This window comes from Streptomyces sp. NPDC086554, from assembly GCF_040686095.1.
GTDB lineage: Bacteria > Actinomycetota > Actinomycetes > Streptomycetales > Streptomycetaceae > Streptomyces.
The window spans coordinates 1-44,569 of record NZ_JBFBJK010000047.1; the positions used below are offsets into that span (position 1 = coordinate 1).

General features: G+C 69.9%; 39 protein-coding genes and 1 pseudogene. 15 read left to right on the forward strand and 25 right to left on the reverse strand.

Annotated elements, in window-relative coordinates; translation table 11 throughout:
* The first annotated feature begins 136 nt into the window (after window positions 1-136).
* Window positions 137-2,482: an excinuclease ABC subunit UvrA gene (locus AB0O76_RS42360; RefSeq protein ID WP_365502806.1), complete on the forward strand. Its 2,346-nt coding sequence runs from the start codon at window positions 137-139 to the stop codon at window positions 2,480-2,482.
* 337 nt (window positions 2,483-2,819) lie between these two features.
* Here AB0O76_RS42360 and AB0O76_RS42365 read toward each other — a convergent pair whose 3' ends face one another.
* On the reverse strand, window positions 2,820-3,017 hold the full coding sequence (locus AB0O76_RS42365) for a CGNR zinc finger domain-containing protein (RefSeq protein WP_365502808.1): 198 nt from the start codon (window positions 3,015-3,017) through the stop codon (window positions 2,820-2,822).
* 122 nt (window positions 3,018-3,139) lie between these two features.
* Between AB0O76_RS42365 and AB0O76_RS42370 the strand changes: the two genes are divergently transcribed.
* Window positions 3,140-4,063, forward strand: a complete 924-nt coding sequence (locus tag AB0O76_RS42370) for a glycoside hydrolase family 16 protein (protein WP_365502810.1) — start codon at window positions 3,140-3,142, stop codon at window positions 4,061-4,063.
* A 51-nt stretch (window positions 4,064-4,114) separates the two neighbouring features.
* Here the strand turns inward: AB0O76_RS42370 and AB0O76_RS42375 are convergent, their stop codons facing one another.
* The 4 genes from AB0O76_RS42375 to AB0O76_RS42390 all read right to left on the reverse strand — a co-directional run bounded on the left by AB0O76_RS42375 (window position 4,115) and on the right by AB0O76_RS42390 (window position 7,852).
* Complete coding sequence (locus tag AB0O76_RS42375) at window positions 4,115-5,194, reverse strand: glycosyltransferase family 2 protein (RefSeq protein WP_365502812.1); 1,080 nt, start codon at window positions 5,192-5,194, stop codon at window positions 4,115-4,117.
* A 273-nt stretch (window positions 5,195-5,467) separates the two neighbouring features.
* Window positions 5,468-6,262: an SDR family oxidoreductase gene (locus tag AB0O76_RS42380; protein ID WP_365502814.1), complete on the reverse strand. Its 795-nt coding sequence runs from the start codon at window positions 6,260-6,262 to the stop codon at window positions 5,468-5,470.
* Window positions 6,263-6,330: 68 nt separating this feature from the next.
* Window positions 6,331-6,747 (reverse strand): SRPBCC family protein, encoded by a 417-nt coding sequence (locus AB0O76_RS42385; RefSeq protein WP_365502816.1) that lies wholly within the window; start codon window positions 6,745-6,747, stop codon window positions 6,331-6,333.
* Window positions 6,748-6,841: 94 nt separating this feature from the next.
* Entirely contained in the window at window positions 6,842-7,852 is a 1,011-nt protein-coding gene (locus AB0O76_RS42390; protein ID WP_365502818.1) for an aldo/keto reductase, read from the reverse strand.
* Between the two features lie 198 nt (window positions 7,853-8,050).
* On the opposite strand from AB0O76_RS42390, the gene AB0O76_RS42395 reads away from it, so the two are divergent.
* Window positions 8,051-8,950, forward strand: coding sequence for a LysR substrate-binding domain-containing protein (locus AB0O76_RS42395; protein WP_365502820.1), 900 nt, complete (start codon window positions 8,051-8,053; stop codon window positions 8,948-8,950).
* Window positions 8,951-8,963: 13 nt separating this feature from the next.
* On the opposite strand, the gene AB0O76_RS42400 is transcribed toward AB0O76_RS42395, so the two are convergent.
* The 5 genes from AB0O76_RS42400 to AB0O76_RS42420 all read right to left on the reverse strand — a co-directional run bounded on the left by AB0O76_RS42400 (window position 8,964) and on the right by AB0O76_RS42420 (window position 14,114).
* A complete protein-coding gene (locus AB0O76_RS42400; protein WP_365502822.1) occupies window positions 8,964-9,515 on the reverse strand; it encodes a hypothetical protein in 552 nt (183 codons plus the stop codon).
* A gap of 66 nt (window positions 9,516-9,581) precedes the next feature.
* Window positions 9,582-10,475 carry an AMP-binding protein gene (locus AB0O76_RS42405; RefSeq protein ID WP_365502824.1) on the reverse strand — a complete coding sequence of 298 codons (894 nt, stop codon included), beginning with the start codon at window positions 10,473-10,475 and terminating at the stop codon, window positions 9,582-9,584.
* Between the two features lie 266 nt (window positions 10,476-10,741).
* Window positions 10,742-11,488 carry a succinate dehydrogenase/fumarate reductase iron-sulfur subunit gene (locus AB0O76_RS42410; protein ID WP_266872766.1) on the reverse strand — a complete coding sequence of 249 codons (747 nt, stop codon included), beginning with the start codon at window positions 11,486-11,488 and terminating at the stop codon, window positions 10,742-10,744.
* Window positions 11,485-13,443, reverse strand: a complete 1,959-nt coding sequence (locus tag AB0O76_RS42415; RefSeq protein WP_365502826.1) for a fumarate reductase/succinate dehydrogenase flavoprotein subunit — start codon at window positions 13,441-13,443, stop codon at window positions 11,485-11,487. The genes AB0O76_RS42410 and AB0O76_RS42415 overlap by 4 nt, the downstream gene beginning before the upstream one ends.
* Window positions 13,443-14,114 (reverse strand): succinate dehydrogenase, encoded by a 672-nt coding sequence (locus AB0O76_RS42420; protein WP_365502887.1) that lies wholly within the window; start codon window positions 14,112-14,114, stop codon window positions 13,443-13,445. Before AB0O76_RS42420 ends, AB0O76_RS42415 begins: the two co-directional genes overlap by 1 nt.
* A gap of 132 nt (window positions 14,115-14,246) precedes the next feature.
* Between AB0O76_RS42420 and AB0O76_RS42425 the strand changes: the two genes are divergently transcribed.
* Window positions 14,247-15,134 (forward strand): LysR substrate-binding domain-containing protein, encoded by an 888-nt coding sequence (locus AB0O76_RS42425; RefSeq protein WP_365502828.1) that lies wholly within the window; start codon window positions 14,247-14,249, stop codon window positions 15,132-15,134.
* A gap of 77 nt (window positions 15,135-15,211) precedes the next feature.
* On the opposite strand, the gene AB0O76_RS42430 is transcribed toward AB0O76_RS42425, so the two are convergent.
* The 4 genes from AB0O76_RS42430 to AB0O76_RS42445 form a co-directional block, all read right to left on the reverse strand.
* Window positions 15,212-15,955, reverse strand: coding sequence for a VOC family protein (locus tag AB0O76_RS42430; protein ID WP_365502830.1), 744 nt, complete (start codon window positions 15,953-15,955; stop codon window positions 15,212-15,214).
* A 9-nt stretch (window positions 15,956-15,964) separates the two neighbouring features.
* The gene (locus tag AB0O76_RS42435) at window positions 15,965-18,100 is read right to left on the reverse strand and encodes an EAL domain-containing protein (RefSeq protein ID WP_365502832.1); all 2,136 of its coding nucleotides are present in this window, start codon (window positions 18,098-18,100) and stop codon (window positions 15,965-15,967) included.
* Window positions 18,097-18,909 carry an SAM-dependent methyltransferase gene (locus AB0O76_RS42440; protein WP_365502834.1) on the reverse strand — a complete coding sequence of 271 codons (813 nt, stop codon included), beginning with the start codon at window positions 18,907-18,909 and terminating at the stop codon, window positions 18,097-18,099. Before AB0O76_RS42440 ends, AB0O76_RS42435 begins: the two co-directional genes overlap by 4 nt.
* A gap of 239 nt (window positions 18,910-19,148) precedes the next feature.
* Entirely contained in the window at window positions 19,149-20,144 is a 996-nt protein-coding gene (locus AB0O76_RS42445; RefSeq protein WP_365502836.1) for an SCO0930 family lipoprotein, read from the reverse strand.
* 649 nt (window positions 20,145-20,793) lie between these two features.
* Between AB0O76_RS42445 and AB0O76_RS42450 the strand changes: the two genes are divergently transcribed.
* On the forward strand, window positions 20,794-20,922 hold the full coding sequence (locus tag AB0O76_RS42450) for a hypothetical protein (RefSeq protein WP_365502839.1): 129 nt from the start codon (window positions 20,794-20,796) through the stop codon (window positions 20,920-20,922).
* Between the two features lie 15 nt (window positions 20,923-20,937).
* On the forward strand, window positions 20,938-21,702 hold the full coding sequence (locus AB0O76_RS42455; RefSeq protein WP_365502842.1) for a hypothetical protein: 765 nt from the start codon (window positions 20,938-20,940) through the stop codon (window positions 21,700-21,702).
* A gap of 1 nt (window position 21,703) precedes the next feature.
* Here AB0O76_RS42455 and AB0O76_RS42460 read toward each other — a convergent pair whose 3' ends face one another.
* Window positions 21,704-22,345 (reverse strand): HAD family hydrolase, encoded by a 642-nt coding sequence (locus AB0O76_RS42460; RefSeq protein WP_365502890.1) that lies wholly within the window; start codon window positions 22,343-22,345, stop codon window positions 21,704-21,706.
* 634 nt (window positions 22,346-22,979) lie between these two features.
* Here AB0O76_RS42460 and AB0O76_RS42465 point away from each other — a divergent pair.
* Both AB0O76_RS42465 and AB0O76_RS42470 read left to right on the forward strand, forming a co-directional pair.
* Window positions 22,980-23,210, forward strand: a complete 231-nt coding sequence (locus AB0O76_RS42465) for a hypothetical protein (protein ID WP_365502845.1) — start codon at window positions 22,980-22,982, stop codon at window positions 23,208-23,210.
* Window positions 23,211-23,394: 184 nt separating this feature from the next.
* Entirely contained in the window at window positions 23,395-23,934 is a 540-nt protein-coding gene (locus tag AB0O76_RS42470) for a hypothetical protein (protein WP_365502848.1), read from the forward strand.
* A 78-nt stretch (window positions 23,935-24,012) separates the two neighbouring features.
* Here AB0O76_RS42470 and AB0O76_RS42475 read toward each other — a convergent pair whose 3' ends face one another.
* Window positions 24,013-24,507, reverse strand: coding sequence for a hypothetical protein (locus AB0O76_RS42475; protein ID WP_365502892.1), 495 nt, complete (start codon window positions 24,505-24,507; stop codon window positions 24,013-24,015).
* 350 nt (window positions 24,508-24,857) lie between these two features.
* Here AB0O76_RS42475 and AB0O76_RS42480 point away from each other — a divergent pair, with 350 nt between their 5' ends.
* Entirely contained in the window at window positions 24,858-25,517 is a 660-nt protein-coding gene (locus AB0O76_RS42480; RefSeq protein WP_365502851.1) for a class F sortase, read from the forward strand.
* A 48-nt stretch (window positions 25,518-25,565) separates the two neighbouring features.
* On the opposite strand, the gene AB0O76_RS42485 is transcribed toward AB0O76_RS42480, so the two are convergent.
* Window positions 25,566-26,411, reverse strand: coding sequence for a polysaccharide deacetylase family protein (locus AB0O76_RS42485; protein WP_365502854.1), 846 nt, complete (start codon window positions 26,409-26,411; stop codon window positions 25,566-25,568).
* Window positions 26,412-26,529: 118 nt separating this feature from the next.
* Here AB0O76_RS42485 and AB0O76_RS42490 point away from each other — a divergent pair, with 118 nt between their 5' ends.
* Together AB0O76_RS42490 and AB0O76_RS42495 are read left to right on the forward strand one after the other, a co-directional pair.
* Entirely contained in the window at window positions 26,530-26,991 is a 462-nt protein-coding gene (locus AB0O76_RS42490; protein ID WP_266872753.1) for a universal stress protein, read from the forward strand.
* Window positions 26,992-27,114: 123 nt separating this feature from the next.
* Window positions 27,115-28,548 (forward strand): amino acid permease, encoded by a 1,434-nt coding sequence (locus AB0O76_RS42495; RefSeq protein ID WP_365502895.1) that lies wholly within the window; start codon window positions 27,115-27,117, stop codon window positions 28,546-28,548.
* A 4-nt stretch (window positions 28,549-28,552) separates the two neighbouring features.
* Here AB0O76_RS42495 and AB0O76_RS42500 read toward each other — a convergent pair whose 3' ends face one another.
* From AB0O76_RS42500 to AB0O76_RS42515, 4 genes are all read right to left on the reverse strand, one after another.
* Complete coding sequence (locus AB0O76_RS42500) at window positions 28,553-30,184, reverse strand: extracellular solute-binding protein (protein ID WP_365502857.1); 1,632 nt, start codon at window positions 30,182-30,184, stop codon at window positions 28,553-28,555.
* A 48-nt stretch (window positions 30,185-30,232) separates the two neighbouring features.
* Complete coding sequence (locus AB0O76_RS42505) at window positions 30,233-31,156, reverse strand: carbohydrate ABC transporter permease (protein ID WP_365502860.1); 924 nt, start codon at window positions 31,154-31,156, stop codon at window positions 30,233-30,235.
* Entirely contained in the window at window positions 31,153-32,151 is a 999-nt protein-coding gene (locus tag AB0O76_RS42510; protein ID WP_365502863.1) for an ABC transporter permease subunit, read from the reverse strand. Before AB0O76_RS42510 ends, AB0O76_RS42505 begins: the two co-directional genes overlap by 4 nt.
* Window positions 32,152-32,278: 127 nt before the next feature.
* Window positions 32,279-33,406: an ROK family transcriptional regulator gene (locus AB0O76_RS42515; RefSeq protein ID WP_365502866.1), complete on the reverse strand. Its 1,128-nt coding sequence runs from the start codon at window positions 33,404-33,406 to the stop codon at window positions 32,279-32,281.
* 141 nt (window positions 33,407-33,547) lie between these two features.
* Here AB0O76_RS42515 and AB0O76_RS42520 point away from each other — a divergent pair, with 141 nt between their 5' ends.
* Complete coding sequence (locus AB0O76_RS42520) at window positions 33,548-36,487, forward strand: glycoside hydrolase domain-containing protein (RefSeq protein ID WP_365502869.1); 2,940 nt, start codon at window positions 33,548-33,550, stop codon at window positions 36,485-36,487.
* Window positions 36,488-36,951: 464 nt separating this feature from the next.
* Here the strand turns inward: AB0O76_RS42520 and AB0O76_RS42525 are convergent, their stop codons facing one another.
* Window positions 36,952-38,073 carry a CapA family protein gene (locus tag AB0O76_RS42525; RefSeq protein ID WP_365502898.1) on the reverse strand — a complete coding sequence of 374 codons (1,122 nt, stop codon included), beginning with the start codon at window positions 38,071-38,073 and terminating at the stop codon, window positions 36,952-36,954.
* A gap of 419 nt (window positions 38,074-38,492) precedes the next feature.
* On the opposite strand from AB0O76_RS42525, the gene AB0O76_RS42530 reads away from it, so the two are divergent.
* Together AB0O76_RS42530 and AB0O76_RS42535 are read left to right on the forward strand one after the other, a co-directional pair.
* The gene (locus AB0O76_RS42530) at window positions 38,493-39,005 is read left to right on the forward strand and encodes a hypothetical protein (RefSeq protein ID WP_365502872.1); all 513 of its coding nucleotides are present in this window, start codon (window positions 38,493-38,495) and stop codon (window positions 39,003-39,005) included.
* 137 nt (window positions 39,006-39,142) lie between these two features.
* A complete protein-coding gene (locus tag AB0O76_RS42535) occupies window positions 39,143-39,802 on the forward strand; it encodes a zf-HC2 domain-containing protein (protein WP_365502875.1) in 660 nt (219 codons plus the stop codon).
* Between the two features lie 8 nt (window positions 39,803-39,810).
* On the opposite strand, the pseudogene AB0O76_RS42540 reads toward AB0O76_RS42535, so the two are convergent.
* The 3 genes and pseudogenes from AB0O76_RS42540 to AB0O76_RS42550 all read right to left on the reverse strand — a co-directional run bounded on the left by AB0O76_RS42540 (window position 39,811) and on the right by AB0O76_RS42550 (window position 43,268).
* Window positions 39,811-40,709: pseudogene (locus AB0O76_RS42540) on the reverse strand (DNA-formamidopyrimidine glycosylase family protein).
* Between the two features lie 44 nt (window positions 40,710-40,753).
* Window positions 40,754-42,823: a SpoIIE family protein phosphatase gene (locus AB0O76_RS42545; protein WP_365502878.1), complete on the reverse strand. Its 2,070-nt coding sequence runs from the start codon at window positions 42,821-42,823 to the stop codon at window positions 40,754-40,756.
* Between the two features lie 184 nt (window positions 42,824-43,007).
* Window positions 43,008-43,268: a DUF6777 domain-containing protein gene (locus AB0O76_RS42550; protein ID WP_365502881.1), complete on the reverse strand. Its 261-nt coding sequence runs from the start codon at window positions 43,266-43,268 to the stop codon at window positions 43,008-43,010.
* Between the two features lie 148 nt (window positions 43,269-43,416).
* Between AB0O76_RS42550 and AB0O76_RS42555 the strand changes: the two genes are divergently transcribed.
* Window positions 43,417-44,569 (forward strand): lipase maturation factor family protein (locus AB0O76_RS42555; protein WP_365502884.1); only part of this gene is annotated, 1,153 nt, incomplete at its 3' end.

Below are 44,569 nucleotides of genomic sequence, written 5' to 3' on the forward strand. Positions count from 1 at the left end.
CTCCGCCTTGCAGCTGCACGCACCAGGGCCCGCTCGGCCCTGCTGAATCGGCACCCGGCGCGAAGACCGGCCTGACCCATCGGACAGGCCCTAGAATCGTGGGGTTTGCCCCCGAGCCGCGTACGGAGTCCACCCCATGCACAGCCCCCACGATCCGTTCGTACGTGTGCGCGGTGCCCGGGAGCACAATCTCCGCAATGTGGACGTCGCCATTCCGCGCGACGTCCTCGCCGTCTTCACCGGCGTCTCCGGCTCGGGGAAGTCCTCGCTCGCTTTCGGCACGATCTACGCGGAAGCTCAGCGCCGCTACTTCGAGTCCGTCGCCCCGTACGCCCGGCGGCTGATCCACCAGGTGGGCGCGCCGCGGGTCGGTGAGATCACGGGGCTTCCGCCCGCCGTCTCGCTCCAGCAGCGCCGCTCGGCGCCCACCTCCCGGTCCTCGGTGGGCACGGTCACCAACCTCTCGAACTCGCTGCGCATGCTCTTCTCCCGCGCCGGCGACTATCCGGAGGGCGCCGAGCGCCTCGACTCGGACGCCTTCTCGCCGAACACGGCCGCCGGCGCCTGCCCGGAGTGCCACGGCCTGGGCCGCGTACACCGCACGAGCGAGCGGCTCCTCGTCCCCGATCCGTCCCTGTCGATCAGGGAGGGCGCGATCGCGGCCTGGCCCGGCGCCTGGCAGGGCAAGAACCTCCGCGACGTCCTCGACACTCTCGGCCACGACGTCGACCTGCCCTGGCGCGAACTGCCGCAGCAGGACCGGGACTGGATCCTGTTCACGGACGAGCAGCCGGTGGTGACCGTGCACCCCGTACGGGACGCCGGCCGTATCCAACGCCCTTACCAGGGCACGTACATGAGCGCCCGGCGCTATGTGATGAAGACCTTCGCGGACTCCAAGAGCCAGACCCTGCGCACCAAGGCCGAGCGCTTCCTGGAGAGCGCCGACTGTCCGGCCTGCGGCGGCAGCAGGCTCCGTCCGGAAGCGATGGCGGTCACGTTCGCGGGGCGTACGATCGCCGACCTCGCCGCGCTGCCCCTGTCGGAACTGGCCAAGACGCTTGAGAGCGCGACGGGTTCGGAGGCGGCCCGCGTCCTGGCCGCCGACCTGCTCGCACGGATCGCCACGATCACCGAGCTGGGGCTCGGCTATCTGAGCCCGGACCGCGCGACGCCCACCCTCTCCACGGGCGAGCTGCAGCGGCTGCGGCTGGCGACACAGCTCCGCTCCGGGCTCTTCGGCGTCGTGTACGTCCTGGACGAGCCGTCGGCCGGACTGCACCCGGCGGACACGGAGTCGCTGCTCACCGTCCTCGACCGGCTCAAGGCCGCGGGCAACTCGGTCTTCGTCGTGGAGCACCACCTCGATGTCGTACGTCATGCCGACTGGCTCGTCGACGTGGGGCCGCACGCCGGTGAGCACGGCGGTCAGGTCCTGTACAGCGGTCCGGTTGCGGACCTCGCGGGTGTCGCGGCGTCCGCGACGGCCCGCTTCCTCTTCGGTCGCGAACCGGAACCGGTACGCGAGGTACGCGCGCCCCGTGGCTGGCTGAAGGTCGGGCCCGTCAGCCGCCACAACCTGCGCGATGTGACGGCCGAGATCCCGCTCGGCACCTTCACCGCCGTCACCGGTGTCTCCGGCTCCGGCAAGTCCACGTTCATCGGCGAGATCACCGAGGAACTGGAGGGCGTGGGACGCCTGGTGTCCGTCGACCAGAAGCCGATCGGCCGCACGCCCCGCTCCAACCTCGCCACCTACACCGGCCTCTTCGACGTCGTGCGCAAGGTCTTCGCGGCCACGGGCGCGGCGCGCGAGCGCGGCTACGGCGTGGGCCGCTTCTCGTTCAACGTCGCGGGTGGGCGGTGCGAGACCTGCCAGGGCGAGGGGTTCGTGAGCGTGGAACTGCTCTTCCTGCCCAGTACGTACGCGCCGTGCCCCGACTGCGGGGGCGCGCGCTACAACCCCGAGACGCTCCAAGTGACTTACCAGGGGCGGAACATCGCGGAGGTCCTCGACCTCACCGTCGAATCGGCCGCGGACTTCTTCGCGGACACCCCGGCGGTCGCCCGCAGCCTGCGGACCCTGCTCGACGTGGGGCTCGGCTATCTGCGGCTCGGCCAGCCCGCCACCGAGCTGTCCGGCGGAGAGGCCCAACGCATCAAGCTGGCAGGCGAGTTGCAGCGCGTCCGGCGCGGTCACACGCTCTACCTCCTGGACGAGCCGACGACCGGACTCCACCCGGCGGACGTCGAGGTCCTGATGCGCCAGCTGCACGGCCTTGTCGACGCGGGCCACTCGGTGGTGGTCGTCGAGCACGACATGGCGGTGGTGGCGGGCGCTGACTGGGTGATCGACCTGGGCCCCGGCGGCGGCGAAGAGGGCGGCATGATCGTCGCGTCCGGCCCGCCGGCGGTGCTCGCGGGGGCGCCGGGCAGCCGCACGGCGCCGTATCTGGCGCGGGCGCTGACGGCGGACGCATGACTGAGCGCTCTACCTGGGCCCGTTCGGCCAACTGCAACGCTCAGCAGCTCATGCCGACGGTCTACGGTGCCGGCGGCGCAGCGCGCTCGGCTTGCCTCAGCCAATCCGTGGACCAGCGGGCAGTCGGACCAGATCGTGCCGCGGTGGCCGCCGCTGACGATCAGGCATCTCCCTCTGGGCGCGGCCCAGGTGGGAGATGGCGCGATGGCGCCGGCGGTCCCCTCCGGCGCGAACATCACCGCCTGCCAACGCTCGTCCCACGCCTCGATGGCGTCGTCGAAGTCAACAGGTCAGCCAAGTCAGCGCCGTCGCCCTCCCCGGCCAAGGGCCACGACGGTCAGTGTTCGGCGCGGAGGTTGCTCTTTCGGCTGTGGGAGGCGCGGGCTTTGGCGCGGTTGCCGCAGAGCTCCATGGAGCACCAAGTGCGGCGCCGGTTGCAGGAGTGGTCGCGAGCCCGGTGGCGGCCGGGAGCAGGCCGAGGTATTCGGCTGCCTTGTTGTGACTCAGATGAGGTGCGGCCATCTGCACGAGCCACCGCTGTTCCGGTCGGTCCGCACCAACTCCTTGACGGCGCCTCGGAGGGTGCCTTAAATCAAGTACTGAACAAAGCGTCGCCACGGATCGATCGCCGCGTTCAGTTCTCGACGTCTGATTGTCATGCACATGCCCCCCACTCGAAGCGATGTGATGACAGTGCACACCTCCGCACGCCGCCGTACCGCGCTCGCGGTCACCCTCCTCTGTGGCGCCGCCGCCCTGGCCGCACTCCCGGCCGGGGCATCGGCCGAGCCCGCGCCCCGCTCCCCCGCCGCCGCGCCCGCGGCCGCCACGTTCACCGACGACTTCGACGGACCCGCCGGGTCGGCGGTCGACGGCGCCAAGTGGCAGATCGAGGCCGGCGACAACGTCAACAACCACGAACGGCAGTACTACACCTCGGGCAACAACAACGCCGCCCTCGACGGCCGGGGCAACCTGGTCATCACCGCCCGCAAGGAGAACCCGGGCAACTATCAGTGCTGGTACGGCACTTGCGAGTACACCTCCGCTCGGCTCAACACCGCGGGCAAGTTCACGCAGACGTACGGCCATGTCGAGGCCCGGATGAAGGTGCCGCGCGGTCAGGGCATGTGGCCCGCCTTCTGGATGCTCGGCACCGACATCGGCGACGTGGGCTGGCCCCAGAGCGGTGAGATCGACGTCATGGAGAACGTCGGCTTCGAACCGGGCACCGTGCACGGCACCCTGCACGGCCCCGGCTACTCCGGCTCGGGCGGCATCGGCGCGGGCTACACACTGCCCGGCGGCGAGGCGTTCGCGGACAAGTTCCACACCTTCGCGGTGGACTGGTCACCGAACAAGGTCACTTGGTCCGTGGACGGCACCGTCTACCAGACCCGCACCCCGGCCGACCTCAACGGCAACCAGTGGGTCTTCGACAAGCCCTTCTTCCTGATCCTGAACCTCGCGGTCGGCGGCTACTGGCCCGGCGACCCGGACGGCAGCACCACCTTCCCGCAGCAGCTCGTCGTCGACTACGTCCATGTGAGCAGCAACGACGGTGCGGCGCCCAGGAGTTGAGCGAGACACGTTGGCGAACCAGCACGTCCCGGGCGTCGCCGCGTCGCCGCGTCACCGGGCGGCCGGTATGGCCGGGCGCCCCTTCTCGTACACGGTGAGTCCCTTGGACAGCCGCAGCGGTACGAGGACCAGCTCGACGATCAGCGCCTTCCACGCGTAACAGACGTTGACCGCTTTGGTGGCGTAGACGCACGGGATGTTGAGCAGGACCCTCGCCACGGACAGCCCACGCCGGCGGGCCGCGTAGATCAGGGGTGGTGCGGTGAGCAGTATCTCGGCCGCCGCCCACCAGCCGAAGGACTCGCTCAGCGACTGGCTGGTGGTGGCCGCAAGCAGGAACGGCGTGACCCACCACAGGGGTGCCGTGACGATCTCGAGGAGCGCCAGCAGGATCCAGAGCGCGAGCATCGGTTTCGCGGTGAGCATCCGGCCCAGGTGCAGCCGCACGTTCTGACAGAAGCCCGCCATCCACCGCCACACCTGTTTGCGCAGATAGGTGAGTGTCTCGGGGTCGGCGGCCCAGGCCACCGCGTCGCTGACGTACAGGGCGCGGCGGCCCGCGATCTGCTGAGACCAGGTGTAGTCCATGTCCTCGACGATGGTGCGTTCGGGAAAGCCGCCGAAGGCGAGCAGGTCAGTGCGGCGGAAGACCGAGCAGCCTCCGGAGCAGACCATGGGGCTGCCCGCGGCGTGCTGGATGGGCCGGTGCCAGTGGAAGCCGAAGAGGTATTCCACGGACCGGCCCCGCTCCCAGACCGTTCTGGTGTGCCGCGTCTGGACGTTGCCCGCCGCGACCGTCACCTCCGGATCGTCGAAGGCGGGCAGTATCCGCTCGATGTAGTCGGGCGCGAGCACCGTGTCCGCGTCGACTGCGAGCACCAACTCCGTGTCGCAGTAAGGCAGTGCGTGGTTCTGCGCCTTGGCCTTGCTGCCCAGGTTGTGCGGCGGCCTGATCACCGTGACGCCGTGGGCCGCGGCCACGTCTCCCGTGCGGTCGTCCGAGCCGTCATCGACGACGATGACGCGGTCGGGCGGCGCCGTCTGCCGTGCCAGCGAGTCCAGCGTGGCCGGGAGGCCCGCTTCCTCGTTGTGCGCGGGCACGATCACTGTGATGCCATACCGGTTCCGCATGTCGCACTCCCCCGAGTTTGCGCACCGCGCTCCCCATGAGCACGGCCAGTCCGACCACGCCGTAGACCAGCGTGCTGATGCCGATGAACGGCAGTCCTCCGTGCATCCGCTCTCCCCCGTCCTCTCCCGTTCTGTCCTCTCCTGTCCTTCCGTTGACGATCACGCTAGACGAAAGGGCGCGGAACATGCGGAACGGGAAATTCCTGTGGATAACTCGGGGGGGCACGATGCGCGATGCGCGATGCGCGAGTCGGGGGGGGGCGGAAGTGACAGCTACGGAACGATGGAGTCGACGTAACCCCCGTCGACCCGCAACGCGCCGCCCGTCGTCGCGGAGGCGAGCGGCGAACTGAGATAGACGACCATGTGCGCGATCTCCTCCGGTTCGATGAGCCGCTGGATCAGTGACTGAGGGCGGTGCTTGACCATGAACTCCCGCTGCGCCTCGTCCCAGGGCAGGGCGGGATCGACCAGCTCGTACACGAAGTCCTCCACGCCGCCGGTGTGCGTGGGGCCCGCGATCACGGAGTTGACGGTCACGCCCGACCCCGCTGCCTCCTTCGCGAAGCCTCGGGACACGGCAAGGAGCGCGGTCTTCGACGTGCCGTAATGGATCATTTCGGCGGGCGTGACGAGCGCCGAGTCGCTGGCGATGTTCTGGATCCGGCCCCAGGAACGGTCCTTCATGCCCGGCAGGTAGTGGCGGATCATCCGTACCGCGGTCAGCACGTTCACCTCGAAGTATCGGCGCCATTCGTCGTCGCTGATGTCGAGGGCCGGTGCGGCGCCGAAGACGCCGAGGTTGTTGATGAGGATGTCGGCCTGGGGCACGGCATCGAAGACCTGCCGGGCGCCGTCGTCGGTGGAGATGTCGCCGGGGGCCCGGAGGAACTCGGCTCCGCCGTGCTCCTCCTTCAGGCGCTCCACGGCCTTGTCGACGGATCCCGCGGACCGCCCGTTCACCGCGACCCGCGCGCCCGCCCGGGCCAGGCCGGCCGCGATGGCCGCCCCGATTCCCTGGGTGGAGCCGGTGACGAGGGCGGTCTTGCCGGAGAGATCGACGAGCATGCTGCGTACCTCCTGCTGGGGTTGACGGATGGCCCCCGGGTCCCGGGAGCCAGTAGATCACTCAGGACTCAGGCTGCGAGGGTCTGCTTCAGCGCCGCGAGTCCGTCGCTGAAGATGCCGTGGAACAGCGCGACGACCTCGTCGTCGCCGACCCCGACCGGTGTGAAGACGCCGGACCACTCCACACGGGAGGCGTCCTGGCCGGGCATCTCGTGCACCTTGAGGGTCGCCACATAGTCGGTGGCAGGGAAGGGGGCCTTGAGGATGGAGTAGCTGTACGTGCGCGCCTCTTCGTCGAAGGTCAGCAGGCGCTCGACGATGACGCCGCCGTCCTCGCTCGTGAGGGTGCGTACGCGGCCGCCCTCGCTCGACTCGCTGGAGGGGATGTACGGCAGCCAGTCGGGCAGCGTGTCGAAGCCGCCGATGAGCTGCCAGACGCGGTCGGCCGGCGCGGGGATCTCGATCGATGCGGTGGTGGAAGCCACGGGGGTTCTCCTTCATAGGTACGGGTGTTGGAGCTGGTTCATAGGTACGGGTGTTGGAGCTGGTTCATAGGTACGGGTGTCGGAGCTGGGACGGTCAGGCGGTCGGCACGGGCGCGTCGGCGGCGATCAGCTTCTCCTCGCGCAGGTCCGCCCAGAACGCGGCAGGCACCCGCTCGCCGAGCGCGGCGACGTCCTCCGCGATGCGGCTCGGCCTGGTGGCGCCGGGAATCGCCGCCACCGTCGCCGGGTGCGCGAGGGAGAACTGGAGCGCGGCCGCCTTGATGCCGACCGCATGGCGTTCGGCGAGGGCCTTGATGCGCTCGACCTTGGCGATGATCTCGGCGGGCGCCTCCTGGTACTCGAAGTGCTTGCCGCCCGCGAGGATGCCCGAGCTGTAAGGCCCGCCCACGACGATGTCGACGTGCTGCTCGGCGACCGCCGGCAGGAGGCGCTGAAGGGCGCGGTCGTGGTCGAGGAGGGTGTAGCGGCCCGCGAGGAGGAAGGCGTCGGGCTTCGGCTCGTCCAGGTCGAGGGTGAGTTCGAGCGGCTCGACCCGGTTGACGCCCAGGCCCCAGGCCTCGATGACGCCCTCGTCGCGCAGCCGGTCCAGGGTGCGGAAGGCACCGGTGCGGGCTGTCTCATACGCGGCCAGCCATTCGTCGCCGTAGAAGTCCTGCGCGACATCATGAACCCACACGATGTCGAGACGGTCGGTCTTCAGCCGCTTCAGGCTGTCCTCGATGGAGCGGAGCGTGGCGTCGGCGGTGTAGTCGTTGACCATCTTGTTCGGGCGGCCGTGCTCGAACAGCCCGCCCTTCTCGCCCAGGTCGCGGGCGGCCGGGTCCTCGACCTCGTCGAGGATCACGCGGCCGACCTTCGTGCTCAGGACGTACGCGTCACGGGGGTGCCCCGCGAGAACCTCGCCGAGCCGCAGCTCGGAGAGGCCCGCGCCATAGAACGGGGCGGTGTCGAAGTAGCGGATGCCCTGGTCCCAGGCGGCCTCGACGGTCGCCGCCGCCTCGTCGTCGGGGATGGCGCGGAACATGTTGCCGAGCGGGGCGGTGCCGAAGCCGAGCGCTCCGGGCAGGAGGGTCGTGATGCTCATGGGGGTCCTAGCTAGCGGTGGTGGGATGGCGATTCCGGGGGCTCCGGGGGCTCCGGGAGTTCCGGCGACTCCGGGTTTCCGGCGGCTCCCGGAGTGACCAGGGGGTGATCCGTCGGCCTTACGGATTCAAAGCTAGGATCGACGCTTGAGACTGTCCAAGACTTGCTTGGATACACTTGAGTCCTCTGAGGTCTTACCATGCTTGACCTGCGTCAACTCCGCTATTTCGTAGCTGTCGCCGAGACCGAACACGTCGGTCGCGCGGCGGAGGCCCTGCACATCTCCCAGTCGCCGCTCAGCCGGCAGATCGCCCAGCTGGAGAAACAGCTCGGCCTCGCCCTTTTCGAGCGCAGCCAGCAGCGCATCCGGCTGACCTCCGACGGCCGGATCCTTCTCAGCGAGGCCCGCGCGCTGCTGCGGCACGCGGACCGGCTGGAGAACCTCGGCCGCCGGCTCGGCCGCGGCGAGGAGGGTGGCCTCTGCATCGGATACGTGGCGGACGCGATGCACACCGGTGTGCTGCCGGGCGCGCTGCGCACCCTGCAGGACGAGCGCCCCGGCATCCATGTCGCCCTCTACAGCCTCGCCACGGCCGAGCAGTTCGAGGGCCTGCGGCAGCGCAGCCTGGACATCGCCCTCGTCCAGGAGCCGCCCGCGCGGGACGACCCGGATCTGCTGGCCGCGCCCCTCCTGGAGGACCCGCTGCTGCTCGCGATGCCCGCCGCCCATCCGCTCGCCGCACAGGCGGAGTTGACGCCGGGCGACCTGGACGGGCAGCCGTGGATCGCGGTCGAGAACTCCCGGGATCCGGTGTGGCGCGACGCCTTCGTCGCCTCGTGCGTGGCGTCCGGCTTCACGCCGGACATCCGGCTCGACGCCGCCGAGCCGCTGACCGCACTCGGTCTCGTCGCCTCCGGCCTCGGCCTCTCGCTCATCCAGAAGAGCATGGTGCGCGGCACGACGGAGGGTGTCGCCGTACGCGAACTGCCCTGGCACAAGGCCTCCGTTCAGCTGTGGGCGGCCTGGCACCACATCGACCTGCGGCCGGTGGTGGCATCCTTCCGCGAGACCGTCCTCGCGGGCAGCGGCGCCGACTGACGCCACGCCCCCGTCAGCTCCAATACGCCTTCCGCAGCCGCGACTTCGCCAGTTTCCCGGTGGGCGTCCTGGGCAGCGAGTCGGCGAAGTCCACGGAGCGTGGCGCCTTGTAGTGCGCGATGCGTTCCCGTACGAACTCGACCAGCTCACGCTCCAGTTCGGGACCCGCGGCCGCCCCGTCGGCCGCCTGCACCACCGCCTTGACCGCCTCCCCCATCTCCGCGTCCGGCACCCCGATCACCGCGACGTCCGCGACGGCCGGATGCAGCACGAGGCAGTCCTCGGCCTCCTGCGGATAGACGTTCACGCCCCCGGATATGATCATGAACGCCCTGCGGTCCGTGAGGAAGAGATAGCCGTCCTCGTCCACGTGCCCGATGTCCCCCGTGGTGGTCCAGTTGGGGTGCACTGGGTGCTGGGCCTCGCGGGTCCTGCCCTCGTCGTTGTGGTAGCGGAAGGGCAGGTCGTCGCGCTCGAAGTAGACGATCCCGGTCTCGCCGACCGGCAGTTGCCCGCCCGCGTCGTCGCAGATCCGCAGCCCGCCGAGGAAGCCGTCCCGGCCCACCGAGCCGGGCTTGCGCAGCCACTCATCGGGCGAGATGAACGTGATGCCGTTGCCCTCCGTCGAGGACTAGTACTCGTACAGGACAGGCCCCCACCACTCCAGCATCCGCTGCTTCACCTCGACGGGGCAGGGCGCCGCCGCGTGGATGGCGGTCTTCATCGACGACAGGTCGTAGCGCTCGCGCACGGCCGCGGGGAGCTTCAGCATCCGTACGAACATCGTCGGCACCCACTGGCTGTGCGTGACCCGGTGCCGCTCGACGGCCGCGAGCGCGCCCTCCGCGTCGAAGGCGTCCATCAGGACGACCGTGCCGCCGAGCGCGGTGACGAACCCGCAGAACCGCAGCGGCGCCGCGTGGTAGATCGGTGCGGGGCTGAGGTAGACGGTGTCCTCTCCGAAGCCGTACATCGCCTGAAAGATGAGCGTGTACGTGCTGGGCTCCTCCCGCACGTCGCCCTCGGGCAGCGCGGGCTTGATGCCTTTGGGGCGGCCCGTGGTCCCGGAGGAGTAGAGCATGTCCGTGCCGCGCGGCTGATGCGCGGGCGGCTCGGCGGACGCGGCCTCCAGGGCCTTCTCGTACGTTCCGTCGTCGAGGCCGAGTACGATCGGCGGACCGCCCGCCAACTCCAGGACGCTCGCGCCGAGTTCGGCCAGCGACCCGGAGACGATCAGCGCCTTCGCCCCGCAGTCCCGGACGATGTAGGCGGCCTCGTCGGCCGTGAGGTGGTGGTTGACGGCGGTGAGGTAGAGGCCCGAGCGCAGCGCCGCCCAGTAGGCCTCAAGGGCACGCGGGTCGTTGTCGCAGAGCAAGGCAAAATGGTCGCCCCGGCGCAAGCCTGCGGCCCGCAGATGATCCGCGAGCCGCAGGGAGCGTTCTTCGAGTTGTCCGTAGGTGAGGGTCCGTGTGCCGTCGGCGGTGACGACGGCCGGCCTGGCAGGGTCGTACGCTCCCGGATACATGCGCAGACGGTACGCGCCCCGCAGAGGCGCGGGGAACTGCGCGCGCAACCACAAACGACCCGCAGATCCCCGACTTCCCCTAGGGCCTGTCCGATGGGTCAGGCCGGTCTTCGCGCCGGGTGCCGATTCAGCAGGGCCGAGCGGGCCCTGGTGCGTGCAGCTGCAAGGCGGAGGAGGGCGACAACGCGGAGCGTTGGCAACCGACGACAACGCCGCAGATGCGCGTGCCAGGGCCCGCGACCCCGGCAGGACCCATCGGACAGGCCCTAGCGGCTGACCTTCCTGGTCGCCCGCAACCACTCCTTGTTCATCGCCGCGATGGAAGGCAACGGAATCCCCTTGGGACAAGCAGTGGCGCACTCGCCGGTCAGCGTGCAGCCACCGAAGCCCTCCTCGTCCATCTGCGCCACCATGTCCAGGACACGGGTCTCCCGCTCCGGAGCGCCCTGCGGAAGGACATTGAGGTGGTTGACCTTCGCCGAAGTGAACAGCATCGCCGACCCGTTGGGGCAGGCGGCGACGCAGGCGCCGCACCCGATGCACTCCGCGTGCTCGAAGGCGAAGTCCGCGTCCGGCTTCGGCACGGGCGCGGCATGCGCCTCGGGGGCCGCGCCGGTCGGGGCGCTGATGTAGCCGCCCGACTGGATGATGCGGTCGAAGGACGAGCGGTCCACCACCAGGTCCTTGACGACCGGGAAGGCGGCGGCGCGCCACGGCTCGATGTCGATCGTGTCGCCGTCCTTGAAGGACCGCATGTGCAACTGACAGGTGGTGGTGCGCTCCGGGCCGTGCGCGTCGCCGTTGATGACGAGCGAGCAGGCGCCGCAGATGCCCTCGCGGCAGTCGTGGTCGAAGGCGACGGGGTCGTCGCCCTTGACGATGAGCTCTTCGTTGAGGGTGTCGAGCATCTCCAAGAAGGACATGTCGGAGGAGATGCCGTCCACTTCGTACGTGGACATGGCGCCGTCGGCGTCGGCGTTCTGCTGGCGCCAGACGCGCAGGGTGAGCTTCATGCGTAGCTCCGCTGAGTGGGATGGACGTACTCGAAGACGAGGTCTTCTTTATGAAGGACGGGGGCATCGCCGGTGGCGGTGAACTCCCAGGCGGCCGCGTACGAGAACTCCTCGTCCACGCGCGCCGCCTCGCCGTCCGGGGTCTGTGACTCCTCGCGGAAGTGACCGCCGCAGGACTCGGCGCGGTGCAGGGCGTCGAGGCACATCAGCTCGGCGAGCTCGATGTAGTCGACGATGCGGTTCGCCTTCTCCAGGGACTGGTTGAACTCCTCGCCGGTGCCCGGCACCTTGATCCGGCGCCAGAACTCCTCGCGGATCTGCGGGATGCGCTCCAGGGCCTTGCGCAGCCCCGTCTCCGTACGCGCCATGCCGCAGAACTCCCACATGAGCTCGCCGAGTTCACGGTGGAAGGAGTCGGGCGTGCGGTCGCCGTCGACGGCCAGGAGTCTGGCCAGGCGGTCCTCGGTCTCGGTCAACACCTCGCGCACGACGGGGTGTTCGTCGGAGAGCGTCTCGTCGGAGGCATGGCGCGGGTTGCGCGCGAGGTAGTCATTGATCGTCGAGGGGAGTACGAAGTAGCCGTCGGCGAGGCCCTGCATCAGGGCCGAAGCGCCGAGCCGGTTCGCGCCGTGGTCGGAGAAGTTGGCCTCGCCGACCGCGAACAGGCCGGGGACGGTGGTCTGCAGGTCGTAGTCGACCCACAGTCCGCCCATCGTGTAGTGCACGGCGGGGTAGATCCGCATCGGCGTCTCGTACGGGTTCTCCGCGGTGATCCGCGCGTACATGTCGAAGAGGTTGCCGTACTTCTCCTCGACCTTCTTCTTGCCCATGCGCTGAATGGCGTCCGCGAAGTCGAGGTAGACGCCCTGTCCGCCGGGACCTACGCCGCGGCCTTCGTCGCATACGTTCTTGGCGGCGCGCGATGCGATGTCGCGGGGCACCAGGTTGCCGAAGGACGGGTAGATGCGCTCCAGGTAGTAGTCGCGCTCGTCCTCGGGGATCTTGTTGGCGGGGCGGTCGTCGCCCTTCGCCTTCGGCACCCAGATCCGGCCGTCGTTGCGCAGCGACTCACTCATCAGCGTCAGCTTCGACTGGTGGTCGCCGGTTCGCGGGATGCAGGTGGGGTGGATCTGTGTGAAGCACGGGTTGGCGAAGTACGCGCCGCGCCGGTGGGCCCGCCACACGGCGGTGGCGTTGGAGTTCATGGCGTTCGTCGACAGGTAGAAGACGTTGCCGTAGCCACCGGACGCCAGGACCACCGCGTCGGCGAAATATGTCTCGATCTTGCCGGTGATCAGATCGCGGGCGACGATGCCGCGAGCCCGCCCGTCGACGACGATGACGTCCAGCATCTCCGTGCGCGGGTGCATCTCGACGTTGCCCGCGGCGATCTGCCGCGAAAGGGCCTGGTACGCGCCGAGCAGCAGCTGCTGCCCTGTCTGGCCGCGCGCGTAGAAGGTCCTGGAGACCTGTACGCCGCCGAAGGAGCGGGTGTCGAGCAGACCGCCGTACTCGCGGGCGAACGGGACGCCCTGCGCGACGCACTGGTCGATGATCTCGACGGAGATCTGCGCGAGCCGGTGCACGTTGGACTCGCGGGCGCGGAAGTCGCCGCCCTTGACGGTGTCGTAGAAGAGGCGGTGGATGGAGTCGCCGTCGTTGCGGTAGTTCTTGGCGGCGTTGATGCCGCCCTGCGCGGCGATCGAGTGGGCGCGGCGCGGGGAGTCCTGATAGCAGAACTGCACGACGTGGTAGCCCTGTTCGGCGAGCGTGGCGCCGGCGGAGCCGCCCGCGAGGCCGGTGCCGACGACGATCACGGTGTGCTTGCGGCGGTTGGCCGGGTTCACCAGCTTCGCCTCGAAGCGGCGGGTGTCCCAGCGCTCGGCGACCGGTCCGGCGGGCGCCTTGGAGTCGACGACCGGCTCGCCGGTCACGTACTCGGCATACGAATTCATCAGCTCACCAGTCCGGTCATGACGGCCACGGGTACGACGACGAAGCCCGCCGTCAGGAACAGCGCGAGGCCATTGGCGATGATCTTGAGGGCGCGGTCGCGGGTCGCCCTGCCCGCGCCGAGGGTCTGCGCGGCGCTCCAGAGCCCATGGCGGACGTGGAAGCCGAGGGCGACCACCGCGACGATGTAGATGACGTTGCCGTACCAGGTCGAGAACGTGTCGATGATGTTCTGGTACGGGTGCAGGTGTTCGTAGCCGCCCGGGTGCACGGTGCCGGTCGTCAGGTCGAGGATGTGCCAGACGATGAAGAGGGCGAGGATGATCCCGCCCCAGCGCATCGTGCGCGTCGCGAAGCTCGAACCCGCCTTCTTGTGCACGTACTTGGTGGGGCGCGCCTTGATGTCGCGGCGGCTCAGCTGGTACGCGGAGACGGCGTGCGCGACCACGGCGACGACGAGCACGACGCGGACCAGCCAGAGCGTCCACTCGTAGTGCATGAAGGGCTCGCCGACCGTGCGCAGCCAGTGGGCGTAGTGGTTGATCTCCTCCGGACCGAAGAAGATCTTCAGGTTTCCGATCATGTGCACGACCAGGTAGAGCAGCATGATCAGGCCGCTCACCGCCATCACCGTCTTCTTGCCGACGGATGAGTCCCAGATCGTGCGCGTCATCGACGGCCGTCGGTCCGTCCGCGTTGCCAGAGCCATGACGCAGACGCTAAGGCCGAAGGTCCCGATCGGTCCAAGAGATGGATCAGCTCATCTCCATAGCGAATGGCTATCATCGGCCGTACCCTGCCGTGTATGCAGTTCCAGCAGCTCCTCTACTTCGTCGCCGTCGCCGAGACCAGGCACTTCACCCGGGCCGCCGAGCAGGTGCACGTCTCGCAGCCGTCCCTCTCCCAGCAGGTCCGCGCCCTGGAGAAGGAGCTGGGCGCCGAGCTGTTCAGCAGGGCACGGGGCAATATCGCCCTGACCGACGCGGGCGAGGCGCTGCTTCCGCTGGCCCGCCGGATCCTCGCGGACGCCGACACCGCGCGGATCGAGGTGCAGGAGCTGGCCCAGCTGCGGCGCGGCCGGATCCGCCTCGGTGCCACGCCCAGTGTCTGCACCGGCCTGCTTCCCGAGGTGCTGCGCGCCTTCCACGACCGGCACCCCGGCATCCAGCTCCTCCTGGAGGAGGGCGGCTCCCACGACCTCGTACGCGAACTGGCGCGCGGCGCCCTGGACCTGGCCCTCGTCGTCCTTCCGCTGCCGAGCCCGTCCCCCGCCCTGACGACCGTGGAACTGCTGCGGGAGGACCTGGTCGTGGTGTCGTCGCCCGACGCGCCGGGGCTCGGCAACTCGGTGCGGGTCGCCGATCTGCAGGGTGAGCGCCTTGTGATGTTCCGGCACGGCTACGACCTGCGGGAGCTGACGGTCGCCGCGTGTCGCGCCGCGGGCTTCGAGCCGGATTTCGCGGTCGAGGGTGGCGAGATGGATGCGGTGCTCGGCTTTGTTCAGGCGGGGCTCGGGGTGGCCGTCGTGCCGCGGATGGTGGCGGAGCGCGCCGGGCGTGGGCTGCGGGTGACGCCGCTGGCACGGCCGAGCCTGCATCGTACGATCGCGCTGGCGCACCGCAGCGATGTGGCTCCGCCTCGGGCTGCGCGGGAGCTGCAGAGGATGCTTTTGGCTCCGCCGGGGGTGCAGTGATTTACGTGCGGGCCGGTGGTAGGTGGTGATTTGGCTGCGGGTCCGGTGGGGGCTTGTCGCGCAGTTCCCCGCGCCCCTTACGGGGCGCTCAGCCTGCCCGTCTCTGGATTTCTGATCGTCAAGCAGTACGTCCCGCCCGCCGGATCCCGCATCACGATCCAGTGCGGGCCGCGCGACACCGCATCGGCGCCCTGCTTCTCGTGCCGGACGCGGGCCGCGTCGAGGTCGGAGCAGGAGAAGTCCAGGTGCGCGCCTGCCGGACCGTCCGCGTCGAGGCGCTGGAGGAGGATGCGGATCGGCAGCCGCGCCGGTGACTCGACGAGGTGGAACTCCGGGCGTGAGCCCGGGTGCGACGACCACCCCGTGAAGGCCGGCCAGAACGTCTTCTCCGCCTCCCACACCCCCGGCGGGACATCGAGGCACGCCTGGTCGAGGCGGCTCGTGGAACCGTCCCGGGCGGCCGGCGGCGCGGGGCGGACCCGCGCGCCCTCCCAGCGCACCACGCAGAACAGCTGTCCGCCCGGGGAGCGCAGGACCTCCAGGCCGTCCTCCGCGAAGACCGGGGTGGCGCCGAGCGCGAGGGCCTCGCGGGCCTTTGCGGCGACATCGTCCACGGCGAAGTCGAGATGCGCGCCGCCGGAGTCGCCCACCGCCTGCGCCTTCACGTACGCGTCGCCCTGCTCGGGCAGCAGCGTCACGAACTGGTCGTCCTCACCGCGGAAAGCGGACAGCCGCGTCCCCGTGACCGCCGTCCAGAACGCGCAGGCCTGCCCGAACCGGTCCGCGGGCCGGTCGACGAAGGCGTACACCCACTGGATCACCGTGGAACCTCAGCTCGTCGCGTCCGCGAGGGCCAGCTCGTGCAGCCGGTCCGGCGGGCCGGGGCGCGCGTAGTACCAGCCCTGTGCCGTGTCGCAGCCCAGCTCGCGCAACTGGTCCGCCTGCGCGCCCGTTTCGACGCCCTCGACCGTCACCGCCAGGTCAAGGCTGTGGGCGAGCGAGACGATCCCCTCGACGATCTTCAGGTCGACGGGGTCGGCCGGGAAGTGCTGCATGCCCTGCGTGAAGGAACGGTCCAGCTTGAGGATGCTCACCGGCAGACGGCGCAGATTGGCGAGGTTGGAGTAGCCCGTGCCGAAGTCGTCGAGCGCGATGTCCACGCCCATCTCGGCGAGCCGCCGCAGCGGCTTGAGCAGGTCGTCGTCGGCGCCGATCAGCGCGGACTCGGTCACTTCCAGGCACAGCGCGCCCGGTTCGAGCCCGGCGCGCTCCAGGATCTCCACCGTGTCCGAGACCAGACCGGGGTGGGTCAGCTGCATGGGCGAGAGGTTCACGTTCACCCGAAGCGGCCCGGCATCCGCGTGCCGCGCCTCCCAGGTGCGGGCCTGGCGGACCGACTCCTCCAGGACCCAGCGGCCCAGCGGCACGATCAGACCGGTGTGCTCGGCGAGCGGGATGAACCGGTCCGGGCCGATGACGCCGTGCTGCGGGTGCAGCCACCGCACAAGCGCCTCGGCGCCGCGCACGCTGCCGTCACCGAGGTGGACGAGCGGCTGGTACTCGATGAAGAACTCGCCCCGCTCCAGGGCGGCGGGCAGCGCGGTGGTCAGGCCGTGCCGGGTGATCGCGCGGGCGTCGGCCTCCGGGTCGGCGAGCTCGAAGCGGTTGCCGCCCGCCGACTTGGCGCGGTACATCGTGATGTCCGCGCTGCGCAGCACCTCCGCCGCGCCGCGCTCGCCCGCCGGGCCCTCCACTATGCCGATGCTGCCGCGCACGGTCAGCTCGCGGCCCTCGACGCGGATCGGCGTGGACAGCGCGTGCATGATGCGCCCGGCGAGCTCGTCGACCTCGGCCTCCGTGTCGCGGCCCGTGGTCAGCGCCACGAACTCGTCGCCGCCGAGCCGCGCGACCATCTCGCCGGGCGCGGTGGCGCAGGACTGCAGCCGGTCGGCCACCTCCACCAGGAGCCGGTCGCCCGCCGCGTGTCCCAGGCTGTCGTTGACGGTCTTGAAGCCGTCGAGGTCGAGATAGCAGAGCCCGAAGCGGGCGCCCTCGCCCGCGGCCAGGGCCTTCTCCAGGCGTTCGAAGAACAGCGTCCGGTTCGGCAGGCCGGTGAGCGCGTCGTGCGTCGCTTCGTAGCGCAGGCGCAGATTGAGCAGCCGGCGCTCGGTGGTGTCCTCCATCAACGCCAGCTGGTACTGCGGCACTCCGTCCGCGTCACGCAGCAGCGAGACGGTCAGATTGGTCCACAGGACCGTGCCGTCGGGCCGGTAGAAGGCCTTCTCCACGCGGTAGTGCTCGCGCTCCCCGCGCACCAGCTCGTCGTAGAGCTTCCATACGTGCGGGGAGTCGTCGGGGTGCGTCCACTCCGCCACGTTGTGTCCGCGCAGCTGGTTCTCCAGGCCGCCGAACATCCGTATCAGCGCGTCGTTCACCTCGAGGACCGTGCCCGTGAGGTCGGCGATGCCGATGCCGATCGCGGCGCCGTGGAACACCGCGCGGAAGCGGGCCTCGCTCGCGTGCAGGGCCTCGGCGACGACGCTGCGCGCGTTCAGGGCGGCCCGGGATATCGCCTCCTGCTCGGAGAGGGTGCGCTCCCGCAGCGCGGCGGCGAACCCCGCGGCGACGGCGTGCTGCAGCCGCGCGGAGCGGGCCCGCAGCTCCTCCTGCCGGCCCTCCTCGCCGCAGTAGAGCACCAGGTACGCGTCCACGCAGTCCAGCGTGCGGCTCAGTGCCTCCGGATCGGTGCAGTGCGTGCCGATCAGCGCGGCGCCGACCGCCTGTCCCTCGGCGGAGTCGAAGACCCGCTCCAGGAGCGCGTCACGCAACCGCCGGGCCAGCGGCACCAGTTGGAGCTCGAACTCGGGCCGAGTCAGCGACGTGGCGGTCACCGGGAAGATCGCCCGGCTCCAGATCGTCGCGAACCTGCGCACTCTGCCCTCGGGGCCGTCCGCTTCCCCGCTCATGCCCTGCGCCCCACGCCGGCGAACCCGGAGAAGGCGTACGGATCCTCCTCCTCGGGCGAGGTGTCGGGCCGCCAGTGCGGCATCGGCACGAGGCCGGGTTCCACCATGTCGTATCCCTCGAAGAACCGCGCGATCTCGTCGCGCGAGCGCATGATCAGTGGATTGCGGATGTCCTTGTATACGCCGACGGTCTGACCGGCCTGCTCGGCGGGGATCGGTATCCCTTCGTACGAGGCGTGCGTGAGGACGATCACGCTGCCGGGCGCGAGTGCGTCCCGCAGTTCGGCGACCGCCGTGTAGGGATCGTACGCGTCCTCCACGAAGTGCAGGACGGCGACGAGAAGAAGGGCAACCGGACGCTCCAGGTCAAGGAGTCCCTTCACCTCCGAACTGCCCAGAATGTCCCGTGGTTTGCGCAGATCCGCCGCGACGATCCCCGCCCCGTCGTTGCCTTCGAGCACGGCCCGGCTGTGCGCGACGGCCACCGGGTCGTGATCGACGTACACCACGCGGGCGTCCGGATCGGCCTGCTGTGCGACCTCGTGGACATTGCCGAACGTGGGGATCCCGGAGCCGATGTCCAGGAACTGGGTGATGCCCTCGTCCACGGCGAAGCGCACCGCTCGCCGCATGAAGGCACGATTCGCCTGCATGATCTTGGGCAGCCCCGGCATGAACTCCATGGCCCTGCGGGCCGCGTCCCGGTCGACCTCGAAGTTGTGCGAACCGCCCAGGTAGTAGTCGTAGATGCGGGACACGCTGGGCATCGTGATGTCGATGCCCTGCGGGGCCCAGGCGGGACGCTCCATCAGGACTCCAAGGCGTAGGCGAGGCGAGCCGGTGTTCGAAGGTGAGGCTACTGATCGTCCGCCAAGGGAGCGAGTCAAAACGGAAATTGGTCGTCCGTTCTCGGTCACTGCCTGCGGCAAGTGCCGAATATCAACCCAAAGAACCGGTCCGTTCCACCCTCCCTGGCGGGAATGGAACGGACCGGTCGACCGTACGCGCACTCCTTCTGACTGTCCCCCTTTCTTGGCCGGAGTTCGTCCTACTTCGGCGCGCCGACGGGCTTTCCGTCCGGCCCCGCCGCGTACCAAGTCCCGCCCACACCCTGGCCGTTGGTGTCACCGGGCTTCTTGTCGCCGGAGAAGGTGTACATCGGCCAGCAATCGATGGTCTGCTGCTGCTGTCCGTCGGGCCGGTCGAAGACGACGAAGCCCTTCTTGAGGATTCCCTTGGTGTCGTTCTTCTCGACCGGCGGCACCACCGGCCATTTCTCCAGGCACGCGCCCGTGCAGGCGGACTTCATCGGCCAGGCGGAGTCCTTGGTGAAGCGGTAGACCGTCATGCCGTTCTTGTCGACGACGATCTCGCCGAGCTTGGGGTCGTTCCTGGTGGAAAGACCTGCCGGGTCGACGGGTTCGGTCTCGGCGGGCGGCGCCTCCTCCGCGGCGGCCGCCGCCTTCTTGCCGTCTGGGGCGGCGGCGTACCAAGTGCCGCCCACGCCCTGACCCTTGGCGTCACCGGCCTTCTTGTCCTTGGCGTACCGGTACATCGGCCAGCCGTCGATGGTCAGCTGCTTGCTGCCGTCGGACCGGGTGATCTCGCCCATCAGGGAATCGTCCACGCCGGGCGGGGCGACGGCACCCTTGGCCGACACGACGGGCCAGGTCGTGGCGCAGGCGCCCTCGCAGTTCGACTTGGGCGGCTGGGCGGTGTCCTTGTCGAAGCGATAGAGCGTCAGACCCTCGCTGTCGGTGACGACCTTGCCGAGCTTCTTGCTGTCCCAGACGGCGAGTTGGCCCGCCGACTTCGCCGCCCCTCCCTCTTGTCCCTCTTGCGCGTCCCCCGAGTCCGCGCCGTACCCGTCGCCGGCACCGTAACCGGCGTCGGCCGGGGCCTGGTTGCCCACGTTCTGTCCGTTGGGCGACTGGTCCCCCTTCTCCTGACCGCACGCCGTCGTCAGCGCCAGCATCGCCGCAGCTGTCGCTACGAGCGAGGCGCTCCGCCAGGCCCGGGGGGAACCCCCAGATAGATGCAGCATGTTGACTCCCGCTATCCGCTTGGCTGTTCGCGCCACCCGAGTGGGTCACGCATGGCCCTAGGTACGGGCGGGAGCGGCTGATGCGTTCAACGGCGGTTCAAGAATTTTTGTGAGGGGGCGGGTACGCGGGGGGCTGCTGGGGCGGCGGCGTCAATCCCGCGATCACGGCCACCCACCTTCGGGTCACAATCGGGGCGGACCGGCGTGGTTGCGGGAAACGCCGCTCATGATCTCTGACGTGCTTGGATCCTCAAGGGGCGTATCCGCCCTGGTCACGCGAGCGCTGGCGCTGCTGGTGCTGGCCTGGTTAATCGGTGCGCCGGCCACCGCCGCGGCCGCCCCCTACGACGACTGCGCCTACGCCTCGGTCGATCAGGACGGCAGCGGTTCGGGGGGCGGCGCGGTGGCCGTCGCGGGTGACGGGGTGGTGTGCAGGGCCGGTCCCACTCGCCGCCCGAAGCCGCCCCCTCCGCCCCCTCCCCCGCCGCCGCCCGCCCCGGCTCCCCCGCCACGAATCGAGCCTCCGGCACCGGAGCCGCCGCCTCCACCGCCCCCGCCTCCACCGCCGCCCCCGGCAGCCCCCGAGCCCGCTCCGAAGCCGAAACCGAAGCCCACGCCGACTGTCCGCCCCAAACTCGCACCAGCGCCGGTGAGTTATCCCTCGTACCGCCCGGCGCCGCGCAAGGCGCCGCCCCGCAGCGGCCCGTCCCTGGTCTCGCTCACCCTGCTCGTCACCGCGCCCGCGGTGCTCGCCGCCGCCGCGCTGCGGCCGCGCTGAACCGCCGGAGGTCCCATGTCGGAATGGCTTGTTCTCACCCTCGCGATGCTCGCCGCATGCGGCGTCGTCCTCGTCATCGCCTTCCTGCGGCACCGCAGGACGAGTCCTGATTACGACGCATCGGAGACACCGGACGTCATCGAGTACATGACGATGATGATCGGCGTGGTGTACGCGATCGTCCTCGGTCTGGCCATCGCCGGCGTCTGGGAGGCCCGCAGCGTCGCGGAGGATCACGTCCATGCCGAGGCCCAGGCGCTGCACGAGGTCTCCGAACGGGCTCGGGTCTACCCGGAGGAGGTCCGGGACCGCATCCGCACCGACGTCCACGCGTATGTCGGTTACGTGGTGAACACGGAGTGGGACAGCATGGCCGAGAACGCCGAACTCACCGACCGCGGAAACCAGTTGCTCACCCGCGTCCGCCACGACGTGACCGACTACCAACCCAAGTCCGACTTCGAGGCCCAGGCCTACCAACCGATGGTCGACCAGGTCGCCGCCGCGGACGACGCCCGCAGCGCCCGTGGCGACAGCGCGGGCGCCACCATGCCCGGCGTGGTGTGGTTCGGCCTGATCACCGGCGGCCTGGTGACCATCGGCATGATCTTCGCCCTGCAGATCCGCCGCACCCCGCGCGAACTGATCCTGGCCGGGCTCTTCTCGGCCCTGTTCGCCTTCCTGCTCTTCCTGATCTGGGACTTCGACGCGCCCTACAGCCGCGGCATCTCGGCCAGCTCGGATCCGTTCCGGGCGCTCTTCGACAACCTAGGGGGGTGAGTCAGCCGGCGACGACGGACGCCAGCTGGGTGAGGTTGTCGATCCGCCAGTCCGCGCTCTGGACGACGGTCGGGTCGTCGGCCCACCAGTGGCCCCAGGGCCCGCGCCGGATGTGCGCCGCGCGCAGGCCCGCCGCCTTCGCCGGGTAGATGTCGTGTGCGGGGTGGTCACCGACGTACACGGTCCGCTCCGGCTCGGCCTGCGCCACCTCGGCGACCCGGGCGAAGAACGAGGGATCAGGCTTCGCCACGCCCCACTCCTCCGATGTGACGACGAGGTCGGCGGGCAGGTCCAGGTCACGCAGCAGCTCGCCCGCGCGCGGGCTCTGGTTCCCGGCGATGACGACACGGATCCCCTGCTTGCGCAGGCCGCCGAGCGCGGGGCGCACGTCGGGGTAGAGGTCGGTCTCGTCCAGGTACTCGCCGCGTCCCGCGACCTCACGGGCGTGGTACGCGGCGGCGATGTCCATGTCCGGACTGAGCAGGCGCAGCACTTCGGTGTGGTCCCGCCCCCGTGTGACCACACCTCCCACGAGCGCGGAGACGGTGTGCCGTGGCACGCCGAGCCAGTCCGCCCAGGACGCCCAGTAGCGGTCATCTTTCGTGAGGGTCTCCCCCACGCCGAACACCACAGTCTCGATCATCATCGTCCGTAGCCTAGAACTCCGGCGCACGACCACGGCCGTGCGCCGCGCAGGTCTCGACGTGTGTTCGAGTGAATCCGCAAGGCGGTTGGGGGACGGGGAACACCATGGCGGGGGTGGAACCCGCTCGGCTGGAGGGGGAGTTGGTCGAAGCGTGGCGCCCGATGGCGTCGCGACGACCACGGCCGGGCCGGAGGACCAGCGGTACGCCCTGTCGCACGCGGGTTCCCGGCCGGGCGGCGGAAGTGGCCGGCACGACGGGCCGACGCGCCGCGCCCCGGGTTCCCTGCGGAACCGGAGAACTGGCACGCGCCGCCCTGGACGGCCGAACCGGCCACCTCATCGGCCTCGCGGACGAGGCACTCGCGTCGGCGGGCGGGCGCCGGTGGGAGGGCTATGAACGCCACGGGTGCCCGGATGCTCCGGTGCCGGCCGACGCAACCGTCCTTGACCGAGCTGCACGGCGGATCGGTCGACCCCATCACCACCCCGCGGACGTAACACTCCGCTGGTCGGCAACCGCCCCGGGGCAGGGCTACCGAAGCCACCGATACCCCGACACTCCCGCACCGGCCACCCGCCCAGGTCCGTAAACCGGGCTGCGCCGCGGCCCCGCGCGGCGCACTCTGGTGGCATGGCAGCCTGGCAGACACCCATCATCGTTCACCCGCCCGATTCCGACGGCGGACGGCGGGTCACCGTGCGGGGGCGGCCCATCGGTGTCGCCCACGACGACCAGGACCTGGTGGAGTTCCTGCGCCGCACGGGACTCGGCGACGCCGACATGGCGCTCGACGACCCGCATCTGGTGGAGTGGCGCGGCGGCGGGCCGCACGTGTGGGCCGCTACACCGCCGACGCCCTGATATCCCGTCATCGGGGCCGCGACACCCCGGCCGTTCCCCTGTCCGGCCCACACGGTTGCCCCGTTCGCGCGACAGCGATCGCGGCAGCCCGGGCCCCTGCCTAGCGTTTCGGGCATCGAGGTGCATTTCAGGTGCAAGCGGAAGAAGGTCCGCGGCTGCTCCTCGGGGACCCGGAGGAATCATCATGCGCGCGATACGCGTCGCCTCGGCCACTCTGCTCGCCGCCACCGCCCTGACCCTCACCGCCCCCACCGCGGCCGTCGCCAACGACGGCGACTCGAACAACAACATCACGTCGTTCGGCTTCCGCGTCACCCCCTCGACGATCGCCGCGGGCGGCCAGGTCACGCTCAGCGTGGACGGCTGCCAGGGAGACACCACGGTCACCTCCGGGGTCTTCGACGACGCCCATATCCCCAAAGGGCAGCAGTCCGTCAACGCCCAGGTCTTCCCGGACGCCAAACCCGGCGCGATGTACGAGGTGACCTTCGACTGCAAGGGCGAGAAGGGGACAACGGATCTCACCATCGCCACGGGCCGTCCGACACACCACCCGACCATGCACCCCACCACCCCCGTCCACCGGGGTGTGAAGGCCGGCGTCGGCGGCAGTTTCGGCGGTCTCGATCTGCACGAGATCGCCCTGGGCGGCGCCCTGATCGTGGGCACGCTCGGCACCGCGTACTACTGGACGCGCCGCCGCGCCGGCGACGACAACTCCTGACGCCTGACGTGCGCCTGACCGGCGCGGAAGGGGGACGCGCCGGTCAGGCAGGCGGGACGAACCGCACAAGAACGTGCCTCAGATGCCGCGCCCGGCGTTCTCCGTACGACGCCGCATCCAGAACACACCGCCGCCGATCACGGCGGCCGCCACGAGGCCCCCGCCGATCGCCATGTCGGTGGTGGTCGCCCCCTCGCTGGAGCTGCCGCCGAGTCCACCGCGGACACCGCCGTGGATGACGGTGAAGGCCGCCGGGCGGGTGAGCTCCTTGCCTCCGCATACGGCCTTGATGTCGTGAGCGCCGGGGCTGGCGTGGTGGTTGATGGTCGCGGTCCCTGTCGCCGTGTGGCCGTTCGGCATCGGCTTCAGGTTCGTCCTCGGGAAAGCGGTCGACTCGATGTGACCGCCGGACGGGCAGTTGTCGACCGTGACCGTCAGCTGCCCGCCTCTGGGGATGACGCTCGGCATGGCCACGATGTTGGACGGGTTGTCCCAGGCGGCAGCCGTCGGGGCGGCGAGCCCCACGACCGCACCCGCGGTGACGGCGACCGCCAGAGCACGGGTGGCGCGCATACGGGAAGTACGCATGTGAATCCTCCGCGGAAGACGCCCCGGGGAAACCGTCCCCGGTCGATCGGCGAGAGCGCCTCCCAGACAGACCCTCAGATGCCGTGCACAGAGCCGCATTTCGGGAATCGGCCGTACTGGTGAGGCGACACGCCGAAGGGTGAAGGCACAAGCCGATATTGCCGCAGGTCACGGACCGTCAGAAAATTAGTTTCCGGGGCGACTCGGATGGCGCACGCCCGGTATGGCCGCCACCCGTTCGCTCCTGCTCTGTCGCTCATCGCGCGCGCCGCGCTTAGCGTTCTCGTACGCGCAACGGACGCGGTTCGAAAGCCGCGTTGAGAGGGGATCAGAGAATGCTTTCGTCCCAGTCGGCCGAAGAGGAGGAAAGGCAGAGGAAGCGCGCGCCCTGGGGCGTGATGGCGCTTGTTCTGCTGACCGGCCTCGCGCTGATCCGGAATGGCTCAGGGGAATTCGACGTGGGCCCGCCACAGCCCGCATCGGCAGCCGCGGCGGACCAGGCGCCCGATGCGGCCAGGAAGGGCGTCGCACCGCTGACGTTCTCGCCCGCGGACCGGGTCCAGATCAAGGGGATCCGGGTGGACGCGCCGGTCATGGCCGTGGGGCTCGACGCGGAGGGCTGGGTGGACGCGCCGCCGCCGGAGGACCCGAACCTGGCCGGCTGGTTCACCGGGGCGGTGTCACCGGGTGAGAAGGGCACGTCCGTGATCGTCGGACACGTCGACAATCAGCAGGGTCCTGCCATCTTCTACGGTCTCGGTTCGCTGAAGAAGGGAAATCGCGTCGAGGTCCTGCGCAGGGACCGCAAGACCGCGGTCTTCGAGATCTACGGCATCGAAGTGTTCGAGAAGAACAATTTCCCGGGAGATCGCGTCTACGGTGACAGGGGGACCCCGGAAATCCGCGTCATCACCTGTGGCGGCGGTTTCTCCAAGCAGGCCGGATACGACGGGAACGTCGTCGTTTTCGCCCGCCTTGTGGATGTGCGGGGCTGACGGCAATCTCGAGGAAAGCACGCGCCACAGGGCGGGCGAAAGCCCGACCTACATCGAATGGCGGCTCGGCACCGTAATGCGGTAGCCCGAGTCGATGAGTTCCGGAAGGTACGTCCGCAGGGCGTCGACGCTCTGGGAGCGGTCGCCGCCCGCGTCGTGCGCGAGCACCACGACTCCGGGAGCCGCGCCCTTGCGCACGCGCCGGATGATCGTGGCGGTGCCCGGCTCGGTCCAGTCCAGGGTGTCGACGGTCCAGGCGAGCGGCTCCATGCCCAGGTCGGCGCCGAGCTGGAAGGCGTTGCGGTTCCAGGCCCCGTAGGGGGCGCGGAACCAGGCCGGGGGTTCGCCGATGGTGTCGTCGACGACCTCGCAGGTGCGCTCGATCTCCCGGCGCATCGCGCTCCTGTTCATCTTCGGCAGGAGCGGATGGGACCAGGTGTGATTGCCGATCAGATGCCCGTCGTCGGCCATCTCGCGCAGCAGGTCCTTGTTGTCGACGGCCCTCTCCCCGCACACGAAGAACATGGCGCGGACGTCGTACCGGCGCAGGGTGCGCAGGATGCCCGGGGTGTAGCGGGGGTCGGGTCCGTCGTCGAAGGTCAGCACCATGCTGCGGTCCTGCCCGTCCATGCGCAGGATCGGTGCGCGGCGTACGCGCGGCAGGGCGCGGGCGGCATGCGGCGGTCCGTAGCCGGCCATCGGCTGGAGGCGGTATGCGGACGGCTTGAGGCCGCGGGCGGCAGGCGGTCCACCGGCCGCCGCCTCGCCGGTGGCCTTGGGCCCTGGCGTGCCGGGCCGTTCCGTGCCCACGCAGCCCGCGGTGGCGGCAAGCCCGAAGACAGCGGCGCCGCGCAACAATGCGCGGCGCCCGGGAGTCATTTGATGCTTTTTCATGACTAATCCGTCGCATGGCGGAAGGCCCGCGCGGCCCAGCAACACTATGGCGAGCCGCGAATGCACCCGATTCGACCAGCGGCAACAGCTCCGGGGCCGGCTGGGTACCCTCTGCGCTGTGACCGAAGACCACTCCCACCAGTTCGAACGCGGTACCGACGGCCCGAAGGTGATCGTCGTCGGGGTCGATGGCTCGGACTCCTCGCTCCGGGCCGCCGCATACGCCGGAGGCCTCGCCCGGCGGCAGCGTGCGCTGCTCGCCGTCGTCTACGTCCAGCCGGTGATGGCCGCCGGTGCCGCGCTCGGCGCCCCCGTCGCCGAGACGACCGACGAGATCGCCGAGGGCCTGATCGCCGAGATCCGGGCGGCGACCGAGCGGGTGAAGGGGATATTCGACGTGCGCTGGGAGTTCCACACCTTCCGCGGCGACCCCTACAGCGGTCTGGTCAAGGCGGCGGACGATCTCAAGGCCGATGCCGTGGTCGTCGGCGCCTCCGAGCAGGCCGGGCACCGGATCGTCGGATCGGTCGCCGTACGCCTGGTCAAGGCGGGGCGCTGGCCCGTCACCGTGGTGCCGTAGCCGTCGCCCGCCACCGTGCTGAACCCTCACATATGTGAGGCGTGTGGCGTCTATCGTCGCGAGCCTGCCTAGGCCATCATGATCCGCCATCAGCCCATGGCCGTCTGCGAAGAGGTGGAGCTCATGGCGGGACTCCGTATGGGGCAGGGCGTGCTGCGCCGCAAGCCCATCGAACACATCGAAGAGACCGAGTCGGGAGCGGCCGGCGGCCTCTCCCGGACGCTCGGTCTGTGGCAGCTCACGGCGATCGGCATCGGCGGCATCATCGGCGCGGGGATCTTCACCCTCGCCGGGACCGTGGCCAACGGCACGGCCGGACCCGCCGTCCTGATCTCCTTCCTCATCGCCGGTGTCGCGAGCGCGGCAGCCGCCTTCTCGTACGCCGAGTTCGCGGGCCTCATCCCGAAGGCCGGATCGGCGTACACATACGGCTATGTGGTGCTCGGCGAACTCGCGGGCTGGTTCATCGGCTGGGACCTGCTCCTGGAGTACACGGCGATCGTGGCGGTGGTCGCGATCGGCATCTCCGGCTACTTCAACTTCCTGCTCAACGACATGGGCGCCGAGCTCCCCACCTGGATGCTGGGCGCGCCGGGGACGGGCGACGGGCACAAGGTCGATCTGTTCGCGGCGGTCCTGTGCCTGCTCATCGCGTATCTGCTGACCCTCGGCATCAAGAACGCGGCGCGGTTCGAGATGGTCGTCGTGGTCCTGAAGGTCATCGTCGTGATCGTGGTGATCGCGGTCGGGTTCTTCCACATCGACACCGGCAACTACAGCCCCTTCTTCCCCTTCGGGGTCAGCGGGGCGTTCACCGGTGCGGCGACGGTCTTCTTCGCCGTCTTCGGGTACGACGCCATGAGTACGGCCGCCGAGGAGTCCAAGGACGCCCAGCGCCACATGCCGAAGGCGATCCTCTACTCGCTGGCCATCTCGATGGTGCTGTACGTGCTTGCGTGCCTGGTCCTCACGGGCATGCAGAGCTATAAGGACATCGACCCGGAGAGTGGCTTCTCCACCGCCTTCAAGTCCGTCGGGCTCGGCGGTCTCGCCGATGTCATCGCGGTCGGCGCGATCATCGGCATCCTCACCGTGATGTTCACGTTCATGCTCGGCGTGACCCGCGTCTGGTTCAGCATGTCGCGCGACGGGCTGCTGCCGAAGTGGTTCGCCAAGACGCACAGGACGCGGCATGTGCCGACGCGCGTGACCTGGATCGTCGGGTTCGCGTCGGCCGCCATCGCCGGGTTCCTGCCGATCGGCGAGGCGGCCGAGCTGACCAACATCGGCATCCTGCTCGCGTTCGTCGTGGTGTGCATCGCGGTGATCGTGCTGCGTTACAAGCAGCCCGATCTGCCGCGGACGTTCCGCTGCCCGGGAATGCCGTTCGTGCCGGCCATCGGGGTCGCCTTCTCCATCTGGCTGATCACGTTCCTGCAGTGGCAGACCTGGGTGCGGTTCGCCGTGTGGTTCGCCGTCGGCCTCGTCGTGTACTTCGGGTACTCGTACCGGAAGTCGGAGCTCGCCAAGGCCGACGTGCAGGACAAGACGCCTTAGCGGATCAGGCGCTCTTCTCGATCGACCGCGCGAACTCCTTGGCCATCTGGTCCAGGCCCTTGTTCTTCCACTCCGCCCAGAACGGCTTCCACTCGCTCAGCTTCTTGCGGCCGCTGACGATGTCGTTGACGAGGTCCCCCGCCTCGGTCTGCATGCGACCGTAGTGCTGGGTGTACGCGTCGGAGTAGTGGCCGACCACCGGGTTCTGGACGGCGGTCGCAAGGAGCTTCTTCTCGGCGGCGTAGACGTCCTTGACGTCCTGGGCCCGCTCGTCGCCGGGGAAGCTCGACGCGATGATCGCGAAGGGCGAGGTCGTCGACGTCTGCAGTCCGCTGAAGAGGCCCTCGACCTGCTGCTTGCCCTGCTTGGTGCGGGTGGGGAAGCCGTTCTTGTCGTACGTGAAGTCGTCGCCCTCGGTGCCGTACTCGAGGAACTCGCGCTCCTTGCTGCCGAAGGGCGCCGCCAGGTAGTTCAGGACGTCGAGCAGCATGCGCACCCGCTTCTCGTCGCCCTTCTTGACGGCGGTGTAGCCGATGGTGCCCAGGTGGAAGTGGTGGCCCGGCTTCCGGCCGCCCGCGGCGAAGGGGATCAGGATCTCGGCGGCAAGCTCGGGGTCCTGGACGCGGGTGTCCTTGCGGGCGTTGAAGGGGTTCGCGTAGACGCAGGCGCCGATCGAGCCCTGCGCCATCTTGATGTACGCGTCGGCCATCTTGGGGTTGCCCGGGTAGAAGACACCCGCCTTCTTCAGCTTCAGGACGAAGTTGAGGGCTTCCAGGTACTCGTCCGTGTCCTGGAACCAGGTGAGCGAACCGTCCTTGTTCTGCCGCCACTTGTTGGGGGCGCCGAAACACTGGCTCATGACGCTGGCCGTGTTGACGTAGATCGGTTCAAGGGCCCAGACCTTGCCGCCGGTGACCTCCTTGCACTTGGCGAGGAACTCCTCCGGGCTGCTCGCCTGGATGCCGTCCGCCTTCGCCCAGACCTTGGGGTTGCCGCCGAAGACCTGGCCGAACGCGGGGTACGGGACGGGTGCGCCCCAGATCTTGCCGTTCACCACGGCCGTCTTCCAGTGCGCGGGCGTCATCGCGGCGAGGTTCGGATATCTCTTCACCGCGTCGCCCGAGACGTACTCGGTGATGTCCGCGCACTTGGCTTCGAGGAGTTCGGCGATGTGCTGGATGCCCTGGTTGGGCGGGATCCACAGCAGGTCGGGCAGGTCGCCGCCCGCGACGACCGCGGAGAACTTCTCCTCGTAGCCGGGGTCGGTGCCCAGGATCGCGGTCAGGTCGACGCCGAGTTCCTTGTCCAGCTTCTTCCAGTAGGCGTTGGAGTCCTTGGGGGTCGGCGGCTGCGTCCAGATCTCCGTGAGCATCGTGATCTTCGAGCCGTCGCCCGGGGTCTTCGCGACGCTCTGCACCAGGTCCTTGGGGTACGAGAGGAACCCCGCCGAGAGCCCCTTCGCGTTCGGCGCCAGGTCGGGACTGATCTTGTCGAAGGGGACGTACGAAGGCAGCTTCACCTTCGACGATGCCGCCTCGCCCGAGTTCTTCGTCGAGGAGCCACAGCCCGTCAGCGAGGTGGCGGCCGCTCCCGCGGCTACGGCGGTGGAGAGGCTGAGGAAGGTGCGTCGGGACATGCCTGTCATGGGAATCTCCGCGAAGGGTGTCAGAAGGGGGATGGGTTTTCAGCCCTTGATGGCGCCGGTGAGCACGCCCTTGGTGAAGTACTTCTGCAGGAACGGGAAGAGCAGCAGGATCGGGATGAGCGCGATCATGACGACGGCCATGGAGATCGACTGCTGGGGCGGCATGTTCGTGACGCCCAACTGGTCGCCCGTGATGGACTTGCCCTGAACGACATAGGTGCGCAGGACCAGTTGGATGGGCCACTTGCCCGAGTCGTTGAGGTAGAGCATCGCGTTGAAGAAGGCGTTCCAGTACGTCACCGCGTAGAAGAGGCCGACGACGGCGACGACGCCCTTGGAGAGCGGGAGCACGATGCGGGTCAGGATCCGCCAGTCGCCGGCGCCGTCGATCCGCGCCGCCTGGTAGAGCTCCTCGGGGATGTTCATGAAGAACGCGCGCAGGACGACCAGATTGAAGGCGTTGATCATGACAGGGAGGATCAACGACCAGTAGGAGTCCAGGAGTCCGAGCTCCTTGACCACCACGTACATCGGGACCATGCCGGGCACGAAGAGCAGCGTGAACAGGACCATCAGGAGGATCGGCTTGCTGCCGGGGACGCCGCGCTTGCTGAGGGCGTAGGCGAGGGCGATCGTCGTCAGGAGCGAGAGGGCCGTGCCGACCAGCGTGATCAGGACGCTGACGACGACGGCGCGGGAGACGATGCCGCCGGAGAGGATCGTACGGTACGCGTCCAGGGTCGGCTCCGTGGGGAAGAGGACGAAGCCGCCCGCCTCGGTAATCTCCTTGCGGGAGGCCAGGCTGGTGGAGAGGACCGTGACGAACGGCAGGATCATCACGGCGCAGATGACGGTGATGACGACGGCCTTGGCGGTCGAGCCGATCCTCGTCGGCGGCTCTTCCCAGGCGGGCCGCTCCTCGCGGGCCGCGCGGGTGCGCAGGGGGGATCCGAAGCTGCTCATTTGCTGTACACCCCGTGCTCTCCGAAGGCGTGGGCGACCTTGTTGGCGCCGTAGATCATCAGGGCCCCGACGACGCCCTTGACCAGGCCGGCGGCGGCGCCGACGCCCCAGTCGCCGTAGACGACGCCGTGGTAGTAGATGTACGTGTCGAGGACTTCCGCGGCGCGGGCGCCGACCGCGTCGCGCTGGAGCAGGAACTGCTCGAAGCCGACGGACAGTACGTCACCGAGGCGGAGCACGAGCAGCATGATCGTGACGCCGCGCACCGCGGGCAGGGTCACGTGCCACATGCGGCGCCAGCGTCCGGCGCCGTCGACGGCCGCCGACTCGTACAGGGACTGGTCGACGCCGGCGAGCGCCGCCAGGTAAATGATCATGCCCCAGCCGATGTCCTTCCAGATCACCTGCCCGGTGATCAGGAGCGGGAAGGTGCCGGGGTCGGTCATCACCTCCAGGGCGGACATGCCGTGGTCGCGCATGTAGTTGCTCAACAGGCCCGCGCCGCCCAGGACTTGCTGGAAGAGCGCGACGACGAGCACCCAGGAGATGAAGTGCGGCAGATAGACGACGCTCTGCACGAACTTCTTGATGCGCGGGCTGACCAGGCTGTTGATAAGGAGGGCGAGGGCCAGCGGGGCCGGGAAGAAGAAGATCAGCTGGAGCGCGGCGAAGGCCAGGGTGTTGCGCACGGCCTCCCAGAACGCGGGGTCGGCGAAGAGCTCCTGGAAGTTGGCGAGGCCGACCAGCGGGCTTTCCTTGAAGCCGATGAAGGGCTGATAGTCCTGGAAGGCGACGATGTTGCCGAGCATCGGCACGTAGAAGAAGACCAGGAAGAAGAGCAGTCCCGGGGCCATCAGGGCGAGCATCACCCAGTTGTTCCGCCATCGGACGCGGAGCGGGACGCGGCGATGGCGCGGCGGCCCCTGCGGCGGCGCGGCTGACGCGGGCGGTGGCGACGCGGCCTTGGTCCTGCGCAGCGTTCCTTGGGATGTCACACGTACTCCCTGGCCTGGCGGCACGACGGAATGGGGATGTCGGCATGCGGCCAATTAAGAAGCCAAGTTGCCGAATGAGAGCCACATCATCGAAGCGCGGCTCTCGTCCGTCAACCACCTGTCGGTCCTAGAGAGTTGGACTTTTCTGCGCGGCGTGATCGATGTGTTCCAGTGCGAGACGGGCTGCCCCGATTGCGGTTGATTCCTCGCCGAGTACGGATGTTTGCACCGTGGGCGCATAGGGGCTGAGCTGGGCGAGCCGCTGCGCGAACGGCTCGCTGAGCAGGGCGCCCGCGCGGGAGATGCCGCCGCCGAGCACCACGGACTGCGGGTCGAGTACGGCGACATGGCGGGCCAGGCTGTCGGCGAGCGCCTCGGCGAACGCGCGCAACGTGTAGCGGGCGCCGCCGTCCCCGGCCGCCGCGGCGGTCACCACTGCCCGTGCCGCGTTCTCGCGGGTGGGCCGGTCCGCGCCCTCGTGGCCCGCGAACCAGTCGAGAAGCCGCTGGTAGCAGCGTCCCCAGCCGTCCCCCGCGACCATCTCGCCCGCCGCGCCGTGGTGTCCGCGGTGCAGCTCGCCCCGCAGCCACAGGCCGATGCCGAGGCGGTTGCCGACGTACAGGTACACGCAGTCACGGGCGCCGACGGACACTCCCCCGGTGCACTCGGCGAGCGTCGCGAGCTGGATGTCGTTGCCCACGACGACCGGGCCGTGGCCGGCGTCGGCGAGCTCGCGGGTCAGGTCGCGGCCCGTCCAGTCCGGCAGCGAGTCGCTCTCCACCACCCGCCCCCGCGCGTCCACCATGCCGCTGGTGCCGACCCCGGTGGCCAGCGGGCGCACGCCTTTCGCCGCCGGCTGGGCAAGACAACCCGCGATCGCCTCGCGGACGGCGTCGAGGCGCCGGGGCCCCGGCAGTTCGGGCGTGACGGCGACACGCTGGGTGGCCACGGTGCGGCCGAGCAGATCGGCCGCGTGCACCAGGATCTTGTGCGCGCCGATGTCCACGCCGAGCACATGCGCGGCCTCCGCACGGAAGCGGAATCTGCGGGCCGGCCTGCCCACGCTGCCGCTGCCGGGCGTCAGTTCCACCAGGCGGCCCTCGCGAAGCAGCTGGGCCGTGAGGTCCTGCGCCGTGGGCCGCGAGACGCCGATGAGCGCGGCGAGTTCCGGCACGGTGATCTCGTCGCGCTCGCGCAGCACACGCAGGGCGGCCGCCGCGTTGAGGCGGCGCAGCAGCGACGGGTCTCCACTCATGGGTTCCCCCTTCATGGACTCCCCCGCCTGGGCTCCCCGATTCAAGGCGTCCCCCTTGACATCGCGATCGGTTGATCTCCAGTGTGACCCCGGAGAGATTGAGAAACTTACCTAATAAACAGCGCCCTTGGGGGAGCACAGATGGGTGAGACCGGTCATCCGGAGCTGGCATGCGGGATCGGCTCCTGGGACAGCGACGTCTACGGCAACCACCGGCTGCTCGTACGCGCCGACGCCACCGACACCGCGGCGCACGCCGTCGCGGCCGAACTCCCCTGGCGGCGCCAGGATCCGGACCCCGGGTCGGTGGACGTGATCGTCGTCGGCCCGTCCGGGGAACGCGTACGCAACACGGTGGCCCTGGAGGTGACCGACGAGGCGGGGCGCATCGCCTTCGAGCCGGTGGACGGCCCCGGCACCTACGCCGTGCACTATCTCCCGTACGCGCACACGGGCAAGCCCTACTACCCGCAGGCCGACTACCGCAGGACCACCAGGACCGCCGACCCCGGCTGGGTCCACCGCTGCGGACTGCACGACACCGCCGGGTGGGAGAAGCTGCCGCGCGCCGAGGCCTTCGGATACGAGGCGGCGAGCGCGGTCGACTCGTTCGCACCGCTGGGCTTCGCGGCGACGGCGGAAGAGCGATCCCAGCTCCAACAAGCGTACGCAGCCGAACAGTTCCTCCTCTTCGGCGAGGACCGGAGACATCCGCTCGGCCGCTACCACCGGCTGCCCGCACGCTGGGCACGGGCCACCCCCTTCGCACCGCACGTGGTCACGGCCGACCGCGGCGAGTTCCGCGCGCTGCAGGTGGGCCTGTACGCGCTCGGGGACCTGACGGACGTACGCGCGGAGATCCGCGGGCTGCCCTTCGCCGTGCGGTGCATCAGCACGGGCGGCACCGACGCGCGCGGCAAAGCCTTCGTGCGGCGCGTCGACGTCGGTGCGGGGCGGGCGAACGCGCTGTGGTTCGGCGTGCAGGTGCCGGAGGACGCCCAACCGGGCCTGTACGAGGGCGAGATCGCCGTTCGAGCGTCCGGCGCCCCGGAGCGGATCCTGCCGCTGCGGCTCACGGTCGGCGAGGACGCCGTCGCCGACGGCGGTGCCGGGGAGCCGTGGCGGCTCGCGCGGCTCGGCTGGCTGGACTCGGCGTTCGCGCAGAACGACGAGGTGGTGGCGCCGTTCACCCCCGTCGAGACCGACGGACAGCGCCTTGCGATTCTCGGCCGCACGGTCGAACTCGGCCCGGACGGACTCCCCCGGCGGATCGCCTCCACGTTCACCCCGACCGTCACGCGCACCGACGGACCGGAGCGCGAACTGCTCGCCGCGCCGATCACCCTCGACGTCGGCCGCCCCCTCGAACGGGAGCCGCTCACCCTCGACCGGCCGGGCCCGGCACGGGCGCACTGGTCGACGCGGGCGAAGGGGCGGGACGTACTCCTTTCTGTCCAGGGCGAGTTGGAGTCCGACGGCTTCCTGGTCGTGCGCGCGACGATCGAGGCGACCGCCGACACCGAGCTCGACGTGACACTCGACGTGCCGATCCGCGAGGAGGTCGCGCGGTACGCGATGGGTCTTGGCCTGACCGGCCGGGCCTGCCCGCGGACGTATGACTGGAACTGGGACACCCCCACCCGCAACCAGGACGCGTTCTGGCTCGGCGACCCGGCGGCGGGCCTCCAGCTCGGCCTGCGCGACGAGCACTACGCACGGCCGCTGAACACCAACTACTACCGGGAGAAGCCCCTGCGTACGCCGCGTTCCTGGGCGGGCGACGGGGCGGGCGGGGTGCGGCTGCGTACGGCGGACGGCGTCCGGCGGCTGACCGCCTTCAGCGGTCCGCTCGCGCTGAGCGCGGGCGAGAGCCGGTGCTTCGAGTTCCGTCTGCTCCTGACCCCGTTCAAGCCGCTGGATCCGGGCCGCCAGTTGTCCGAGCGCTACTTCCACGCGTACGCGTCGCCCACGGAGATCGCCGAGTACGGCGCGAACATCGCCAACCTCCACCACGCGACGCCGCCCAACCCGTACATCAACGATCCGCTGCTCGGCGCGGACGCGCTGCGCTCGTACGTGGCAGAGGCGCATCGGCTCGGGGTTCGGGTCAAGGTCTACGACACCGTGCGTGAACTGACGCGGCACACACCGGAGTTGCCGGTGCTCGCCGGGCTCGGGGACGAGATCTTCGCGCCGGGGCCCGGTGGTGGGCACGCGTGGCTGCGGGAACATCTGGGCGATGACTACGTCCCCGGGTGGGTGGCGCCCGACGTCGGGGACGTCGCGGTCGTCACGTCCGGTGACTCGCGGTGGCACAACTCCTATGTGTGCGGGATCGAGCGGCTGCGGCGGGTCGTGGGCGTGGACGGGCTCTACCTCGATGACGTGGCGTACGACCGGACGACGATGAAGCGGGTTCGCAAGGCGCTGGCTGCGTCCGCGTCCACGTCCACGTCCGTGGAGGGGGCGCCGTTGGTTGATCTGCACTCCTGCAATCAGTTCCGCGAGGCGGACGGGTTCGCGTCCAGTGCGAATCTTTATGCGGAACTGCTGCCGTATGTGGACCGGCTGTGGCTGGGGGAGCTTTTTGACTACGAGGGGGTGGAGGGTGCGGGGGTGATCGGCACCGGTGCCGATCCCGCGTACTGGCTCGTCGAGATCTCCGGGATTCCGTTCGGGTTGATGGGCGAGATGTTGGAGGGCGGTGGGAATCCCTGGCGGGGGCTTGTCTTCGGGATGACGGGACGGGCTCCGATGGTGGATGTACGGGGGTTGTGGCGGGCCTTCGACGCACTGCGGCTGCCGGAGGCGGAGATGACGGGGTGGTGGGCTTCGCCGCCGGTTTCTACCGGGCGGGGGGATGTGCCGGCCACGGTGTGGGAGGGGCCTGGGGGGTTAGTGGCGGCGGTTGCCTCCTGGGCGCGCGAGCCTGTGGACGTCGTGTTGACCTCGGCGGCGGGCGGGGAGCCGCTGGCTTCTTGCGCACCTGCGGTCGACGGCTTCCAGCCGGAGCGGAGGTTCGCGGCGGGCGAGGCGGTTCGGGTGGAGCCGGGGCGGGGGTGGCTGCTTCGGCTGGGGTAGGTGGTGGGCCCTGCGGGGCTTCTTTCCCTCATCCCGCCCCTTCCCGGCTGTGACATTTTGCGGCTCCGCCGCGTGGGGGGCTCCGCCCCGGACCCCGGCTCGTGGCTCGGTCGATCACCGGCTCCGCCGAGTTCGTCCTCAAACTCCCCCAAGCTCTTAAAGAGCAGGGGGACCCCCTCGACGGGCTGAAAGGCCTGCGGCCGGGCTGGAAGACCTACCGATGGGTGGGCGGGCAAGTGCCGGGTTTCGGGCGGGTGGGCGGGAAACTCGCCGCGAAGCGGCGGTACGGCGGCGCGGCCGACGACGGCGCGTCGGCAGGCTGGGGCCGATGCCGGGCAATCGGGAAGGGGGTCCCCCCTGCTCATGAAGAGCTTGGGGGAGGGCGGGAAAGATCCGCCGCGAAGCGGCGGTCTTGAGCGGGGTCCGGGGGCGTAGCCCCCGGTTTCGGGAAGGCCGCACCCGAACTACCGCCCCATCCGCAAACCGTCCTCCCCCGCCCCCCGACTCAGCACCACCCGCCGAATCCGATCCCGGACGTCCCCGACGTCCGCACCCCGCGCCAACGCCGCGTTCAGATTCACCACCCGCCCCGTATCCGTGTTGAACCACTGCGGGATGAACTCCGCCTTCCGCACCGACCAGCGGCGGTCGTCGCCCCCCGACGCCGGTGGGGCGAAGGTGAAGCGGCCCAGGGTGCCCTGGTTGCCACGCGGATCGTTCTCGCCGTCGTGGTTGATCATGTCGCCGGCGATCTGGTCACCCATGCCGTACACGACCCAGGTCCCGTTGACCTTCTCGTACGCCTGCGGCACATGCGCATGCGTACCGAGGATCAGGTCGATGTCGGGGCGGCCCGCCGTCCGCGAGGACGTCAGCTGCTTGCCGAGGCTCAGCTGGCGGCGGTCCGGTGCGTCCTGCCACTCCGTGCCCCAGTGCACGGAGACCACCACCACGTCCGCGCCCGCCTTGCGGGCCGCCCGCGCGTCCGCGACGATCCGGTCGCGCTGCATGAGGTTGACCGTCCAGGGCTTGCCCTTGGGCAGCGGGTACCCGTTGGTGCCGTACGTGTACGCAAGCTGCGCGACCTTCGCGCCGCCCGCCCGCAGCCACGCCGGTGACCTGCCCTCGGCGGCCGTACGGCCCGAACCCGCATGCTTGACGCCCGCCTTGTCGAGCGCGCCCAGCGTGCGGCGCACCCCCGCCGCGCCGTCGTCGAGCGTGTGGTTGGAGGCGGTCGAGCAGGAGTCGTAGCCGGTGGCCTTCAGGGCTCGGGCGATCTGCGGAGGGGATTTGAAGGTCGGGTAGCCGGTGTAGTCGCCGTTCTCGCCGTACACCGTCTCCATGTGACAGATCGCCAGATCCGCCTTGGAGACGACCGGCTTCACGCCCACGAGCATCGGCTCGAAGTCGTAGCCGTCGCCACCCGCATCCGCGTTCGCCTTGCTGATGATCGAGGAGTGCGGGAGCACGTCCCCGGATGCGATGAGGGTGAAGGCGCGGGGCGCGCCCGCGCCGCCGCCCGCCGCCGATGGCGCGGGCGGCCGCACTTCCCGATGGCCACCGCGCGGGTCGCCGTCCCGCTGCATTTCGTGTCGCGGCTTCGGCTTGTGCCGTTGCCCGGGCTCCTCATTCGCCGTGCAGGCGGCGGTCCCGGCGAGAGTGGCTCCGATCATTACGGCCGCCAGAACGGTTGTTCCCTGCGGCGTGCGCTGTGTCATCGACCAGGCTCCGTGAATGGGGGATATCGGCGAAACGAATCCACATTCGGGCACAATGCCGAGTCAAGCAGCAATGCCTCCATAGTCCCTGAAACGGACTCAAAACCTTCGGCCATGTGACACGAAGAACAGAGGGCATTTGACCTGCGACGAAACCGGGGCCCGGGTCAAACCTCTGTAAAGCGCCTTGCTCAGCACCCCTGTTGAGTAATCGGCTGTCCTCATCCGTGCTCCGGATTGGGGGCCAGAGGCCGGCGACGCGCACGGACAGAGGAAGGCGAGACGGGATGCTGCACGAGAGTCGAGGAAACGCCGAGGGCCCCGGCGGCGAACTGACCGTGCCGATGGCCTGGCTGTACGCGGAGTACATCGCGGACGAATTACTGCGCACCGGCGATTTGATGCCGCCGACATCTTTCGAATACCGAGCGGGGCGTGACGCTCTGGCCCTCACTATTTTTCTCTCCGACACGCGGGGCGAACTGTCGGGCATCCGTGTCGTCTCGCAGCTGGAGACCTGGCTGTCCCTGACGGCCTACGACCAGCCGTGGCAGGACTGGGTCGCCGAGCGGATGGCCGGGCTCGCGGCGGACGCGGCCGCATCCGGCGCTCCCACACCCGATCTGGAACTGGCCGACCAGGCCTGGCGGTGGCTCGAGGAGACGGAGCTGCTCGCCCCCGACCTGGACGCGGTGCCGGGCGGCGGGTCACCCGGGAGCGAGGACGACGGGCCGAAGGTGTGGACGGCGGCGTGGCGCCTGGGGCTGCCGCTCGGGCATCTGGCGATCCATTTGTTCTGACATCTGACACCTGACACCTGACAGCACGGGCCACCACACGAATGGCTGTTCTGCCGCCGTGCCTTGAGTGATTCGGCGGTCCGCTGCGTACGGGAGGGCAAGAAGCAACCTGACCCACACAGAACGCAAGGAACGCCATGAGGTCCCTGGAGCGGCATCGCGACGCCGGCGCCTACGCGCTCGGTGTCCTCGACGCGGCGGACACCTTCCGCTTCGACGATCACCTCATGGACTGCCCGGTCTGCCGTGACCTGGTCACCGAACTGACCCCCACGGCACGGCAGTTGGAGGCATACATCCGGGTGACGCCACCGCGCGTCGACCCGCTGGCCACGGCAGGACCCGGCCTGCGCGACCGGCTGCTCGCCGAGGCCGGGCGGCTGCGGCACAGGGCGGCCGGGCGCAGGCGGTGGCTGTGTGCGGTCGCCGCGAGTGTCGTACTCGCCGTGGCGGGGCCGTCGGTGGCGGTCCTCACCGCCGACGGCCCCGGCCCCGAGCGGATCACCGCCCGTGACGGCCGCACCGGCGTCTCGGCGACGCTCACCGCGCACGACCGCGCCTGGGGCACGGACATCGGACTTCGCGTCCATGACCCGGAGGGCTCGCATGTCTGCGAGCTGGTCGCCATCGGCAGCGACGGCTCCGAGCAGCCGGTGACGACGTGGAAGGTGCCCGCCGGTGCGCCATCGGAAGGAGTGTCGACAGAGGGCGGCGCCGCGCTCCCCCGCGAGGACATCGACCGGTACGAGGTGCGCACCACGGCGGGCGAGCACCTCCTGACGCTCGACCGCCGTTGAGCCGCGCGCTACTTGAGCAGCCGTGACATCCGCCGGTCCGCGAGCCGTTTGCCGCCCGTCTGGCAGGTGGGGCAGTACTGGAGTGAGGAGTCGCTGAAGGAGACCTCCCGGATCGTGTCGCCGCAGACGGGGCACGGCTCGCCCGTGCGGCCGTGGACGCGCAGGCCGCTCTTCTTCTCCGCCTTGAGCCGGCCCGCCGCGACCCCGTGCGAGCGCTGCACCGCCTCGCTCAGCGTGGTCCGCAGCGCCACGTACAGCCCATGGGTCTCCTCCTCGGTCAGGCTCGAAGCCAGCTTGAACGGCGACATCCGGGCCATGTGCAGGATCTCGTCGCTGTACGCGTTCCCGATCCCGGCGATCAGGGTCTGGTCCCGCAACGCGCCCTTGATCTGGCGTCGTTCGCCCGCCAGGAGCCCCGCGAAACGGTCCTCGTCGAAGTCGGCGGCGAGCGGGTCGGGGCCGAGACGGGCGATGCCCGGGAGCTGTGCCGGGTCCTCGGTGACGTACACGGCGAGGCGCTTCTGCGTGCCGGCCTCCGTCAGGTCGAAGCCCTCGCCGGTCTCCAGCGCGACCCGCAGGGCGAGCGGGCCCTTGCCGGGGCGGGGCACTCCGTCGGGCAGCCGGTCCTTCCAGTGCAGCCAGCCGGCCCGGGCAATGGGGTCTCCCCTGCTCGAGCGAAGCCGAGAGCTTGGGGAAGGGTGACCAGGTGCACGCCGTCGGCGTCGATGTCGAGGAACTTGCCGTGCCGCGCCACGCCTGTGGCGGGTCGGCCTTCGAGGGCGGTGAGCGGAGGTTCGTACGTCTTGAGGACGCTGATCGCGACGGGCAGCACCCGCACGATCTCGTGGCCGACGAGGTGGTCGGTGAGGAAGGCGCGCAGCGCCTCGACCTCGGGGAGTTCCGGCATCCGCTCACTCCTGGCCCTGGTCCGGCATCGTCATGCGACGGCCCTCAGCTCTGGCTGTCCCGCGCGGGCACGATGAACTCGCACCACACACATTTGCCGGTCCCCCGCGAGTCCACGCCCCACACGTCCGCGAGCATGTCCACCAGGAGAAGACCGCGGCCCGACACCCCCGACTCCCCTGCCTCCCTGCGGCGCGGCAGCGCGCTCGACGAGTCCTCGACCTCGACGCGAAGGCGCCGGTCGGAGCCGGTCAGGACGCGCAGCGTCACGATCGCCGCGCCGTCGGTGTGCATCAGGGCGTTGGTGATGACCTCGTCGGCGACCAGTTCGACCTCGTCGGCGCGGTCCTTGGCACCCCAGGCGCGCACGGCGGCCCTGATCATGTGCCGGGCCTCGGCGAGCGCCTCCGGATCGCCGGGGCCGACATGCTGCTGGAGGCGGCCTCCGGAGCGCGGCGCGTTGAGGAGGCGGCGGCGCAGGAGCAGCAGGGCCGCGTCGTCTTCGCCGCCCCGCTCGTCGACGATCGAGCAGAGCCGGTCGGCGAGCTCCTGTAGGTTGCGCGGGCCCGAGAAGGCGAGGTCGCCGAGCGCCCGAAGCCCGTCGTCGAGGTCGGCGCCCGGCTCCTCGATGAGACCGTCGGTGAAGAGCAACAGGGTCTGTCCCGCATCGAGTTCGAGGGTGCTGACGGGGTATTCGAGACGGCCGAACTCGGCGGAGAGGCCCAGTGGGAGTCCCCCGTCGACGGGCACCCTGCGACAGCTCCCGTCGGTCTGCTGGAGCAGCGGATCGATGTGTCCTGCCCGCACCAGCTGGATGACGCCCGTCGACAGATCGGCCTCGGCGTACAGGCAGGTGGCGAAGCGTTCGGTGTCCAGCTCGTGCAGGAAGCCGGAGGCGCGGGCCATGACGGTGGCGGGGTTGTGCCCCTCGGCGGCGTAGGCGCGAAGGACGATGCGCAGCTGCCCCATGACGGCGGCGGCGTGTGTGTCATGGCCTTGTACGTCGCCGATGACCGCCCCGACCCGGCCGCCCGGCAGCGGGATCACGTCGTACCAATCGCCGCCGATGTCCCGGCCGAGCGCCGCCGAGCGGTAGCGGACCGCGATCTCGGCGCCCCGGACGCCGGGGATGGTGCGCGGCAGCATCGCCTGCTGGAGGCCCTGGGCCAGGTCCTTCTCCTGCTCGTAGAACATCGCGCGCTGCAGGCTCTGCGCGATGCCGCTGCCCAGGGCGACCAGGACGTTGCGTTCCTCCTCGGTGAAGCCGGTCTTGTCCTGGTAGAGCAGGCCGAGTACGCCGATCGGCCTGGCCTGCGCGATCAGCGGCAGATAGGCGGCGGCGGTGATGCCGAGCTTGTCGATGTGCGGCCACAGTTCGGGGTACGAGGCCGCGAACTCGGCGGCCGTCTCGATGAAGCGCGGCGAGAGCGTGCGCACCACCTCGCTCATCGGAAACTGCTCGTCGACACGGGTGAACTTGGTGCCCGGTACGAAGCTGCCCGTCGGCCCCTCCGCGACGAGCCGGATCCGCCCGGCCTCGACCAGGCCCATGACGAGGTTCGACGCGCCCAGGTGGGCCAGGCCGTGGGTGTCCTTGAGCACGTCGATGACGTCCCGCACGGTGCGGGCGTGTGCGAGGGCCGCGGTGGTGCCCTGCACGATGCTCGTGCGGCGCCGCCGGTCCTCCTCCTCGTCGGCGCGCTCACGCCGGGCCGTGCTGTCGCCCAGTTCCTGGGTGGCGTCGCGGACGATGCCGACGATGCGGCGCGGGCGGCCCGTATCGTCGCGTTCGATGTGCCCCTGGGTGTGTGTCCAGCGGAGCCCGCCGTCGCGCAGCCGGATGCGGAAGTAGATGCCGTAGGTCCGGCTGCCGTCCTTGAGCGCGTGCGAGACGTACGCGTCCAGGCGGTGCGCCTCGATCGGCGGGACCCGCACGGCCAGGGTCGCCGGATGGCCGTCGTACTCGTCGGCCCGCAGGTCGAAGACTTCCAGGCCCGCGGCGTCCAGATGCATCAGGCCGCTGTCGAGGTCCCAGTCGAAGCAGCCTGTCCGGTTGAGCGCCAGGATCGGCCGCGGGTCCGCTGGCCAGCCGTCCGGCAGTGACGTGGGCGTCATGACACTTCATGATTCTTCGCTGTCGGGCCCGAGCGCGCACGCTCAGCTTTCGAAAGCGCCGGGATCGCTGGTCAGAGGGGCGTCGGGCAGTCCGGGGAGGTGGTGCCCGGGTCGGTGGGCGGCTCGCTGCTGTCCGAGTCGCTCGGCGTGGGGGGCGACGTGCTAGGCGTCGGCGTGCTCGGGGTCAGAAAGTGGCCTGACCACTGCGGTAGCCGTGGTTCGTGACGCGGGTGTCGGCCCGCAGCACGACGGGGGTCAGGCCGCGCGGGAAGCCGGGGATGTCGGCCTGGGAGATGCCCGACGCCTGGGCGAAGGCGCGGGCCTTGCCCTGGTCGGCGACGAGGAAGCGGACCTGGGCGTCGACGACGTTCCGCTCGGTGCGGGCTGCGGCGAACGGGTGAGGGGGCCGCCGTCGGCGGACTTCTTCTCGCCTCCGCCAGAGCATCCGGCGACGGCGGGGGCCACGGATATCGCGAAGGCCGTCGCATGGTTCCTGGTCGGCACACGCACCCTGGTCTCCCGCCTGTTTGACGGGCGCCGGGTCCGCGCGGGTCGAGGGGTGGCAGGCGCCGGTTCGGGCGCAAAATGGCCTTGTGCAGTGGTTCACGGCAGATCAGTACTGGCTCGCCCGGCTCGTCTTCCAGCGGGCACTGGCCGCCGTCTACCTCGTCGCGTTCCTGAGCGCGGTGCTCCAGTTCCGCGCACTGATCGGGGAGCGCGGGATGCTGCCGGTGCCGCGTTACGTGGCGCAGGTGCCGTTCCGCCGGGCGCCGAGCCTCTTCCAGCTGCACTACTCGGACCGCTTCTTCGCCCTGGTCTGCTGGGCGGGCTGCGGCTGCGCGGCGGCGCTGGTCGCGGGTGTCGACGGGCTGCTGCCGCTGTGGGGCGGGATGCTCCTCTGGGTCGTGCCCTGGGTGCTCTACCTGTCGATCGTGAACGTGGGGCAGACCTGGTACGCCTTCGGCTGGGAGTCACTGCTCCTGGAGGTGGGCTTCCTCGCCGTCTTCCTCGGCAACGACGAGACCGCTCCCCCGGTCCTCGTGCTGTTCCTGCTGCGCTGGGTGCTGTTCCGCGTCGAGTTCGGGGCCGGGCTCATCAAGATGCGCGGCGACGCCTGCTGGCGCAAGCTCACCTGCCTGTACTTCCACCACGAGACACAGCCGATGCCCGGCCCGCTGAGCTGGTTCTTCCACCACCTCCCCAAGCCGGTCCACCGGATGGAGGTCGCGGCGAACCACTTCACCCAACTCGTCGTCCCCGTACTCCTGTTCACGCCCCAGCCGATCGCGACGGCCGCCGCCTGCCTGATGATCGCCACCCAGCTGTGGCTGGTCCTGTCCGGAAACTTCAGCTGGCTGAACTGGATCACGATCGTGCTCGCCCTGTCGGTCCTGGACTTCGGCGGCGTGGGCGCACCGGCCGATCCGCCCGCTGCCCCGCTCTGGTACGAGGTGGTGGTCATCGCCGTGACCGCCGGGCTCCTCGGCCTGAGCTACCGCCCGGCGCGCAATCTGTTCTCGCGCCGCCAGATCATGAACTATGCCTTCGACCCGCTCCATCTCGTCAACGCCTACGGCGCGTTCGGCAGCATCAGCCGCGTCCGCATGGAGGTCGTCGTCGAAGGCACGGCGGACGCATTGCCCCGGCACGACTCGCTGTGGCTGGAGTACGAGTTCAAGGGCAAGCCGGGTGATGTGCGGTGCTGGCCACGCCAGTTCGCGCCCTATCATCTCCGGCTCGACTGGC

Bases quoted from the DNA above. Each gene is read 5' to 3' on its own strand.
- AB0O76_RS42360 (WP_365502806.1), top strand. From the start codon at position 137: ATGCACAGCCCCCACGATCCGTTCGTACGTGTGCGCGGTGCCCGGGAG.
- AB0O76_RS42370 (WP_365502810.1), top strand. From the start codon at position 3,140: ATGCACATGCCCCCCACTCGAAGCGATGTGATGACAGTGCACACCTCC.
- AB0O76_RS42375 (WP_365502812.1), bottom strand. From the start codon at position 5,194: ATGCGGAACCGGTATGGCATCACAGTGATCGTGCCCGCGCACAACGAG.
- AB0O76_RS42380 (WP_365502814.1), bottom strand. From the start codon at position 6,262: ATGCTCGTCGATCTCTCCGGCAAGACCGCCCTCGTCACCGGCTCCACC.
- AB0O76_RS42390 (WP_365502818.1), bottom strand. From the start codon at position 7,852: ATGAGCATCACGACCCTCCTGCCCGGAGCGCTCGGCTTCGGCACCGCC.
- AB0O76_RS42395 (WP_365502820.1), top strand. From the start codon at position 8,051: ATGCTTGACCTGCGTCAACTCCGCTATTTCGTAGCTGTCGCCGAGACC.
- AB0O76_RS42405 (WP_365502824.1), bottom strand. From the start codon at position 10,475: ATGTATCCGGGAGCGTACGACCCTGCCAGGCCGGCCGTCGTCACCGCC.
- AB0O76_RS42410 (WP_266872766.1), bottom strand. From the start codon at position 11,488: ATGAAGCTCACCCTGCGCGTCTGGCGCCAGCAGAACGCCGACGCCGAC.
- AB0O76_RS42415 (WP_365502826.1), bottom strand. From the start codon at position 13,443: ATGAATTCGTATGCCGAGTACGTGACCGGCGAGCCGGTCGTCGACTCC.
- AB0O76_RS42420 (WP_365502887.1), bottom strand. From the start codon at position 14,114: ATGACGCGCACGATCTGGGACTCATCCGTCGGCAAGAAGACGGTGATG.
- AB0O76_RS42425 (WP_365502828.1), top strand. From the start codon at position 14,247: ATGCAGTTCCAGCAGCTCCTCTACTTCGTCGCCGTCGCCGAGACCAGG.
- AB0O76_RS42435 (WP_365502832.1), bottom strand. From the start codon at position 18,100: ATGAGCGGGGAAGCGGACGGCCCCGAGGGCAGAGTGCGCAGGTTCGCG.
- AB0O76_RS42440 (WP_365502834.1), bottom strand. From the start codon at position 18,909: ATGGAGCGTCCCGCCTGGGCCCCGCAGGGCATCGACATCACGATGCCC.
- AB0O76_RS42445 (WP_365502836.1), bottom strand. From the start codon at position 20,144: ATGCTGCATCTATCTGGGGGTTCCCCCCGGGCCTGGCGGAGCGCCTCG.
- AB0O76_RS42455 (WP_365502842.1), top strand. From the start codon at position 20,938: ATGTCGGAATGGCTTGTTCTCACCCTCGCGATGCTCGCCGCATGCGGC.
- AB0O76_RS42460 (WP_365502890.1), bottom strand. From the start codon at position 22,345: ATGATCGAGACTGTGGTGTTCGGCGTGGGGGAGACCCTCACGAAAGAT.
- AB0O76_RS42465 (WP_365502845.1), top strand. From the start codon at position 22,980: ATGGCAGCCTGGCAGACACCCATCATCGTTCACCCGCCCGATTCCGAC.
- AB0O76_RS42470 (WP_365502848.1), top strand. From the start codon at position 23,395: ATGCGCGCGATACGCGTCGCCTCGGCCACTCTGCTCGCCGCCACCGCC.
- AB0O76_RS42475 (WP_365502892.1), bottom strand. From the start codon at position 24,507: ATGCGCGCCACCCGTGCTCTGGCGGTCGCCGTCACCGCGGGTGCGGTC.
- AB0O76_RS42480 (WP_365502851.1), top strand. From the start codon at position 24,858: ATGCTTTCGTCCCAGTCGGCCGAAGAGGAGGAAAGGCAGAGGAAGCGC.
- AB0O76_RS42485 (WP_365502854.1), bottom strand. From the start codon at position 26,411: ATGAAAAAGCATCAAATGACTCCCGGGCGCCGCGCATTGTTGCGCGGC.
- AB0O76_RS42495 (WP_365502895.1), top strand. From the start codon at position 27,115: ATGGCGGGACTCCGTATGGGGCAGGGCGTGCTGCGCCGCAAGCCCATC.
- AB0O76_RS42500 (WP_365502857.1), bottom strand. From the start codon at position 30,184: ATGTCCCGACGCACCTTCCTCAGCCTCTCCACCGCCGTAGCCGCGGGA.
- AB0O76_RS42505 (WP_365502860.1), bottom strand. From the start codon at position 31,156: ATGAGCAGCTTCGGATCCCCCCTGCGCACCCGCGCGGCCCGCGAGGAG.
- AB0O76_RS42515 (WP_365502866.1), bottom strand. From the start codon at position 33,406: ATGAGTGGAGACCCGTCGCTGCTGCGCCGCCTCAACGCGGCGGCCGCC.
- AB0O76_RS42520 (WP_365502869.1), top strand. From the start codon at position 33,548: ATGGGTGAGACCGGTCATCCGGAGCTGGCATGCGGGATCGGCTCCTGG.
- AB0O76_RS42525 (WP_365502898.1), bottom strand. From the start codon at position 38,073: ATGCAGCGGGACGGCGACCCGCGCGGTGGCCATCGGGAAGTGCGGCCG.
- AB0O76_RS42530 (WP_365502872.1), top strand. From the start codon at position 38,493: ATGCTGCACGAGAGTCGAGGAAACGCCGAGGGCCCCGGCGGCGAACTG.
- AB0O76_RS42535 (WP_365502875.1), top strand. From the start codon at position 39,143: ATGAGGTCCCTGGAGCGGCATCGCGACGCCGGCGCCTACGCGCTCGGT.
- AB0O76_RS42545 (WP_365502878.1), bottom strand. From the start codon at position 42,823: ATGACGCCCACGTCACTGCCGGACGGCTGGCCAGCGGACCCGCGGCCG.
- AB0O76_RS42550 (WP_365502881.1), bottom strand. From the start codon at position 43,268: ATGCTCTGGCGGAGGCGAGAAGAAGTCCGCCGACGGCGGCCCCCTCAC.